This is a genomic window from Methylobacterium sp. J-070, from assembly GCF_022829385.1.
Lineage (GTDB): Bacteria > Pseudomonadota > Alphaproteobacteria > Rhizobiales > Beijerinckiaceae > Methylobacterium.
The window spans coordinates 1-57671 of the sequence record NZ_JAKSXX010000235.1 but is presented as its reverse complement, the minus strand read 5'-3'; the positions used below and the strand labels follow the sequence as shown (position 1 = coordinate 57671).

Sequence of the window (57671 nt, the reverse complement as noted above, 5' to 3'; positions counted from 1 at the left end):
GGAGAAACCGTCGCGGTGCGTTCGGGCGCAGGCCGGCCTCGACGACGTCAGACTGCATGATCTCCGGCACTCCTTCGCCTCGATCGGGGCTGGCGCTGGTCTCGGGTTACCGATGATCGGCGCCCTCCTCGGGCATACCCAGGCGGCGACCACGGCTCGCTATGCCCATCTCGCTGCCGATCCACTCAAGGCCGCCAACGAACTGATCGGCGAGCATCTCAACCGGCTCATGAGCAAAGCGTAGCTGTTCGACGGACGATTTGTAGTTGCCGTGCTGAAATTGCTCCCCTACGGTAACCGCAGCCTGCAGCGCTGAAACGCTCCCGTGAGGAGAGCGCGAGTTGGCCGATTCACAGCGATTTTTGCCGCCGAGGCTCTTCTCGGCTTGGTGAGTATGTAGCTGATCGTCGTTCCTGACGGTCAGGTGCCCGCTTGCCTTTGCAACTGTGATCGGGCGGGCGGTGATGAACAAGCATACTACAATTGGATCGCGCTCACGCGCAAAGACAGTATTGTCTTGCGATGACCCGTTAGGTGATCCGGTTTCGGCGCTCACGGAGCGGAACATCTGCACTGTTTGTGGTGCCAACGAGGTCCTGCTAACCGAGTGGGACCTGGCCCGGCGGCAACAAAAGTCGGTCAAAACCCTCCGCAATCATCGCGTTAGCGGTATTGGTGTCGTATTCTTGAAGCTGAACGGGTCGGTTCGCTACCGTCTTTCAGACGTGATCGCAGATGAGAACGCTAGCCTTCGCACCAGCACCAGCGATCGGGGACGTTGAGATGTCTCGATCTTCATCGCGCCACAAGCTTTGTAACAAGACGGTTCTCGTCGAGACGACAAAGAGCCGGAAACCTCCGCCGTTGGCGGGTGGGAATAGCGCCGCCCAAGCTGAACAGAGTTCACCCAAGCGTCTTGGGAAAGGTCCGTTATTAACTTCCTGTTACGCTCTGCCCGAAACGGCATCGACGACCCAGGCGGGACAAAGTAATTTCGCGGAGACGGATTTAGCCGAGCGGCCGTTGAACCCTCCCTGTTTCGTGGAGACCGAAACAACCGACGCTGAACCGACTCCCGAGGCGCCCGTTCCGCCAGCCCTGGTCGAGGCCATCGAGCGGAGCGTGGGTTTCGATGGGACGGGCTTCTTCGCGAACCGCCGGGACCAGCGAGTCGAGATGACCGGGACAGCCTATGAGCTGCTCAAGGCCCTGCGGGCGGGCGGCGACGCGGCGATCAAACTGGCGATCGATCGCTTCCCGCCGGACCTGCGGCAGCGGGCACCCTCGCCCAAGAAGCCCGAGCTCCTCGCTGTCCAACTCACGGCCAAGCCTGGGACGACCGAGCAGCGGAAGGCTTGTTCTGCCCTCGCCTCGCTCCTCGTGGTTGCCCAAGCGGAAGGGGTGACGGTCGAGCGCTACCGCGAGTGGGCCAGCGGGATCGACCTGGCCGATGCCGAGGTCCAGGCGAAGAAGATCCGAGCCGCGCTGAAGGCCACGGCCCCAGACGAGTTCGAGGGCGACCAAACCCCGAAGACGCCGGTCTACGAGGTTCAGGTGGCGGTGCTCGTCGACGGGAAGCGGAAAGAGGCGGTCCGGGTGGTGATCGAGGACCATCAGGCTGGCGAGCTCTGCGCTTCCATCGCGCAGGCAAAGGCCACGGGCGACCTGACGAAACTCGGAAACGACATCGCTGGCGCCTCAGATGCCGGCCACGTTTGATCAAGGGCTCCGAGCGGCCAAACAGCGGGTACGATCCGTCACGTAAAATTCAATTGTATAAACCGATATGCTTGAGTTGCTAAGTTCTAAATCTATAATCCTGCAATTTGATAGACTTTGAAGTGAATTGATATGACGGACGCTCCACCGCCAATAGTTGAATTTCAGTTTGAGACCGAGGAAAAATCCCGGAGGGAGGATGCCCTGCGGGCCCGACGGATCCGCCGGGTCCTCAGCACGCCCGGTCCGACCGGCTGGTTGAACCTGAAGGACCGCCTCTGGGTGGCCAAACAGCATGTCCCCAGGGTGATGCCGCCGGCGATCGATCGGAACGCCGCCAGCGACCTCGCCACGCGGCTCGAGGCCGGCCTAACGAACCCGTTCTCGCCGATGACCCTGGCCTCATCTTTGAAGATGCGCAACATCCGGATCGGTCTGAACAGCCATCTGCTCGATGCATTCGCACCTTTTGCCGACGACGCGCTTCGCACCGTCACGGTGATCTACGCGGGCTGGGCCTACAGTCCGGCAACGCTCGACACGGTCACCGCCGCACAGCTGAAGCGGCAGTTCCTCCAGCATCTGAACCGGGCGGGGGTGAGCGCGATCCCAGGCCCCCTATTCGCGGTGCTGCACGGTGAGTACGAGCCCCGCAGCGGGATCTACCAGATTCACTTCCACGTCGTCACGACGGTGGCTAAGGCAGCTGCGATGGCGGCGGGGCTGCGCGCGTCGAAGATCCAGAGCTACGTGAAATCGGCTTCAAGGGCCTCCCCAGTGCGACGTGAACGAGTTCGCGATCGGATCCGGCAGTTTTTCTATCTTGCGAAGGCGTACTGGCCCGGCAAGCCGGTGGTGCTGATCGACGGCAAACCCAAGCGGCTGCGGGAACACCACCGGATCCCCGAGCCCTTCGCCACTCAGGTTCACCTCTGGCTCGACCGCCAGCGCTTTGCCGATTTGGTTCTCCTGCAGGGCAGTTGGTCCCCACGAAACGGCGGCACCCCGGCGATGAGGTCGCAATATTTATTCGTGCTGGGGGCGGGTGGAGGATGTGGCAGTTGAAGCGATCTTGGGTTGATTTGAGGCTGACGAGGGGCGGTTTGAGGTCAACTGGGAGGAGTAGAGGGCTGGCTCGCTCGTCGGCTTCACAATGCTGGTGAAGGCGCTGGCAGCCTGCGGACTGACGCGGTTGGTGTTGTAAGCTCAGCCATGAGAACCTTTGTCGGCGAGCGCGTCGGGTGGGCGCCTACTCGGCCGCCGCGTCATCGACGATGCTGATGGTTACCGCAGGAACTGGAGCATACCCACCTGCGCGGCATTGGCTAGGGAGAGCGCCGAGATGCCCATCGACTGACGCGTCGACAGTGCCTGCGAGTTCGCGGCCTCCTGGTTGAGCTCGGCATTGGTCAGGTTGGCCGAATGCCGGTCGAACATCAACACTTCTACCGTCTTCTAGGGAAAGCGTAGCCATAAGAACTTGGGCCTCCGCTTGCCAAAGCCAAAGGGGCGCGCTAAATCTTGTAGTAGCCCGTCACGCACATGAGCTCCGGTCTGGAGGCGCTGGCGAGCCGATAGCAATGCATTCTTGGGTCGAGGTTCGCCTCGGCTGTGCGGGTTGCTGACAGATCGTTCTAGTGACGGTCCGCAGAGAGCCCGTGTTCGCAACTGCTGTCGGGCGGGCCATGACGAAGTATCCCATCAGCGAACCGTTCATTAAGCGCGCTGACCCAAAGCGGTTGGTCGTCGATACGCCGCGACTATTGGTATCGTCGTCCCACCAGGCAGCATTGAACTCGATAGTTGACCTCACGCAGATCGTGCTCGACGCCGAGTTCGCGGGCGGTGCCCACCTGACCTTCACTGACGGCGCGTTTGAGTGGTTCGGAGGAACACACTGGGTACGCTTGTCTGAAGAACAACTCGGTCGGATTGTGCTTCCCTACATCCTACGCGGCGGCTCAACGCGCCAGCGAGTTCCCGCACAGATTCGCGAGCTCATCACGATCTTGCGCCACGCGAGCGCAAGCCCGGTCCGCGATCGCGAGACTGAGTCGCCTCCAATCATCAACATGGCGAACTGCGAGTTGTGGTTTGATGCGACGGGGAAGACCACACCGCAGCCTCACGATCCCAGATCGGATTTGCGTTACTGCCTCCCGATCGCTTACGACCCTGATGCGCGCTGTCCGCGTTACGATCGCGCATTGGCGGAGATCTTCTCGGCTTCGACCGACCCCGCCGCCCTCATCGCGCTTTGGCACGAGATCACCGGATACCTGATCCAGCCACTCCGCCGTCGAGCATTGATCATCGTCGCCCTCGGTCGAGGACAGGATGGCAAGAGCGCGTTGGCCGAGACCCTCGTCCGCGTCCTCGGTAGTTCGCGGGTGATGGCGATGCCGGTCGGGGATCTCACCGGCAGCCGCTTCGTCGTTGCCAGCTTGGCCGATAAGGCGCTGTTTCTCGATCCCGACATGGCTGCTGGCACCACCCTGCCAGACGGTCTTCTCAAGCAGATGGCCGAAGCCACCACCATGACGGGCGACCGCAAATTCCGCGAGCCCATCACCTTCAGGTCAAGCGCTGTTCCTCTTATCGTAACCAATCACGTGCCGCGCCTCGTCGATGGGGAGCGGGGATTTCGCCGCCGGCTGATCGTGCTGCCGTTCGAGCGGCATTTCGGCGACGGTGAGGTCAATAACAACCTCTTTCCGGAGATTTATGCGAACGAGATGCCTGGCGTCCTCAACAGAATGCTTGAGGGACTGCATCGCGTGATCACGCGGGGTTGGCAGTTCGATCTTCCATGTCCAGTCACACGACTGACTGAGGCTTGGTGGCAGGCGGCCCGCAGCACAACTAATTCGCATGCTAGCACGCGAACTGTGGATCAGCTGCTCAAAGGTATCAGTAAATCTGACGAATTATTCCTACAGCCGGATGCTACGATAGTCGAAAGTCAATATGTAGATAACAAAATCAGTAAATCAAAGTCAGTTCAAAATTCTATGCTAATTAATTTGCAAACATGTCATAATACATCCAGACTTAACATTGAAATTAAATCCGATCGAAGCATAGAAATTTGCTTGAACAAATAGATCTGCAGTCAATATCCAATCGCGTCTGGTCCTTGTTGTGGTTTGGAGCACTCATGTCGATAAGCGCGCGTCTCAATGATATACAAAAAAAGGCTGTCGCGATGGGGCGTAATCGGGAAGCCGCTCTCGCCGTGATATTGCCGCGCTTAATGGGTGCCGTCTTGAGGTATGGACACCTCAAGTATGATCGAGACAGCATTCGCGGCGCATTCGTAGCGAGCGAGGCGATTGACGTGTGGGTGCAATCCCACCGGCACTATGTCTATCTCTCGGTACGCTATTTAAGGCGCATCCAGGTTTTCAGCTGCCGGATATACTCCGATGGTGGCGGAGACACTCTCAACCAGCAAATTTCGATCATTGGCTGGGATCGCAGTGTCAGCAACCGCGGCTGGCAGTCGGTGATATTCGACCGATTCGATTACGATTCAGGCTGGCTGCTCAACGTTCCGCAGGAGGTGATCGTCCCCAACGTCGTCCGCGCTCTCAATCAATACATTGAAGCGCATCCGCAGCGACATGTGCAGTAAATCAGCGACAGGAGGCTCTCATGATCCCAGCCTCCACCCGCAATAACCCTCGTAAAAACCCTTGAACGTGTTGAAAGGGGCAGGATTGATGGGTGATCGCTTCCGCTTGCCGCCCGATTTCGAGACCTTTCCAGCGGCCAAACTCGAGCGGGAAACCCTCGCCGGCCAGCTCGGGCGCAGCCACGTTCCAGGGGCCTCCGAACTGTCGAAACGCTTGGGGGCATGCTTCCGGGACCGGCGGTGCGGCTCCGGGGCTTGCCGGGTGTGCCAGCGCAAGGAGCGCAAGATCCTGATCCGGGCAGCTAATGTGGGCCTTCCGAAGGATCGCCCCCTGCTGCGGATCTCGTGGGTCCCACGGGGCGGCGTGATCCCGCTCGGGGGCCTGGCGGGGTTCGACCTCAGGCGGTTCATCGCGAGCCGCCTGCGGGCCCTACAACGCGCCCTGCCGGGCATCACGGCGTTCGGGGGCGTCGATGTTTCCCTGAACACCTTCGAGAACGGCACGCCGGTTTGGGTGGTCCATCTGTACCTGCTGATCGAGGCGGCGGATTCGAAGCTTCTGCGGGCAGCGATCCGAGCCCGCTGCCGCGGCGAGCCGTCCGCTCCGCGGCCTTTCCATTTCCAGAAAGTCAGTAGGGCAGGGCGAGCAAAGGTGTTCAGCTACGCGCTGAAACCGGCGTTCTACAAACGCTCCGGTTTCATCGACGCCACTGGCCGAGCAAACACACGGCCCCAAGCCCTGCCGGCCGGGGCGGCCGTAGAAGCCGCGCTGTTCCTCGATCGCTGGCCCCTGCAGCGCCGCCTGATCCTACACGGTATGCGCCTCGTTCGCGGGCGCGACGGGCTGCGACTCGTGCGCCGTGACGGCGGGCACAGTCGTCGAGGGTCGAGGGCGTGAAATTGGCGGATGGCCGCCAGAGGCTCTCAACGGGCGGTTTGAGGGCGTCGAGGGGTCGGTTGAGGGCAACGCGGAGGATGAGGGGGGAGATTTCGAGGGCAGCGGCAGCAACACTGCACCACGCACGCATACCAATTAACACGCGGGCGCCGCAAAAGGTGGGACAGGTGGGTCGGTGGGACAGTCTAAGCAACACAAAAACGGGCAGGAAAGATACGAGATGACTTCGTCCATCCGGAAGCGCCCGGCTCGTCAGCGGCGATCCCGTGATCCTAAAGGCCCCCGTCAGCGTCCCGATCTAGTCAGGACAAAATACACCCCGGTGCACAGCGGTCCGCGCATTCTCGATGCCGTTCAAGATCAGCATGGCGCAAACTGGTTTCGCTATGGGACCGACAAGCGCTCTATCTGGTTCGCGGTGGCCGACCTTGTTACGGCACAGGCACGGGTATTCGGTCGCCTCGCCGCGATCAACGCGCGCGTATTGACGCCGCGATCCCAAACCGCGTTTAAACAGGAGATCGAAGATCATGCCACCTTCCGTGACGCACTGGTCGCCACACGCCCAGGCTGGCTTGAAAACCACTTCGTATTCGGCGACGGTTCGGTCATCTCTCCGAAAGGCGATGGCCGGGAGATCATCTTCGCTTTCGAACCGGACCGACGGTTCAAGCCCCGGGGCACCCTGGCGGATTGGCAGAAGAGAGTTGATCCCTTCGTCCGGCAGCAAGCCCTCGCTCACTTCGCGCTAGCCTTCGCCCTCGTAGGCCCATTGCTCCGCTTCATCGCCCGCGGCCAACTAAATCCGCAAGCCGAATTAGTCGGTGATCAGGAAACGGGTAAATCCGCGATCGGCGTGCTGGCGTCTTCGGTCTGGGCTGGCGACCCCGACAGTGACGTAGGGGGTGGGGAGAGCCTTGACGCCACATTCAACTCTTTTGATGAAGTAAAGTCTTTCCGTAGCGACAGCGTCGTATTCTTCGACGAGGCCAATTTGGTCGGCTCATCGGCCGGTCAGCGCTCTGATTTTCTGCAGGATTTAATCTTCAAGAATAGCTCGAATCGCGGCAAGCGGCGTATGGGCGATCCAACCGCACTGGAAACCGCGAGTCTCGCTATCCTGAGCACTACCAATATCCCGCTCAAAGATTTGGTCAATGGAGAGAATGCCAGGATCCGCGCGATGCATTCGCGTCTGATCACGATCATGCTCGCGCCCGATCGGCCGTACGGCGTGCTCGACACGGTGCCTCCGGGTTACGCGAGCGCTCGAGACGCCATCGAGGCGATGCAGGCCGCTGCTGACGAATGCTGGGGCACGCCGGCTCGAAAATTCGTGGCCAAGCTGGTTCAAAGAGCCAATCGTGATGAGGATCGCCTTCAGCGCCGTATAGCGAGGGACATCGCTCGTGCTCGGCAAGCCCTGGCTGACGTTCCCGGTTCGGCTCGCGTGAAGAAGACGCTAGCCCTAGTAGCGGCTGCGAGCGGTCTCGCCAGTGCATGGGGCGTGTTCCGGGAGGCATGGGGCTCGCCGACGGCGATGATCGACGCAATCTTGCCGCTCACGGGGGCTGGCGGCCTCGCCGCCTCGATCTCACCGATCGGACGCGTTCGATCCTATGTCGAGCAGCATCGGGACGGGCTCATCGAATTGCCCGACCCAATCAAGCCCGTACAAATCAAGGTTTTCGAGTCTTGCGCGGGGTTTCTCAGACATCACAAGGGACGCACCGAGTTACTCATCCCAGGAGACCGTCTCCGAGCAGAATTCCATGATCACGAAACGATCATCCACGCTCTAAATCAGGATGGGAAAATTAGAACAGAAAACGGAAAGCAAAAAAAACTCACGATCAAGACCCCTCGAGGAATGTGTATTGGCAAGCGTGTTTATTGTATATTCATCGATTGAAAGCCCGATCTCATCCCGCGCTCAGAGGGCCTCACGCGAGAACAGATCACCAACGAGGTTCATTTTGGATCGGCGCTCAAGCGCCACGAAGTTGCAGAGTTCGAAGCTATAGGCACCGCCCCTCGGGCGAATTGGCAGTATTAATTTGTCAAGTGACCTTTCAAAGAAGGACTGCACGAGCCAGTCGATCCATGCAGTCCGAACTTAGTCGATACTAAGTGTTAGGAGTTTTGGTTGATAGCTCAACCTCGACGCCCATGCTGTGGAGTCGCCCAGCGAGCAGCCTCATGATCGCTGAGATCAGCGCGACAGCCTCCATCTGGGGAAGCTTGTTGATTTCACGGATGAGACGAGTGAGTAGCGTGTCGATCTCCGGTGAGTCGATCCGCGTATTTGAGATTATTTATCTTCAAATTCGGCGATCATGTTGATCGCCAATGACGTTTTACGAGATCGATTTCCGGGAGTTCGTCACGGCTTTCCCACGTTTGGCCAGATTGCATGCGAAGCCATTTTGGAACAAAATACGAACATGCTGCCGCGCGCAGCGGGCGCCTCCGCGGGCAGCGACATGTCACCTTCGAGTTCCGGCCGCACGCTGTTCTTCTTCGAGAAGCCCTCGGCGATGCGGCAGCTGCAGCGCTTCTTCCGTTCACCGAACACCGTCTGCGTGGCCGCCGAGGGACACCTGCTGTCTGCCGAGGAGCCGGGTAGCATCCGGCCTGAGTGGAAGCCCTGGCGCTTCGACGCGCTGCCGATCAAGCTCGCCACGATCCCGGTCAGCTGCGGCACGAACCGGTCCGGCCAGTCGCACGAACCGAAGATCGCCGCCATCCGGCAAGCGCTGAGCGGCGTCGAGCGCGTGATCATCGCCACCGACCCAGGGCGCGAGGGCTCGATGATCGCCTGGGAGGTGCTGGAGCACCTCGGCTGGCGCGGCCGCGTCGATCGGCTCAAGCTCGGCGCGCTCGACGATGTCTCGATCCGCCGCGCCTTCGCGGCCCTGGCCAAGGAGCCCGGCTCCGGCGAGCGCGACTACGCCGCCTACCTCGAAGCACTCTGCCGCCAGTACGAGGACTACCACCTCGGCCTGAACGGCACGCGGGCCATCTCGCTGCGCCTGCGCCCTCCCGCCTTCCGGGAGCCCTGGCGCTTCGGTGGCGTACAGACGCCGACCCTCGCCATCCTGGCCGATCTAGAGGAGCGCATCCGCTCCTTCGTGCCGCAGGATTTCTTCAAGGTCGCGCTGCACCTCGGCACCCAGTCCGGTGCCGCGCTGACCCTGTGGCATGCCCCCAAGGAACGGATCTTCGACGCGGCCATCGCCGAGACGATCCGAACGGCCGCCGCGGCGTGGTCGGGCCCCCTGGCGGTCGAGCACAAGGACGTGCGGCGCGCACCCCCTCGTCTGTTCTCGAAGGACACACTGGCGCGGCGCTGCGCCAAGCGGTTCGGCTGGGATCCGCAGCACACGGCCGGTCTCGCCCAGGAGCTGTACGATCAGGGCTACCTCAGCTACCCGCGCACCGAGTCCGAGTACCTGCCGGAAGGACAGGTGAGTGATGCCGCCGCGATCGTTGACGCCATCGCGACCGTACTGACCGATCTGCGCGATGTCGTCCCAGGGGGCGAGGCGCCCCTGATCCGACGCGGGGCGAAGGGCCACTACGTCAAGGACCCGGGTGAGCACCACGCCATCGTGCCCCTGCGCAAGGTGCCGGAACGCAGCCGCCTCTCAGCCGACCAGTTCAAACTGTGGGAACTCGTCGCGAAAGCCTTTCTCGCCGCCCACCTGCCCGACGGCATCGATGCCCGCACGAGCGTGATGGCCGAGGTCGGGACGCCGTTGAGCGCGAAGCGGTTTGCGCTGTCGGGCAGCGTCATCCGGGCCCCTGGCTGGCGCGCGATCTACGGTAGCGAGGCCGAACTCGAAGCGGACGTCGTGCCCGGCAAGGCCAAGCGCGAGGCCGAGGCCACGTCCGCGCGCCTGCCACTCGTGAACGATGGCGAAGGCGCATCGGCCATGGGCGCGAATGTCGCCACCGCGATGACCGAGCCGCCGCGGCGGTTCACCCGCGGCGAGCTGCCGGTGGTTATGGGTCGGCTGATCGACCAGGTCGATGATCCAGTGGTTAAGCGCGCCCTGGAGAACCCGGTCAATCCGAACGAACCCAAGGGCCTCGGCACGGCCGCCACCCGCGACACGATCCTGCCCAAGCTCCTGAAGAGCCGGTACATTACTCTGGCCAGCGGCAAGGATCCGGCGATCGAGGTCACGGAAATCGGGCGGGCCTTCATGACGGCGGTGCGCCGCGTGTTCCCGGCCTACGGCGACCCGGTCGGACGCGCCCTGTTTGAGGCGGAACTGGCCGAGATCGGTCGCGCGGCTACGCGGGCCGAGGCCATCGAGCGCGCCGACGCCTTCCGGCAACGCACGCGCGCGCCTGGATGAGCTGATCGCCGCTATCTCGAACTCGCCCGTCGTCAGCCTCGATCCGAGCCTGATCCCGCCCGGTCAGGCGGACAATCGACCGCCGACGCCGGCCATGCTGTCGTTCGCGGTCAGTTTGGCCGAGCGGAAGGGTGCAACGCTGCCGCGCGGTTGCAAGAGCAGCATCAGCGTCTGTCGGGCTTTTCTCGCCACCCACGCCGGGCCGCGCGCACCTCAAGAGGGCAACGCCGACCAATCTGGCGACCGTCGGACCCCAAGCGCGGCGATGCTCAGCTACGCGCGCAGCTTGGCCGAGCAGCGCGGCATCACCTGCCCGCCGGAGGCTGAGACCGACTTCGACGCTTGCCGGCGCTTCCTCGACGCGCACGCCACGCGGCCGCAGAGAGGATCGGAGACGCTGAGTTCCGGCGCGGCCAAAACCAGGGAGCCTGCCGGGCGCGGCAAGCGGCGGGGTGGGGCAGCACCGACGACGCGAAAGATAGCCGCACGACGTCGAGCTTGAGGGGACCGGCAGAGGGACGATGCCTGAGCGCCGTCAGTCCTTCGGTGTCTTGGCGGGATCATCACCGCCCGGCTGCTCGGTGCCCTGACCCGGCCGTTCAGTCTTTTCACTGTTGCCCGTCTGCTTGCGGGCGTCTTCGATCAGATCCTCAGCCACGTCGCGGTCGCGCTCACGATCCATCGGTCCATCTCCCTCGCATGGCGAACGACGAGGTGCGCCCGGCTTAGTCATAGAAGTGACACGGATGCCGATTGGCTCCCAATGCCAAGCGCGCCGCAATCGGGACCGGTCAAATGGCCGACAAACGTACGTCCCCGAGCACCAAGTGCGTTACAGGCAGGCTCGGCGTCAATTGGCAACTATTAGCATCGCCCGTTGACGTGACACACCAAATGAACTCAACTTGACGAATAGGAATATAATCTGATAACTAGGGTATGGGCCATCACTTTGTGGCCTTCATCGAGGCCAGCCATGAGGCACCCAGCACCCACGCTGAAGCCGAACCGCCGAGCGCCGCCGCCCGGCCTTCCGCATCGGCCTCAGCCATCCGCAACCATCCCAAGGGGGTCTCATCCGAGACCCCCTTCGCTTTTCTGGAGCTCATTATGACTGCAACTACCGCTACAAAAAACAAAGGCGCACTCACTCCCGCCGAGAGCCCGCTCGCCAAGCCGATTCCCGCCCTCGTCGTGTTCGGCGCCGACAAGAGCGGCAAGCCTCACGCAGCTTGGTTTCCTACCCCGGACGTGAGCCTCGCTACGAAGGCTGCCGCGACGATCGGGTTCCGCGCCCTCGTGCTATGCGACGACGCTCAACGTTCGGCAGTCGCCGACCTGCCGCAGGGCCGGGTATTCAGCTCAGGTCGCGCGTTTGTGCCGTTCGTCGCCAAGGAGGTCTATGAGCGTCTGCAGACACTCGCCGACGGGTCGAAGAATTCGACTACCTCCAGCATCAGAGTGGTCGCCCAAACCCCGGTGAAGCCCGCTGACGGCGACGAGGGCTGCCCTGGCGGGTCAGGCTCCGTGGATCCCCGATATCCGCGCAGCTGGGCTGGTATTGCGATCGGCAGTTTGGTCCTGATCACCGAGGGCGAAAAGGATGGCTGGTACGAGGCGGTGGTCGTCGCCTCGAAGCCGGGTGGGGAGTTCACCTTGCAATGGCGCGACTGGCCAGACCTGCCGCTGCTGATGCGCCGACGCGATGAGATGGCCTTGCTACACCCGAACGCCGCTGCGGCTGCCGAAGCCTGATCTGACGCGAATGTACATACTGGTCGGCAAGGCCCCTAGCTTTGCCGGCCGCCGACAACGGTGGCTCAGGGCGGATTGAGGAAGTTGGGGCGCTGCCCGCAAGCAGACATTCTGCAAAGCGCCCATCCCGGCCATTCCGCTGGCTGTGACGATAGCTCGTAAGCGGACCTTACCGCGGCTTCGTCGAGCCACTCGCGTCTGAATGATCAACCGCTATTGCGACGCCGCTCGATTCTCGGCGGTCTCGCGCCAAGGCGATCCGCTCCGCGTTTCGGACCCCAGGTGTCGCCGCAGCGTGAGCGCGAGTGCGTTCGAGCGCCAGGGTCGGCGTGCAACGTCAACGATGGGGATGGCCGAGAGAACCTCCGGCTTCACTGTGTCTGCGGCCGAAAGCGAGAGTACGATGGGACGGTTCACTATTCGGGCGGCGCGGCGGGCAAAAGCGAGACCCAACGGACCCGACGGCCTGTTCTCGACGATCAGCAGGTCGAAGCGACCTGGCTCCGAGCGCAGAGCCGTCAGCGCCGCTTCCGGGTCTGTGTAGCCGATGGGCTCGTAGCCCAAGGCCGCGAGGGTCTCTTCATCCTCCTGCACCGCCGAGCGCGCACCTCCGACGACCATCACGGTACCGCCGACGGTCGAGACGCCAGGCTCGGCCTGCGGGCGTACGGGCAACCAAACCTCGAACGCGCTGCCCACCCCTGATGCGCTGCGCACGTGAAAGGCGCCGTCCTGTTCCTGGACGAACTCGAAGGCGGTGGCGAGCCCGAGCCCGGTACCAGCCGGACGGGTGGTAAAGAACGGCTCGAAGATCCGTGCAAGCGTGGCCTCGTCCATCCCGCGGCCGGTGTCGACCACGCGGATACGGGCGTACTCACCGGATGGCAGCTCCCCGTGGGAGAGGGTCCGCCGCTCCGGTAATCGAACACGCTCAAGCTGCACGTCGACCGCCGCGCCCGGTTGGGAGGCCTGGATGGCGTTGCGGATCAGGTTATGGATCACCTGCTGCAGCTGCGCCGGCTCGCCATCGACGATCGCGCCTTCGGCCGCCCCGGTCAGGCGGATCGCGGTTGGGTCGGCGGTCGAGGTGCGGATCTGAGCCACGGTCTCGGCCACGATCGCATCGACCGCGCTGGTGCTCTGCGTGGCGCCGCCCCGCCGACCGTAATCGAGGATATGTCCCGCGATCTCGTGCGCCCGGCCGCCGGCCTGGACCAGCAGCTCGACCTGCGTGGCGGCTCGCCCCGGGTTGGCTGGCAGTGCATCGGCGGCGATCTCGGCATGGCCAAGCATGACGTTGAGCACGTTGTTGAAATTGTGGGCCACCCCACTGGCGAAGGTCCCAATCGCTTCGAGCCGCTGCGCGCGCCGCAGCGCCGCCTCGATCTCGCGGCGCTCCGCCCAGACGTGCTGACGCTCCAGGGCCGCCCCGAAACTGTCGGCCACCACCTGCAGCAGGCCGCGGGAATGGCGCAGCCACGTCGGCAGGGCAGTTGTGCTGCGCTCGAAGCACAGCAGACCGACGATCTGCTCCCCCCGGCGGAGGCGCGCGCACGCCCAGGAGACCATACCTCGCGCCGCCAAGGCCCGCACCAGGGCCGGCGGTCCGGTCCCCTCCGCGGTTTCGACGAAGATGAGGTCACCCGGCGCGGCGTTGATGTCGGGGATCAGAGCATGCTGCGCCACCGGCCAGTCGCACGGCGCGCTCAGGCCCGGCCGGTTCCAGAGATGGGCCGCACCGGTGCCGTCGAGCATGATGACGTAGCAATGGTCCGTGGCCACGCCGTCACCCACCATGGCTAGGACCTCGCCAATGGTCGCGGAAATCTCGTCGGGCTGGCTTGCCAGGAAGCGGTTGGCGGCCTGCGCCACGACGGTCTGGAAGGCGACAGTCCGGCGCAGGACTAAGGTCCCCTCCCGCATCAGCAGGCCCGCTCGGACCACCAGGGCGAGTAGCGCCAGGGCGAGCGCATAAAGTGCGAGGCGGAAATTGTCCGCCCGGGTCTGCCGCTCGTCCCGCAGAGTGTGGCGGGCCTCCACCAGGGCCTGCCGCGCCGTCTCGCTCGACGAAGCCGGCAGCGAATGAGTGACGGTGTCGACCTGCGGCAGAAGCTCCAGGAGCTGGCGCCCGTGTAGAGCGATAGCGGCAATGTCCGCCGCCCGGGCCGCCGAGTGGGGGCTCCCCGGCAGTGCGTCGAGCCGTGCGCGAATGTCGTCGAGGCGTTTGGGGCTCGCGTCCCGGGCGAGTTCCGAGACCCGGATCTGCAGGGCGGCGACGGCGCGGGCGAGCCAGGGATCGATATCCGGCTCGGACAGGCGGTCGCTGAGGGTGTCGAAATAGGCGACCGAGTTCTGCACGAGGGCATTGCCGGTCTTGAAGCGCTCGACCATCTGCGCCTCCCGCGCGATCGTCTCGGCCAGAGTGCGCACATCGGCGTCGTCCGTCCCACTTGACGCCTTCAGGTCGGCCACCCCGTCCTGCATCTCTCGGAGGTGGGCGACGATCGGATCGTAGTTGCGCAGGAGCCCGGTCCGCGCCCGGAGCACGTCGTGCTGCATGCGCGCTTCGGCCAGCGCGATCGCGCCCACGGTGCGCTGCGTCTGGACATAAGCAGCACCCATCTCGGCGTTGCCATTGATCATCAGCCATGTGAGCAGCGCCGCCAGCAGCGCGCCGAGCACGGTGGCCTGCGCGGTCAGCCTCATGGCTGCTGCGCACCCCCGTGCGGCGCGGCGTCCGCCGCCTGCGGCGCCGTCAGGGGCCAACCCTCGTAGGAGCCTGTCAGGGTCCCGAGGAAGGCCACGATCGCCTCGGTCTGCGCCGCGGTGAGTTCCCGGCCGAGCTGTGCTCGGGCCATCAGCCGCACCGCCTCGGGAAGCGCGGCGACGCCGCCATCATCGAAATAGGGTGCCGTAACCGCGACGTTACGCAGGCTGGGCACCCGCAGGACTTCGGCGGCCTTGTTAGGGATCGTGACGAAGATCCCGACCTTCTGGAACAGATTGCCGCCGACATTCACGCCCTGGTGGCAGGCCGCGCAGCCGATCCCCCGGAACAGCGCGTAGCCCGACCGCTCTGCCTCGGTGATGGCGTGCGCATCGCCGCGCAGCCAACGGTCGAAGCGGCTGTTCGGGGTGAGCAGGCTGCGTTCGAAGCTGTTGATCGCATCGATCACCGCTTTCCGGTCGGCCTCCCGGCCGTAGGCCGCCTGGAACGGGCCGGCGAGCGCCGGATCATCACGGATCACCGCGAGGATCGCGGGCCAGGATCCACCCAGGAACTCCGGCCGCGTCAGGGCGATCTCGGCCTGGTCCTGCAGCGTCGGGATGTCGCCCGCCCAGCCCAGGCGGAAGCTCAGCGCCGCGTTGAAGGCCGTGGGCGTATTGCGCGGCATCGGCGTGCCATCAGTGGTGAGATTCCGGGCGACCGCACTCGCGCCGTTGCTGCGGATGTCGTGGCAGGTGATGCAGGCCCGGTCGCCCCCGCGCGACAGCCGGGTGTCGGTGAACAGCATCCGGCCGAGTGCGATCCGGCCCGGATCCGCCCCGAGGCTGCTCGGGACCGGCGTGATGACGTCCAGCGCCTCCACGGCCTCGGCCGGAACCGGGCCGCCGACCGGCTGCTCCTGGGCGAGCGGCGGCAGGATTGCCACGGCGCTGCCAACGAGGCCTGTCAAGAAAGCCGCGGCGAGGGAACGAGCCAAGCGCGGGGGGGCCACGGCTAGAGCTTCTCGACGGGCGCGGCGAAAACGTAGCCGACGCCGCGCTCGGTCACGATCAGGCGCGGCGCGCTCGGATCCACCTCAAGCTTGCGGCGCAGCCGCAGGATCTGGACGTCGATGCTGCGGTCGAACACGTCCTCGTGGACGCGTGTGGCCTGCAGCAGCTGCTCGCGGCTCAGCGGGCGCTGGGGGGCGTCGAGGAAGGCCACCAGCAGCGCGTACTCGCCCTTGCTGAGGGCGACATCCGCGCCCGCGGGGTCGGTCAGGCGTCGGCGGCGCCGATCGAGCACCCAGCCGTCGAAGCTGCTGCGGTGGGAGTCCTGCGCGCGCGGCGGAGCGGGCGCGACCTCGGCCCGCCGCAGGATCACCCGCACCCGCGCGAGCAGCTCGCGCAGGCCGTAGGGTTTGACGAGGTAGTCATCCGCGCCGAGTTCGAGGCCGATGACCCGGTCGATCTCGTCCCGGCGGTGGCCGGTGGTGATGATCACCGGCAGGTCGCTCTTGGCGCGCAGGTCGCGCAGCAGGTCGAGCCCATTCTCCGAGCCGAGGCGCAGGTCCAGCACCACGAGGTCGAACGCGTCCTCCGCAAGTCGCTTCTCTGCCTCTGCCCGGTTGATCGCCGGGGTGACGTCGACGTCGTGATCGGCGAAGTGGTCCGAGACGATGCGCTGCATGCCCGCATCGTCCTCAATGAGGAGGATGCGGGTCGTGCCGGGTCGCGCGCTCCGACCCTGACCCCGATCCAGGCTGAGTTCAATCATGGCCACCTCCGGTTCGCGGCAGCTTGCCGCGATCGCACGATCTCGACGCGTCGGCTCGGGGACTGGGAGAGCCGCCCGGATCGGGGGACATCGCCACCCGGAGACCTTCGCGTCCGTCGCCGACCCATCCCGGCAGCCCATCGGGGCGCGTCCGGACATCGGGCCTTGCACAGCTGAGCTGATACCACGCCCCCAAAAGGATTGCGCCCTTCATATTGTGCGGGGCAGCACAACGCGAGCATTCGCACCGGACATGGCTGTATCCAACGACTAAAAATCTACGCTGTTACCGTTGTAACCGGAACGGCCCCGCCTCGAAACAGAGATGTAACTGGCAAATACCATGATCACCTTCTTGCAATAGAGAGGCGATCATGACTGATGCCGCCATCCCGGATGTCCGACCGAACGGCCGAAGACACTTCCGCAAGTCCGGACCGGCCCGCGGAGAACCCATGGCTGATCTTGCGGGACCGCCGGGGAGCGGGTCGCGGGAGCGTGCCGGCCCCGTTTCATCGCCCGCTGAAGCCCGCCGATCGTCGGGTGGCGGCCTCGGGCGGTGGCTGCTGGACGTTTTGGTGGTCAGCTTCGCCTACGGCGGCTGCATTCACCGTATTCATCCGAACTACATCGATTTCCTGAGTAATCTGATCTGACAAAATCGGCGCCAGTTGTCAAGTTCATAAGACCTTTATCGAGCCGCGCACCGCGCACCCCAGTATAGAACCTAAATATGCCGATTCATTTTTTAAATCCGCAGCCGCACCTCAGAAAAAACGCCCGACCACAACCCGAACGATGCGCCTGCGTGCGCGATCAGATTGGGAAATCCAGACCATGTCGCTTCATGTTTTGTGCATCTCGTGGGGAACCGCGGGCAATCTCGGTCCAGTGCTCACCGCGGCCCGGCAGATGGACCGTGCGGGACACCGCCCGCGCATCATGGCCGACCCGGCGATGCGCGCCGAGGTCGAGGCGGCGGGCTTCCCGTTTATCGGGTGGCGCCGGGCTCCGACCGGCATCGATGCCGACCCGGCCGACTTCTCGGATCTGGCCGACTGGCTGCGCAAGACCATGTTCGGCCCGGCGGGGGCCTATGCGGCCGACACGCTCGATGAGATCCGGCGCCTCCCGACCGACGCCGTCCTGAGCATCGACTTGCTGATCGGCTGCGCCCTGGCGGCCGAGGCGGCCGACCTGCCGCATGCGATCCTGTCGCCGCATATCAGCATCCGCCCGCTGCCCGGCATGCCGCCCGCCGCGAGCGGCCTGACGCCGCCGCGGAATGCGGAGGAGCGGGCCACGGTGGACGCGGCAACCGACGCGATCGTTTCGGCGATGGAGCAGGGCAGGCCGGCGCTCAACGCCGCGCGGCGCGCCTTCGGATTGACGCCGGTCGCCAGCGCGTTCGCTCATTTCGAGCGGGCCGAGCGCGTCCTTCTGGCCATCAGCCGTGCCTTCGACTTCGACACGGAGGCGCTTCCCGCCAACTACCGGTACATCGGGCCGTTGCTCGATGAACCGGGCTGGTCCCGCGGGGCGCCCGCCGCATGGTCCGGGGTGCGTCGGTCTCGGATCCTCGTCGCCGGCAGCACCGGCGCCCAGAACCAAACCGACCTCCTGGGGCGCGTTGCGCGTGCCCTCGGGACGGTCGACGCCGAGACCGTGGTGACCACCGGTCCCAATGTCGGGGCCAAGGACCTCGCCGCCCCCGACACCATCCACGTCGTGGCCGCCGCCTCCCATGATGCCCTCATGGCGGAGGCCGATCTGGTGGTGTGCCAGGGCGGTCACGGCACCGTCAGCCGGGCGCTGCTGCACGGCGTGCCCCTGCTGGTGATCCCGCTTGCCCGCGACCAAGCCGACAACGCCGCCCGCATCGCCCTGCGCGGCGCCGGCCTGCGCCTTCCCGTCGGGGCGAGCGAGGCCGAGATCGCGGCGTCGGCCCGCCGGCTCCTGGCGGAACCGGGCTTCCGCAAAGCCGCCAGGGTCCTCGGCACGGCCGTGCGGGCTGATCTCGACGCAGCCGGCCTCGTCCGCGAGATCGAGGCGATGGCGGCGGCGTACAGGGGCGCCGCGGCTCGGGGCGGAGACCGGCTTTGGGCCTGATCAGGGCCAAAGCCGTGCCGACGCAGCAACGCATCCGCCCCGCCTCCGCCGCCTTCTCGGCGTTGCTCGGGCTGCTGGCGGGGCTCCCCACCTTCGGGATCGACATGATCCTGCCGAGCCTGTCGGACACGGCGGCCGCGCTGCATGTGCCGGCCACCGCGATGGGCGCGGCCATGGGCGGCTACCTGCTCGGCCTCGGGGGGGCGCTGCTGGTCTACGGTCCGGCCTCGGACCGACTGGGCCGCAAGCCCGCCATCGTCTGCGGCTGCCTCCTCCTCATCGGCGGCAGCCTCGGCTGCGGTACGGCGCGGACGCTGCCGCACTTCCTGCTGTTCCGGGCCCTTCAGGGGATCGGCGCCGCGGGCCCGGGCATGGCGGTCCTCGCGATGGTGCGCGACCTGTTCGCGGGCGAAGCGGCGCGCGCCCGGATGTCGTTCGTCGTCCTCACTATCAACGTGGTGCCGATGGTTGCGCCGACGGTGGGCGCGGGGCTGATGGATCTCGGTGGCTGGCGGCTGATCCACGCCGTACCGATAGCCGCCGCCCTGGCGGTCCTGGCGGTGATCCGGCACATCGACGAGCCCCTGCGGCGCGTCTCCGGTTCCGAGCCGGCGGCAACCGGGATCCTGCGCGGTTACGGCCGGATCCTGGCGAGCCGGGCCTTCCTCGGTCACGCCCTGTGCAACGCCGCGGCGGCGGGCGCAGTCTTCGCCTACATCACCGGCTCCGCGCTGCTGTTCATCGACGCCTTCGGCTTCAGCCCGCTGACCTACGGGCTGGTCTTCGGGGCGAGCTCCCTGTCGGTGATGGGCGGCGCGTTCCTGAACGGCCGCCTCGGGGCCCGGGGCATCGGTCCTTCGCGGGTGATCGGCGCCGGCCTCGCCCTGGCGACGGTCTCCGCGGCGATGCTCCTCGCCGCCGCGCTGGCCTGGCCGCCCGCAGCCCCGCCGGTGATCGCCGCGATGGTCGGCGTCGCCCTGGCCTTCGGCCTCCTCTCGCCCAACGCCATGCACGGCGCCACGGAGCTCAACCCGCAGACCGCGGGTTCGGCCAGCGCCGTCGCGGTCTTCCTGCAGATGGGCGGTGCGGCCATCGCGAGCGACCTCGTGGCCCGGTTCTTCGACGGCCGGTCCGCCCTGTCGATGGCCGCCGTGATGCTCAGCTGCTGCCTCGCGGCGACCGTCGCCCATGCCGGGCGCGCGCGCCCGGTTGGCCGGCAATCCTCATCCCGCTCCCCCCAACAGCACGGAGAACCCGCATGATCTTCGACCCGCCCTCCTGGCCGTCGCTCCACCTGACGCGTAACGGCGCCCGGCTCGCCCATGTCGAGGCTGGCCCGCTCACGCCCGACGGGCATCCGATGCTGCTGATCAACGGCTGGACCGGTGATCATGGCATCTTCACGCCGCAGATCCAGCACTTCTCGAAGACACACCGCGTCGTGGCTGTGGACCTGCGCGGCCACGGGGCCAGCGACGCCCCGGAGCAAGACTACACGATGGAGGGCTTCGCCGAGGACATCACGTGGCAGTGCCGGACGCTGGGCCTGGTGAAGCCGGTCGTCATCGGCCACAGCCTCGGCGGCGCGGTGGCCCTGGAGCTGTGCGGTCGCTATCCCGACCTCGCCGCCGGTCTCGTCATGATCGACACGATCGTCCTGCCTTCGCCCGACACGGCGGGCAGCGCCGAGATCGAGGGGCTGCTGGCGGGCGTCGGCGGCCCGGATTACCGGGACGTCGTACGGGGGACGGCCTGGGCGATCGGCTGCGACCACGACCATCCGGCGCGGCGGCAGGCGATCTTCGACACGTTCATCCTCGGCCCCTGCCTGAGGACGCCGCAGCACGTGGCCTATTCGGCGCTCCGCAACATGGTGCGGCACCACGATCCGGTTCCTGCGGCGCGCGCCTGCCGGATCCCTATGGCCTACATCTCGGCGGACGTGCCCTTGGTAGAGGCAGCGCGCGACCTCGACCGGCTGCGTGAACTTTGCCCGCAGCTCGTGACCGCCAAGACGTTGCTCGCGGGCCACTTCAACACGATCGAGGTGGCCGACCAGGTCAATACGATGATCGAGCGCTTCCTGGCAGTCGGCCTGAGGACCCGCGCGTCGTAGACGAAGGCAGCACGAAGGCCTTCGGACAGGCTCCGTTGGTCACGCACCGGCGCGGGCATGCGACGTGTCCTCTCTCTCTCTCAGGAGATAGGCCCGCACCCTCCTGAACACGTGGCGCTGGATCTGAAGGGAGGATCCGTCACACCACATGCCGGGACCGAACATCTAGCTTCGATCAGCGGGGCGGCATCCTGTTCGGACGCCGTCCGTCGTCATCACACGCCAACGTCACGGCTTCCGCTCCTCTGCAGCCTGCCGCCCAGAAGGCGCCGCGCCGACGAAATGACCTGGAGTGTCTGTGAGCTCAGCTGCTCCTGGAGCGCCCGCCGCTCATAGTGCCTCAGGCGAGCAAAGAGGTCTTCGTCACCCGAGACCCCGTAACCCTTGCCGCCGATCACCGACTCCGTGATCGTCTGCCTCAGCAACGCCTCGAAGACGTCGTCGGTATTCGCCCGCCCTGCAACCATGAAGATCTCTCCTTCCGCAAAGCGGTAGCTTTCTCGAAGGACCAAGTTACGGCATGATTTCGGATTCTCTGACGCACGAAACGCGCCGCACCAGACGTGCTCTTTCGCACAAGTGGGACGTCCACGCGTGGTCGTGCAGACCGGCGCACTGAATGTTATGATTGTAATCATCGGCCGAGCTTCCGAATTCATCCTGTAGCTCGGGCTTCCGAGAGTTCTCGCGCACCGCAGCAGCGAGGACCCACGGATGAACGGAACCGAAGACAGAGCGCGATACGCTGGCATTTCCGAGCCTCCCGACGGCGTCCCGACGCTGACGGTGGCGGAGCTGGAAGCCGATCCGCACGGGGTGTTCCGCGCCTGGCGTCCCCGGCTGCCCTTCGTCGGCCATGAGGTCGCCGGCTTCCTCGTGCTCCGCGCCCGCGATGTCGACCTGCTGATGCGCGACCCCCGCGTCCAGGCGACGGAGACGCTCTATCCGGAGACGCGCGGGATCACGGAGGGCCCGCTGTTCGACATCTTTGCGCACGGGATGCTTACCGCCAACGGGGTGGTCCATCGCCGGCGCCGCTCGCCCTTCACTCGCACCTTCGCGACCCGAATCATCGAAGGCCTGCGCCCCCGGATCCGCTCAGCCGCGGAGAGCCTCGTCCGGGACTGGATGCCGGAGGGGGAGGTCGACCTCGTCGAGCGCTACACCGCCCTGATCCCGGCCCAGACCATTGCCGACATCCTCGGCCTGCCGCGCGGGGACATCCCGCGCTTCACGCGGCTCGCCTACGAGGTCTCCCGGGTGCTGAGCTTCACCTTCGGACCGGAGGACATCCCGGATCTCGAAGCGGCGGCGGTCGCGCTGCAGGATTACGTGCTCGCGATGCTCAAGGCGCGCCGGTCGCCGCCGGGGGATGATTTCCTGTCGCGCTTCCTCGCGGAGGCCGATGCGGTGGGCGAACTCACACCGCAGGAAGTGGTCATCCAGCTCGTGCAGATGATCATCGGCGGCACGGACACGACCCGGGTGGCCGGCGCCATGCAGGTGGCGCTGCTGCTTCAGCACCCCGAGCAATGGGCGGCGGTGAGCCGCGATCCCAGCCTGATCCCGGCCGCGGTGGTCGAATCCCTCCGCTACGAGCCGAGCGTCGGGTCCGCCGGGCGGGTCGCCCGAGAGGAGATCCGCCTCGACGGGCATGTTGTGCCGGCCGGAAGCCTAATCCTGCTCTCGACGCTGTCGGCGCTTCGGGACGAGGCGGTGTACGCGCATCCCGACACGTTCGATATCCGGCGCACCGACCTCCCGCGCCTGCATCCGATCTTCGGCGGCGGCGCGCACCGGTGCATCGGCGAGGCTCTGGCCCGGGTCGAGCTGGAGGAAGGCCTGCGCGCCTTGATGCGCGTCGCCCCGCGCCTGCGTCTGACTGGCGCGATGCCGGTGCTCCAGGGCCACAGCGGCATCCGCCGCATCGATGCGCTGCGAGTCGCTGCCTAGAGCCTTCTCGAGTCGGTTGCAGCCGTAACCGTTTCGACTGCGATCCGCAGCCGCGCCGTAACAGGCCGCCCCCAGTCTCGCTACCGGGCGCCGCGGCGATCGCGCGGCACCCCTTCCTCCCCCGCTAACGCTCCCTCCCTGAAAAGGACGTGCGATGAAGGTCCTCCTCTGCTCGACGCCCGCCACGGGCCATCTCAACCCCCTACTGGCCATCGCCCGCATCCTGGCCGCCGACGGCCACGAGGTCATGGTCCTGTCGGGCTCCGCCTTCCGCGACCGCATCACGGCGGCGGGTGCGCGCTTCATGGCCCTTCCCGGAACAGCCGATTTCGACGGCCGCAACATCCTCGCCGTCGTGCCCGAACTGGCTCAGATCCCGCCCGGGCCGGACTGGTTGCGCGTCGCCATGGAGCGCATGTTCGTCGACCGGATCCCCGACCAGCACCGGGGCCTGCGAGACGCGCTGCAGGCCTTTCCGGCCTCGGTGGTGATCGGCGACGACATGTTCTTCGGCGCTCTGCCGCTGCTGCTCGGACCGCGCGCGGAGCGGCCCGCCATCGTCCTGTGCGGCACCTCGATCCTCCATTGCGCGCGCCCCGACCGGGCGCCGGTCTTCCTGGGTCTTCCGCCAGCCGAGACACCGGAGCAGGAGACGGCCTACGCGCGGATCGCCGAGGCCTACGACGCGGCGGTCGACCGCCCGGTCGGGTTAAGCCTCGTAGCCGTGCTGGCGGAACTCGGCTTAGCGGCTCCGCCCTGGCCGCTGTTCGACGCAGTGGTGCGGCTGGCCGACACCTACCTGCAGCTCACCGTCCCGAGCTTCGAATATCCTTTCGCTCCGCCGCCGACGGTGCGCTTCATCGGGGCCCTTCCGATCGTCCTCGGCCAGGCGTCGCCTCCCCCCTGGGTAGGCGACCTCGACGGCACCCGCAAGGTCGTGCTCGTCACGCAGGGCACGGTCGCGAACCACGATTTCGGCTTGCTCGTCGGTCCGGCCCTGGCAGCCCTCGCCGGTGAGCCCGACATCCTGACCGTGGTGACGGCGGGCGGGCGGGGGCTCGACGCCATCCCGGGCCCGATCCCGGCCAATGCGCGGCTCTCGCCCTACCTACCCTTCGAGTGGCTGCTGCCCCGGATCGACGCCATGGTGACCAATGGCGGTTACGGGAGCGTCAATCAGGCCCTGAGCTTCGGGATTCCCCTCGTCGCTGCCGGCCTCACCGAGGACAAGGCCGACGTGAACGCCCGCATCGCCTGGTCAGGGGCGGGGATCGACCTCGCCACGAACGACCCGACGCCTGAGGCGATCCGGCAGGCGGTGCGAACCGTGCTTGACGCGCCCGGCCATCGTCGGGAGGCGCAGCGCCTCGCCGCCGAGTTCGCCACGTACGACGCGAATGCCGAGATCCTGCGGCTCATATCCCGATACGGCGGAGGCGACCACGTGCGCAGCGCCGCCTGACAGAACACCGAGCTTGGCCGAGGAGAGCCGTGGGAAAGACGGCCGCCTCATTTACGCGCATGACGGCATCCGGCCCGCTAGACCGGGTGCCTTTCCCATATCCAAGATCAACTCCAAATACTCATCGGATGCAATTCGTCTTGATTTCAGTGATTTCGGTCGATGGTACGTTATTGCTGTTGTAGCTATTTCACTGAAATGCCGAAGTTGCGGCGAAACATCTCAAATATACATCTGAATCCCCATCATCTGGAGCACGATATCATGATCCTCCATCGAGCGAGAGCCGCGGTAGACGCCATCATCGGAACACTTTTTTTGTCCCTAGCCGTCCCGGTCGACGCGCGGTCGCAGCCGGTCCCACGCTTTGCGCAGCCCGACGTTCCGAGCCCTGCCGCGATCGCCCACTCCCTTCCGTCCCGGACGAGTCGGGATCCCCGTTCTCCCGCCTTGGAGCGCGAGCACATCAGGGCGAAGCGCATCATAAACCGCGTCTGCACGGGTTGCTGATGCCGGCGATGCCCCTTCTGGAGGCCTGCGCGGAGATGGCAGGCGCCGCTCACTCTCTTTGGCGGACGCGCTGGGACGGGGCGGCGCCCCAGCGCGTCCGCGGACACTTCGCCGCCCCAGCGGCGGGGTGCCGCCCGCTCATCGCCGCAGCGTCGATGCCACTGCTCCTGGGGCTTGCGACCGCGACCGCGCCGGAGCCTGTCACCCTTGGCCTCGCCGGGCTCGCCCTAGCCTGGCTCTCGCTGCGGGTGCAGCGCCTGCACAGCGCCGAGCAGGAGTCCACGCGGCACCGGAACAACCTCGCGCGCCTGACCGCGCCAGCGATTGCCCAATTGCTCGCCGAGACCGACTCCCACGCCCTGCGCGTAGGCTGGGAGCAGGAGGCGACGGTGCTCTTCGCGGACATCCGTGGCTTCACCCGCCTCTGCGAGGGCTTGGCGCCCGGCGACGTCGCCGCGTTCCTCGCCGACTTCCGGGCTCGCGCCGCACGAGCGATCGAGGCGGCGGGCGGCCTCATCGACAAATTCGTTGGCGACGAGGTGATGGCCGTGTTCGGAGCACCGGCCGCGGCACCCGGCGATGCCGATCGTGCGGTCGCCGCGGCCTGCTATCTCGCATCCGCGATGGCGGCCTGGAACCGAGACCGAGTAGGAGTCGATCTGCCTCCAGTCCGGGTTGGTATCGGGCTGCACCGCGGTCCGGTCTTCATCGGCGCCATCGGGGCGGAGCGCGTCGAATTCACCGCGGTTGGTACGACCGTCAACGTGGCTCGCCGCCTGGAACAGATGACCCGCACAGTGGCCTGCGATTGCCTCGTGTCGGAGGCCGTGGTGGAGAATATGACATCCGGCGAGGCACGTATCGTGGCAGTCCAGCCCGTGCGCGGCACTACTGCCGTCCTACGCCTCTTCGCCATCCGGATGGACACGTAGGCGCCCGGCGTGGATCGATGCTTGGTGTTCGGCAGCTTCGCAAGGGGATTGCGGGCCTCATACTGGCGAGCCGAGACACAGACTTGGTACGCCTGCGCTCCTGCGCCTTGGCAGGCCCACACTCGAGCTCGTGAGATGGCAGAAGGATCGCCTGCGAGCATGTCGCGGACCGGCCTCTGCGACAAAGTGGAAACTTAAGGGACAGGTCTGCTTCTTGCTCCCCGTCGCTCCAAAGCGGTCAGGCAGCTTTCGGCCAGATTCGGTCAGCTACCTTGCCTCCGAACGCGGCGACCCTCGTCGCGACCGCGCACCGTCAGATCGCCGACTACAAGCCACGTGAGTGAGGCGGGACCGTTTCACTGAACGGCAAGGCCGACCAGCCCGCGAACACGGCATCCCGGCCCATGCATTCCTCAATGCGCAACGTCTCGTTCCACTTGGCCATGCGCTCGGACCGGGAGAACGGGCCCGCGAGGGGTGGCACCTCAAGAGCGAGAGCGACCCGGCGAGCATCGAGCAAGAAGGACGTAAACTAATCCAGGATCTCATCCGCCCGGGCGATCAGCTCGGCCGGGAGATCGAGGTCCATCAAGCGCGCCGTCTTCGTATTGACCACCAGATTGAACCTGGTCGGCTGCTGGACCGGCAGGTCCGCCGGCTTCCTCCCCCGGAGGATCAAATCGACGTAGGTCGCCACCGTTTCCGCACTGTCATTCAGATCGGGACCATACGAGATCAAACCGCCGGCTGCCGCGAATTCCCGCCGCTCCCCCAACGACGGGAGCTTGCTCCTGATCGCGCCACTCGCGACGGCATCCAGGACGCTATTGGTCAGCGGATCCTCGACGAGCATCAGCGCCTCGCTACCCCGGTTCTCGGCGCGCCGAAAAACGCCTTCGACGTCACGGGGGTTGTTTATAGACATAGGCTCGGTCTTAGCCCCATAACGCCCGGCGATCGATTTCAGGTCGGCAGACACCTCGGCCGAATGAGGATTCGCGTCGTTGTATACAACGGCGATTCGGTTTAGGCCGGGCCTGACGCCGACGATTATCTGCAGCCGCTTCTCGTTCATCGCAGGGGGGACGAAGCTGTACCCGGTGATGTTGCCGCCCGGCCGGGAGAGATTTGCGACCAGCCCACTCCTCACCGCGTCGCCCGCGCCAGCCATGACGATCGGGATCGCACTCGTCGCGCGCTTGGCCGCGAGAGGCGCGAGGGTACCCCACGCCACGATCACATCGACCTTCCGCGCGACCGCGTCGGAGATGGCCTTGTCGAGCTGCGCGGCATCATCGTTGCCGTAGCCGTACTGGAAATCGATATTCCGACCCTCAATCCATCCTTTTTCGGTGAGCGCCTTCAGGAAGTCACGCACAGTAAGCATGCCGGTGCTGGCGGTTATCAGCGCGACATGGGAAAGCTTTTCGCCCGCGTGAACATTGTCCGATCCGAGAGCTAGCCTAAGGCCGGGCAAACACAAGAACGTCCTTCTCCTCATTTCTGCCCTCCAGTCTCGCGGCGACACCGAGCATCCGGATCAAAGCGGGCTGGTTGCGCAGACGAGATCGTACCGCTGTGGTTCGGCTTCGAAGCAGGCCCTCAGTCAAAACTGCAGTATCGCTCTAATATCACTCACATAACCGATGAGATGTTGGGGCCCCAATCAGCGCCGGCCGGAACCCCGCTCCATCCTCAGTTCACTATTGAGTTCAACGCACTATCTCGAATTTGATTAAGGTTCCGCCTCAACGCCGATCCACGGGACTACCCCTGGTCTTTCGCGAACCATGTCGTCATAGCTCGGCCGACGACCGCCTCGTCGGGCGCGGCCTCGCTAGCCCAAGCGACGATCCCGTCGGGCCGCACGAGCACGGCCTGCAAGCCTAGCCGATCCCGCGCGTCCGCCGCGATATAGCTAATTCGCCCGGACCGTCGGCTCGCGAGGGCCTGAAGCGACTGGTCAGGATCGAAGTCCAGGAGCAAGCCCTTGCCGTCTCGCAAGAGGCTGCCGACCCTCCTTCCATCGATCAGCATGAAATCGGGAACGCTGCATCCCACGAGAGGATGGCTGCCACCGACATCGTAGCGGAGCGAGACGCCCCACACCCGCTCGGCGAAGTATGTCGCGCCGTCTGGTAACTCGATGAGGTCGCGGATGATGGCTTCGAGGGCGCGGGAGCTTCGGCTCGGCCGCATCAGCGCGACTTGAGCCCGCGACCAGTCGAGGACACGGGTACCAACCGGATGCCGTTCACGCTCATAGGTGTCGAGGAGGCCCGCCGGCTCATCGCCACGTACCGTGGCCGCGAGCTTCCAGCCCAGGTTCATCGCATCACCGAGCCCGAGGTTGAGGCCCTGGCCACCCAGCGGCGAGTGAATGTGCGCAGCGTCGCCGGCCAGCAGCACGCGCCCGCTGCGATACGCGCTCGCCTGATGGGCGCGGTCGGTCCAGGTGGTCGCGAGATCGAGTCGGGTGACCGTGACATCGGCGCCAGAGATCCTACGCAGGACCGCCTCGACATGCTCGCGGGTGATCGGTGCCGAGCGGTGGAAGGCACCGCCGTCGAAATCGGCCATCGCGACCGTACCGGGCGGCGTGTACAGGTACATGCCCTGCGCGGTGTAGTGGCGGCCGGGCTTGAGTGCGTCCGCGCCGGCCAGCTCGCCCTGGACCGAGTAGCCGGTGAACTCCGGCTCGGTGCCGGTGAACGCGATGCCAGCCGCCTTGCGCACCGCGCTGCGGGCGCCGTCGCAGCCGACGAGCCAACTGGCCCGGAACGTTTGGCCTCCCGCCTGAACGACCACGGACTCCTCCGTCCGGTTGAAGTCCTCAACGCCCGCGCCCCGCAAAACCGTGACGCCCGACGCCTCCGCGCGCGCGGCCAGGATGGCTTCAATGCTCGCCATCTCCGCGGCGACACTGCCGACTGTTCCGGGCAGGCGATTGGGCCAGCGTGCGGTGTCGATCCGGTCATGGAAGAACGGGATGCCAGCGAAGTGGCCGCCGGGACGGCGGGTCTGCTTCATGAAATGCGCCGTACCCGGTGTGGCGCTGGTGGCTGCGTGGGCCTCGATCGCGTCCAGCAGACCACGTCGGTCGAGACTCTCGATTACCGGGACGGAAAGGCCACGCAGCCCGAACGGCGCGCGTTTCAACGGCGAGGACGGATCACCCTTCCGTTCGAGGACCAGCACCGAGCATCCCGCCAGCGACAGCTCACAAGCGAGGAACAGGCCGACGGGACCTGCGCCGGTGATGATCGTGTCGTAGAACGTCGTTGATGTGGGCATGGTCGGGCTCCAGGGTCGATGTTCGACCGGAGCGTTTCCCGAACCTGAGACCCGCACGGACGAACAGCCGGACGCGCCAAGGCGTCCTTCGTTCGTCGTGGGGATCTGCGGCACGGGGCCAAAGACCAGAGCTTTCGTTACCGAAAGGACTTGGGCTTACCAAACCAAGTCTGCCTTTTCCGACACCGGAATGATAGCGCGCCGGTGAACGGCCCGCAACGGCCACGCTGCGCGGGTCGAGGCACCTCGATCTCAACAGCGTCCGCTTGTGGCTATGGGGTCGCGTTCACCCACCATCTCAATTGGGTCGGTAGAAGAACGTCCGCTTCTCCGGGCAGCCTTCTCAGAAGCGGTCATTCCGTTTTCGGCCAGACTACGTCACGCCGCATCGCCATCGCGCGCAAAACCGGCCGTTCGGCTTTGCGCCCGTCCCAGCCGTTCAGGCGTAGTTGGCAGGATCCCGAAAGCGGACGCCACCTCAGAAGGCCTCAGCACGGGATTGCGCCGTCAGCGCCCCCTTCCCATGGACTGTCTGAAACTCGCCGGGCACCTGAAGCAATGGTGGACGCGTCGTGACTGGCACGTTGATGGAGAGCAGCATGGTACAGCGACGTGGACTGCTCCTCGGTATCATCACCCTCGCCGCGACCGTACCCGCGCGGGCTCAACTATCTGAGTTAGAACTGCATCTGACGCTCGGGACGGCAACGCCCGGTGGTTCATTCCCCGCCTTCGGCCGAGCGCTCATCGCTGCAGTCAGTAAGTCCGATTCAGGTGTGATGATCGAGCCGAGGATCACGAAGGGCTCAACGGAAAACCTGACCTTGCTGAAAGCGGGCAAGCTCGACTTGGCCCTCGTGCAGGGTGAGTATGCCTACGAGGCTTTGTCAGCTGGACGGGCCGACGGGAGTGGCTTGTCGGTCGTGGCCCCCATCGACGCCTCGCCTGGCATGTTCGTGGTCCCAGCCTTCAGTCCGATCCAGAACGTGCAGGATCTACGCGGCTGTGCCGTCGCTCTCGGCACGCGCGGCTCAGGCTTCACGATCATGGGGCGAACCGTGCTGCAAGGCTCCGGCATCGATCCGGACCACGACATCACGCCGATCCTCCTCGATGACGCTGGCGACGGCGCCACACAGGTCCTCGACGGCCGAGCAGCCGCTTTGTGGGGCGCAAGCCTCGGCTGGCCCGGCTTCAAGACCCTTGCGGATGCGCCTGGCGGCGCGCGCTTCTTCGGCCCTGCACCCGAGGCGATCCCAAAGATCCTGGCACTGCGCTCCTCGATGCGCCGCTTGACCGTCCCGGCTGGCTCCTTCCGCGGACAGGATGCACCCGTCGAGACCGTCGGGTCTTGGAGTTTCATCCTGGCGCGACCTGGCCTCGACCCTGCCGGTGTCACCCGGCTCGTGCAGGCAATCGACCGAGGTCGAGAGACCTTGGCCCGGCTCTATCCTCAGGGCCGAGAGAGCGACCCGCGCAACCTGGTCTCGAACGTGCCGGCCGCTTGGCTGCATCCGGCGACGGCCGCATATCTGCGTGAGATCGGGGCCGATCCGCAGTGATCACCGAGCGCCGGCTTCCGAGCTGTCGGTTTTCGGGCTAAGCCGGCGTGGCCAAGCTCGGCGATCGAACCGGCTGGTCCGTGAGGAAGCCTGAGATGATCCGCTTCTTGTGCGTTGCTGTGGGCGTGCTCGCCCTGACGCTGCCGGCCGTGCGCGCCGACGATATCAAAGCAGGCGAGGCCCCTGCTTCCTCAGCAGCGTCACCTTCGCCCCCCGCGACGCAGGTTCCCGAGATCCCGTTCGACTCAGTCCCGGACTTCCTGAAACTGCCACCGGACATCCAATTCGGGGAGGTTGCCGGCGTCGCCCTGAACTCGAAGGGGCACATCTTCATCCTGTCGCGCGGGGCGACGCAGGGGCCCGCCTATGGCGCCGCTGCCACCCAGCTCCTGGAGTTCAATCCGGACGGCACCTTCGCCCGGGAGATCGGCCACGGCCTGTACGCGTGGTCCTTCGCCCACGTCGTGCGTGTTGACCGCGAGGACAACATCTGGGTCCTGGACAAGGGCTCGGACATGGTGGTCAAGTTCAACCCCGAGGGCCGCGTTGCCATGGTCTGGGGCCGCAAGACCGAGGCTGCCGACGAGACGGCCGAGCCCTGGAAGCATCCCATGCCGCCGCTGCCACCGGTGCAGGGCCAGTTCCGGCAGGTCACCGACGTGGCCTGGGACAAGGCTGGCAACGCCTACATCAGCGACGGCTACATCAACTCACGCGTGGCCAAGATCGACAAGGACGGCAACTGGGTCGACTCGTACGGCAGCTACGGCACCGAGCCGGGTCAGTTCCGCACCCTGCACTCGATCGCCTCCGACGCGAACGACAACATCTACATCGCCGATCGCGGCAACGCCCGCATCCAGGTGATGGACACCAGTGGCCACATCCAGCGGATCATCAAGATCGACGTGCCGTTCGACTACGACAAGGCGCGCGCCATCATCCGCGGCAAGCCGGCCAAGGACCGCACCACGGTCGATCTGTTCACGCCGGGCGCGCCCTGGGCCTTGTGCATCACACCCGGACCGAAGCAGGTCCTCTACGTCGCCGACGCCTTCCCGGGGCGGATCTACAAGCTGTCGCTCGACGGCAAGGTGCTGGGCGTGCTCGGCGAGACGGGTAAACAGCTCAAGCAGTTCGGCTGGATCCACGAGATCGCCTGCCCGTCCGAGAACGAAATCTACGTCAGCGAACTGCTGAATTGGCGCCCGCAGAAGCTGGTCCTACATCCGTGATCGCACGTAGCGCCACGGAAGTGCCCACTCTTCAGCGACAAAAAGGCTGGAGAGTGTGCTGGGCGATCAGCATGTATGAGCGCAGGGCCGCCCAGACGACCGATCAGGCGGCCCCGACTTGTACGAAGCCCGAGACGTGAGCCGAGGATGAGCCATCCGCCGCCGGAGGACGTGTCTGTTCGCGGCAGCCGGCTTCCGCTCAAGCCGTGACCTTGTCGGGCCTGTGGCTCTCCTCCTCGGCATCAACCTGAACGTCGAGCAGCGCCACACCCGGCGTCGACAGCCACGCCTGCACCGCCGGCCTGAGATCGGCGACGCTGTCGGCGCTGAAGCCCCTGGCGCCGACCGCACGCGCGTAGGCCGCGAAGTCGATGTGACCGAGCTTGCAGCCGTATTCCGGCGCGCCGATCTCCCGCTGCTCGCCCTTCACCTGCGCCAGCGCGTCGTTGTTGAGCACCATCACCTTGACGTCGAGCCCGTGCAGGACCGCCGTCGACAGCTCCGCCATCAACATCGCCAGGCCGCCATCACCCGCCACGGCGATCGAGGGGCGACCCGGATGAGCGAACGCGCCCGCGATTGCCAGTGGCAGAGCCGAGGCCATCGTCACCAGCGTGCCCGAGCCCGTCCAGTCCTGACCCTCCCGGATTTGAATGTGGCGCGCGGCAAAATGGGTGTTCGCGCCGCAATCCATACTGAACAGGGCATTGGCCGGTGCGAGCTCGCTGAGCGCGCGCATCGCCGTCTGCGGCCGCAGGCGCAGTCCCTTCTGGGTCGTCTCGACCTGGTCGAGCAGGGTGCGCCAATCGCGCATGCGCGTCTGCGCCTCGGTCAAGAAGGTACGGTCGGGCTCCGCCCTCAGCATTGGCATCAGCGCGTCGAGCGTCGCGCCCATGTCGCCGGTCAGGCCGACCTCGACCGGATACTTCAGGCCGATGTGGTCCGGCTTGATGTCGATCTGCACGCCCCGCGCCTGACCGGGCTTCGGGTAGTAGTCGATCCACGGCATGGTCGTGCCGAGGATCACGACCGTGTCGCAGCTTTGCATCGCCCATTGCGAGGGCGCCGTGCCGAGATGGCCGATACCGCCGGTGGTCAGCGGATCGTCGTCGGGCAGCAGCGCCTTGGCGAGGTAAGCCTTGGCGATCGGCGCGCTGAGGCTCTCGGCGAGGCGGCGCAGCTGCGGCACGGCGTTCGCGCAGCCCTGGCCGGCCAGGATGGCGACGCGCTTGCCGGCATTGATGACCTCTGCGGCGGCCCGGAGCTGGTCTGCGGGCGGTGTGCCCATCGGCGGCGACCAGGAAGAGGAGGTGCGCCCGCCGTGGTTCTCGGGCGAGGGCTTGTCGGCGGAGAGGGCTTGGCGCTGCACGTCCTTGGCGATGGTGAGGTGCGCAACGCCCCGGCCGGCGAATGCCGCTCGGCAGGCGCGGTTGACGAGCATCACGGCGTTCGCGGGACCAGTGACGCGCTCGTTGAACAGCGCCGCGTCCTGCATCAGCTTGACGGTGTCGACGCTCTGCATGAAGCGCATTCCTTCCAGGTCGTGGAAGGTCGTGCCGGTGATCGCCACCACGGGGGCGTTGTCGTAGGCGGCGTCGTACAGCCCGTTCATGAGGTGGACGGCGCCGGGTCCGGTCGTGGCGAGACACACCCCCAGGCGACCGCCGTGCTTGGCCATGCCGGCGGCCATGAAGGCGGCGGCCTCCTCGTGGCGGACGCCGATGAAGGCGATCTTGTCCTGGCGTTTGCGCAGGGCCTCGACGATGGGGTTGATGCCGTCGCCGACGATGCCGAACGCGTGGGTAGCGCCCCAGGTGATCAGGGTATCGACCAGGATGTCGGCGGTGTTCTCGTCGGCCGCGAGCGGTGGTGCAGGCTGGGGCGTGACGCGCTCGGTCTGCCCGGCCTGCGCGAGGGCGGCCGTGACCGGCGCGCTTGCCGCGGCTGCGGCGACACCGGCGAGCTTGACGAAGCCGCGGCGATCGACGGTCAGTGGAGGCTCGGCGTTCGCTCTGTCGGCCATGGTTCGCTTCCGGTTCCACAACCCGCTGCGGTCGATATGGTTAGCGCCTCGCGCACCATGTGGTTCCAGGCGCGGCGAGGGCTCGCGGGCCTGTGATCTAAGCTCGGCAGCGACGGCGGCATCTCTCTCGTTTTCTGGACTGTGTGCCTTCCCGAGCAGCAGGGGTTGCAGAGCCGGGATGCTTGATCGTCGAGCACCAGCCGCTACCCTGGCGTGAGCTTCCGGAACCGCCATGCCCAGCAGCTCCTCGCTCGCAGGTCTCATCAAGTGGCTCACGCGCGAGGAGTGGCGGGAGCCGTTCGATGAGGCGCTTTGGCTGCATGTCGGACCAGCCTGCGAGCAAGCCGACCTGGAGCTGGAGGACTTGGAGAGCCTCCTGGGTCCGGCTCAGTTTATGACGCTGTGGGGCTGCGCCTTCGAGGATTTCCTCACCCGCACCGTCGAGCCCGACGACGTCAACTTGGTGGACGCGTACCTCAAGCGCCGGAGCTGGAAGGAGCCGGTCGCCAACAGGCGCTACATGGAGGCGCTGCGCCGCTCCGTGATGAGCCTGTACGAGGTCAGCGGCCTCGTTCCCGGCGAGAGCTTTCTGGCCCGTGATCTGGTCCGCGGAGGCGAGCCGGTCCGCATCACGGAGCGGACGGCCAGTCGATCTCTCGCGCCTTGGGAGCGGATCGGCGCACGCATCGTCGAGCACGGCGGCTCGCATGTCATGGCAGGCGGTGTGCTCTCGTTCGGGCGCGATGCCTCCGAGGAGGTGCTGCGCATCCTGAAGAGTTCGGCCAAGCGCGCCGGTCGTGAGTTCAAGAAGCTGGCGCGGAAGGGGGATCTGCCGGCCGATGCCGACCGGAGCGTCCTGGACACACTCCTCCTGACCGACGCGGCGCCGCTGTTCACCAACCTGTGGCTCGCAGACATCCTGCCCGGGCTGCTGGATCCGAGCTTACCGACCCTGGTGAACAGCGAGGGCGCCGAGATCGCGTTCCACACTATGCGGTACCCACTCTTGCCGAGGATAGACGTGGCCGAGGTGCGGGCGCGGCTGCGCAGCGTGCCGGACCTGCGGGAGGAGACCGACACGTTCTGGAACTGGCTAGAAACGAAGTCTCGTCCGTTTCCGAAGCCACGGAACACCGGGACGACCGGCACCGGAACGATGCAGACCTACAGCGTGACGCTTGAGAACGGTGGCACGGTGCTGGGCACCATCGAGTTGATCGAGACGGGCTTGCTGGTGAGCGTCAACTCGGCGGATCGGGCCGCGCGGGCACAGGCACTCTTCACGCCTTTGTTGGACCGTCTGGTGCGCTCGCCGCTGACCGAGATCCAAACCGTCGCGCAGGCGATGGCTTAATCTCAGAAGGAGGCTCCGCCCCATGAAGAGGAGCTTCCACCCGACCTGCAGACGAGCCTCGTGCACGAGGGGCTGAGCGGCCATTACCGCGCTGCTCTCGATCAGCCAGTCGGCATGTTGGGCGACAAGACTCCGCGTGCCAGCGTGCGCTCGAAGGCGGGGCGCGAGAAGGCGGCGGCTTGACTGAAGTTTCTGGAGAGCGAGAGCAGGCGTGGCCGTGCGCCCAGTGATCCGATGGCGAGCTACGACTTCGGCTGGATGTGGACCGAACTCGGCATCAGCGACCTACGACGGTGAACCGATCTACCTGTGGTGTGGGCTAGAGCCGTCAAGCTTAGACGTTACGTAGCTGGCGGAACTTGGCCCGTCGTCCAGAAGCAGGCGTTCTGCTTCGCGCCCTTTGCGGACGTGCTTAGCACTCTGATATGTCCTCTAAAGCGAAAGTAAACGGAAAGGGTTCAACCCGGCCAGTAGTCACCAATGTGCGGGTAAGAATAGTTGGCCATTCGGCATCGGCGGCCGGCAGCCGTTTTTTGGTTATGGGCCGGCTGCGTCTGCCGCGATGCTTGCGAGCGGCCGAGAGTTGTCATCGGCCACTGAGGAGCCGTGTCAAGGATGAGGCCTCCGCGCGCAGTAACTGACTAAGTAGGTCGATCCGCTCGCCCTCGAAGCGGCTTCGCAATCCTATGATGCCGAGCGCGCCGAGGAATGTCCCATGGTTGCCATGGACCGGTGTTGCGATTGCGGCGGTCTCAGAATCGCGCTCGCCTAGGGATATTGCGAGCCCGCACTCTCGGATCGCCGCGCTGCCTGGGTCTATCGCCCCGGTGTAGGCCAAAAGTACACGCCCGCCCGCGCCTCTGTCGAGCGGAAGTTGAGCACCTTCTTCCAGATGGTGACGGATCATCCGTGGCGCGTGGTGACGGTAAAGACAGATCCGCTTGTCGCCGTCGCGGATGTAGAAGGCCGCGGTCTCGCCTGTCGCCTCGGACAGACGAGCGAGCGCTGGACGCACGTAGTCGGTCAAATCGAACGTCTGCCGATAAAGTTGACCCAGCCGCAACGGCGTCGGCCCGAGACGATACTGTCCGTTATCATCTCGATTCAGGTAGCCGAAGCGAGATAGGGATCCCGCCAGCCGCAAGACAGTGCTCGGGTAGAGCCCCGTTCGGTGCGCGATCTCCGCCAGCGTGAGCCGCACCCGATCCTCGGTGAAGGCGTCGAGGATGGCCAAGGCGCGCTCGACCGCATCCACGCGCGGCAATTCGGCAGGCGCCGCCGTGGCTTCCCCGATATTCCGCTGGCCAGGTGGTCGCCCCCGACGTCGGCCCGGCCGTTCGCTCCCGTTTGACATCTCATGCACTCCAACCAGTTCCGCCATTGACGTCTACGAGATGATGCGTAATTATTTCTACGAAATAGAAAATAATTCTGTCTAACAGAATATTCAAGGACCGATGACGGCCCTATCGGGAGGTGCCATGCCGGAGATTGACATCGTCGTTAGCGAGGTCGGGCCGCGCGACGGCCTACAGAGCATCGCGCGGACGATGCCGACAGAGGCGAAGGTCCGTTGGATCACGGCGCTGGCAGCAGCCGGTCTGCCGGAGATCGAGGTCGGCTCCTTCGTCCACGCGGGACGGCTCCCACAGATGGCGGATACGGCCGAGGTGATGCAGGCCGCGATCGAACTGTCGGATGTCACCATCCTCGCCCTGGTGCCCAACCTGAGAGGTGCACAGCGCGCGTTCGCGGCTGGCACTCCCAAGCTGACGGTGCCGGTGTCGGCCTCGCGACTGCATAGTCAATCGAATGTCGGCATGACGCCCGAGCAGGCTGTTGAGGATGTCGCTCGGATGTGCGCGCTCCGAGACAGCCTGCCCGCGGGTCAGCGCCCGGGCATCGAGGTCGGCATCTCGACCGCCTTCGGCTGCACCCTGGAGGGGACGATCGACGAGGCCTGGGTGATCGCGCTTGCCGAGAAGGTCGCGCGCGCCGGCGCCGACAGCGTCGGCCTTTCCGACACGACTGGGTCCGGCAACCCGGCGCAGGTGCGGCGCATGTTCAAGGCGCTCAAGCGCGCCCTGGGCGATCGCGCCGGGGGTGGTCATTTCCATAACACGCGCGGGCAGGGGCTCGCCAACGTGGTCGCGGCGCTGGAGGCGGATGTCACCACCTTCGATGCCTCGCAGGGGGGGCTCGGCGGCTGCCCCTACGCACCGGGCGCCACTGGCAACGTCGTCACCGAAGACCTCGTCTTCTTGCTGGAGGCGATGGGTCTGCGCACCGGGATCGACCTCGACCGACTAATCGCGGCACGGGCGATCGTCGCCGAGGCACTGCCTGGCGAACCGCTCTATGGCCATGTCCCCGATGCCGGCCTGCCCAAGGGCTTCCGCACCGCTAGCGATCAAAGGAACGCCGCATGACTGATGCCCTCGGAGACGATCCGGTGCAGACCATCGCGAAGGTCCTGCCCCTCGCGGGTGTTCGCGTCATCGAGTTCTCACACATGGTGATGGGGCCGACCTGCGGCCTCATCCTGGGCGACCTCGGCGCCGACGTGATCAAGATCGAGCCAGTCGGGGCGGGCGATAATACCCGGCGCCTGCCGGGCTCGGGCGCGGGCTTCTTTCCGACCTACAACCGGAACAAGCGCAGCCTCGCGGTCGACCTGAAGTCGTCCGAGGGCCTCGCGCTGGTCAAGCGCCTCATCGCGAGCGCCGACGTGGTCACGGAGAACTTTCGGCCCGGCGCCTTGGACAAGCAGGGTCTCGGGGCCGAGGCGCTCTGCGCGGAGCACCCGCGGCTGATCTACTGCTCGCTCAAAGGGTTTCTGACCGGCCCCTACGAGCAGCGCACCGCACTGGACGAAGTCGTCCAGATGATGGGCGGCCTCGCCTACATGACCGGGCCGCCTGGTCGGCCGCTGCGCGCCGGCGCGTCGGTAAACGATGTGATGGGTGGCATGTTCGCGGCCATCGGCATCCTCGCCGCCCTGCAGGAGCGGCACACGACCGACCGCGGCCAAGTGATCCGCAGCGGCCTGTTCGAGAACAACATGTTCCTCGTGGCCCAGCACATGGCGCAGTTCGCCGTGACCGGGAAGGCAGCGGCGCCGATGCCGGCACGCATCTCGGCCTGGGCGGTCTACGACGTGTTCGAGACCGGTGACGATGACCAGGTCTTCGTCGGCGTCGTCACCGACACGCAGTGGCAGCTGTTCTGTGAGGCCTTCGGCTGTGGCGACCTCGCCGGAGATCCCGACCTCGCGACAAACCCGCAGCGGGTCCACGCGCGCGAGCGCTTCATGCCGCGGTTGCGCGAGATCCTCAGGCAGCACGACCGCGCCGCGATCATGCAGGTCTGCGAGCGCGCCGGCTTGCCGTTTGCGGCGATAACCCGGCCGGACGAGATGTTCGACGACCCGCACCTCAACCATCCCGGCGCGATGGTCGGGGTGACGCTTCCCGACGGCCGAACGACCATGATCCCAGCCCTGCCGCTGGAGCTGAACGGCGTCCGGCCCGGCCTGCGCCTCGATCTGCCCGAGGCGGGCGGGCACGGCGCCGAGATCCTGACCGAACTCGGCCTCGACCCGACCGAAATCGAGGATCTCGCGACCCGCGGCATCGTCAGTGGTCCAACCGGCCTCCGGGCCCGCGCCGACGCGGCTTGAGGCGCTTCACCGACTTCGATGCGCGGCCTCGACGCCGCGCCGACTCAGAAGAAACCACGCCCGACCGGAAACGCCTCAGAAGGACTTGCACCATGTCGAGCCATGCCATGGCCGCGGTCGCCGTAGCCGGCACCGATCCGGCGGTCAAAGCAGTTGAGGACACCGCGATCCGCAAGGCGATGTGGCGCCTCGTGCCGATCCTGATGCTCGGCTACTTCTTCAATTACATCGACCGGACCAGCGTCGGCTTCGCCGCCCTGCAGATGAACCGCGAGCTCGGCCTGACCGCCACCCAGTTCGGCTGGGGCGCGGGCATCATGTTCGCGAGCTACTGCCTGCTCGAAGTGCCGAGCAATATGGCCATGTACCGCTTCGGGGCGCGGCGCTGGCTCGCGCGCATCATGATCACCTGGGGGCTCGCCGCGGCGGCGACCGCCTTCGCGGTCGGCCCGCTCAGCTTCTACGGTCTGCGCTTCCTGCTCGGCGTGTTCGAGGCGGGCTTCTTCCCCGGGGTTATCTGGTACCTCTCGGTGTGGTTTCCCGCCCGCTCACGTACCCGCGTGCTGGCGTGGTTCATGGCGGCCACCCCGCTCTCGTCCCTGATCGGCGGCCCGGTCTCCTCGTCGCTCCTCGAGATGCATGGTGTCCTCGGCCTGTCAGGCTGGCAGTGGATGTTCATCGTCGAGGGCTTGCCCGCTTGCTTCCTCGGCGTGCTGTGCCTCACCACCCTCTCGGATGCGCCGAAGGACGCGGCTTGGCTCACCGCCGAAGAACGGACCGCGTTGACCGATGCCCTGGAGCGCGAGCGGCGCGAGAGCCCGCGCCACAAGCTCGGCGAGGCGTTGCGGGACCGCCGCGTCCTTGTGCTGGCCGGCATCACCTTCGCCTTCACAATCGGTTCCTACGGCGTTGGCATCTGGCTGCCGCTTATCCTCAAGGGACATGGGCTGGCGACCCTGACCATCGGTTTCGTCTCGGCCATCCCGTACTTCTTCGCCACGGTGGCGATGCTGCTGTGGGCTCGGGTGGCCGACAAGACCGGGCGCAAGATCCTCAACATGGCGCTCGCGCTCACCTGCGGTGTCGTCGGCCTGGTGATCTCGGTCGTGTTCAGCGCCCTGGTGCCGGCGCTCGTCGGCCTGACGCTGGCGCTGATCGGCACGATCTCGGCCCGGACCGTGTTCTACACGATCCCGCAGACCTTCCTCGCCGGCGCGGCCGCCGCAGGCGGCCTCGCCTTCATCAACTCGGTCGGTGCAGCCGGCGGCTTCGTCGGCCCGTTCATGGTCGGTTGGCTGAAGGACGCGACCGGTTCCTACGATGCCGGCATGCTCGGCATGGCCTTCATCCTGGTGCTGGCCCTGGGATTGAGCGGCCTGCTGTTCCTGTTCATGCGCGGTGCTCCCCAAGTCACATCCGTGGGACTGCCGGTCCAGAAGTCCGCGTGAGCGAGGACACCCGACCGCGCTGGTGTTCGCACTGCGCGGTCGGTCCCCATCCCGAGCGAGGGAGGTTATGATGCTGTCACGACGAACGATCGCCGGCGCGCTCCTGGGTGCCTCCCTCACGTCGCTCACGCGGCGCGCTGCAGCGGTAGGCGTCGACGCTGAGCCGCCGCCCCGCCTCATCACCGCCGACACCTACACGGCGATGCCGGAGGTCCTGCGCCGGAAGAACGCCGCCTCCGAGTGGTCCGCCGTCAACAAAGCGGGCCAGCCGCCGGTCGACAGCTTCATCGAGGGTCTCGTCGCCGAGGCGGACGGAACTTTGTACTGCGTCGACATCCCGTTCGGCCGCCTGTTCCGGATCGCGCCCGACCGGACTTGGACGCAACTCGCCGAGTGGGACGGCGAGCCCAACGGCATGACGCGCCACCCGGACGGGCCTTTCTTCATCGCCGACTACAAGCAGGGCCTGCTCACCTTCGACCCAGCCACCGGCAAGATCGCCACATTTCTCGGGCGGCGTGACAGCGAGCGCTTCAAGGGCCTCAACGACCTGACCTTCGCGCTCAATGGCGACCTCTACTTCACCGACCAGGGCCAGACCGGGCTACAGGACCCGACGGGCCGGGTGTACCGGCTCCGCCTGGACGGTCGGCTCGACACAATCCTGGCGACCGGCGTCAGCCCGAACGGGCTGGTGCTGCACCCGAACGAGCAGGTGCTGTTCGTCTCGATGACCCGCGACAACGCCGTCTGGCGCGTGCCGTTGTTCCCAGACGGCAGCACCGGCAAAGTCGGGCGCTTCGTGTCGTTCCACGGGGTAAGCGGACCCGACAGCCTCACGATCGATGCCGAGGGCACGCTGCTCGTGCCGCATGCCTCGCTCGGCTCCGTCTTCGCGGTCGATCCCGACGGCGAGATCGTCGCCCGCATACGCGCCCCGCGGGGCAAGACCGTGACGAACGCCAAGCTCGGCGGCACCGACCGGAAGATGCTATTCTTCACGGAATCGTCGACCGGCACGATCCTGACCGCGCCCTGGAGCGTGCCCGCCCGCCGCCAGTACGCCGACAAGGCCTGATCGATGAGCTGGTACCCCGTCCCCGAGACCATCGACAGCGAGGTGTTCACCGCGATGCCGGCGGCGCTGCGCCGGCCGGTGGTGACCGATTGGGCGCGGGCGAACAAGGGCGGTCACCCGGTGGACTGCTTCCTGGAGGGGCCGTGCTTCGACGCCGCCGGCAACCTCCACGTCACCGACATCCCGCACGGGCGCATCTTCCGGATCGAGCTTGACGGCACTTGGACGCAGCTGGCGGAATGGGACGGGGAGCCCAACGGCCTCGCCTTCCACCCGGATGGACGGTTGTTGATCGCCGACTACAAGAACGGGATCCTCAGCCTCGATCCAGCGGGCGGCACACCCGAGCCGTATCTCGCCCGGCGCAACAGCGAGCGGTTCAAGGGCGTCAACGACTTGATCGTTGCCAAGAGCGGGGATCTTTACTTCACCGATCAGGGCCAGACCGGTCTGCACGACCCCACCGGCCGGGTGTTCCGCCTCTGCCCCTCCGGCCGCCTCGACTGTCTGATCGCCAACGGGGTGAGTCCCAACGGCTTGGTGCTCTCGGCCGACGAAAGCGTGCTGTTCGTGGCGATGACCCGCGACAATGCCGTCTGGCGCGTGCCGCTGCAGCGGGACGGCAGTGTCTCGAAGGTCGGACGCTTCGCGGGCTTCCACGGCACCAGCGGTCCGGATGGGCTGGTGATGGACGAGGGCGGCAACCTGCTCGTCGCTCACGCCTCGCTCGGCGCCGTGTTCGCAATCGGACCGCAGGGTGAGCCGCTCGCCCGCATCCGCTCCTGCCGTGGTCAGACGGTGACGAACCTGACATTCGGCCGAAGCGACCGCAGCACGGTCTACTTAACAGAGTCACAGACCGGCACCGTCCTGCGCGCCCGCTGGCGCTGTGACGGCCTGCCGGTCGCGCATCGCTAGCTCGGGATCACCCGCGATGGATACGGTCGTCGTCGAGCATAACCCCGGCTGGGCGCGCATCCGCATCGCGCGGCCGGCCAAGCGGAACGCCCTCGACCGGGCGACGCGCCTCGCGCTCACCGTTGCCTTTGCCGAGGTCGACCCGGGTTGCCACGCCGTGATCCTCACCGGGACGGAGAGGAGCTTCTGCGCCGGCCTCGACTTGAAAGAGCGCGCGGCAGAGATCGCCGCCGGCCGGCCGGACACCGCCGGCGAGGAGGCCATCGCCCTCAACACCGCGATACGAGCGCACAAAGCGGTGTTCATCGCCGCGGTGAACGGGCTGGCGCTGGGCGGCGGCTTGACCCTCGTCAACGTCTGCGATCTCGCGATCGCCGCGGAGGACGCTGCTTTTGGCACACCCGAGATCGGGTTTGCGACTTACGCCAGCATGGCCGGCCCCACGTCGCGCCTGCTCCTCAACCGCAAGCGCGCCGCTTGGCTGCTGCTCACCGGCGAGCGGATCGACGCCACCACAGCCCTGGACTGGGGCCTCGTGAACGAGGTCGTCCCGGTGGGTCGCCTCGCCGGACGCTGCGCCGAGATCGCCGCGCGCCTCGCCGGGTTCGATGCCACCGCACTGCCTGCGATCAAAGCCAGCCTCGACGCGGTACCGGGCGCCGACGCCGATTGGAGACAAGCGCTCGTCTACGGCCAGGGCGTCAACGCCGCGATCCGCGCGGCTCGGGTCGAACGTTGAGATCCGATATGACCGATCGTCACGATGCCTTCGCCGAGCTGATGGCGCTGCGTGGGCGCGGCATGCCCGCCTCAGGTGAGGTGGCAATCGAAGGCTGCGACCCGTTCTTCCGCACGCCGTTCCGGGTCGGCGAGACCGCCGCCGCGTGCCTCGCGGCGATCGGGGTCGCAGCCAGCGATATCTGGGAGGCCCGCACCGGTCGCCGGCAGCGGGTCGGCATCTCGGTGCGCCAAGCCGCCGCGACCTTACGCACCGTCGATTACACGAGCGCGCGTGACGCAGACGGGACCTATCGGCCGGTGCCGATCCCCGACGCGATGGCCCATATGCTCACCGTCACCCAGCCTTGGCGTACGGCCGACGATCGCTACCTGCTACCGCATCTCAACCTGCCTCACCTCGCCGCCCGGGTGCTCGGTGTGCTCGGCTGCGAGAGCACACCCGATGCAGTGGCGCGGGCTGTGGCACGCTGGCGCGCCGACGACCTCGAGGAGGCCATCGCCGAGGCCAGGGCCTGCGGCGGCACTGTGCGGACCCGTGAGGCGTGGCTCGCCCACCCGCAGGGCGCCTATCTGGCCGGGCGGCCGGCGGTCGAGATCGAGCCGGTCGGCGATGCGCCGGCGCGGCCTCTGCCGCCAGCCGTGCGCCCGCTATCCGGGATGCGGGTCCTCGATCTCACCCGCATCCTTGCCGGCCCCATCGCCGGCCGCTGTCTCGCCGAGCACGGCGCCGACGTGCTGATGGTCACCGCCCCTGACCTGCCGCAGACCCCCGAGCACGTGCGCGATACCAGCCACGGCAAGCGCAGTTGTTTCCTCGACTTCCGCGATCCCCGGCAGCGCGACCGCTTCCGGGCGCTGGTGTCCGAGGCCGACGTGGTGATCGATGGCTACCGGCCCGGCGTGATGGCTCGGTTCGACCTAGACGCGGATTCCCTGACGGCACTTCGGCCCGGCCTCGTCCACGTGGCGGTGACCTGCTTCGGCTCGGGTGGTCCCTTCGCCGATCGGGCGGGCTGGGAGCAGGTGGCGCAGGCGGTCACCGGCATCTGCGACGCCAATGGGCTTCTGACCGGCGCCGGGCGCCCGAAGCTCGTCTTCGCCCCGACCTGCGACTACACCACCGGCTACCTCGCCGCCTACGGCACGATGCTGGCCCTTGGGCAGCGCCTGCTGGTGGGCGGAGGCTACCGTGTCCACGCCTCCTTGTGCCGGTCGGCGATGCTGATCCAGGCGCAGGGTCTCGTCGACGGGTTCGAAAGCGCACCGGAGCGCTTGAGCGAGGCGGATCTCACCGACCTCTGGATCGAGAGCGACTCCGCCTACGGCACATTGCGCACCCTCGGCCCGGTCCTGCGCCTCTCGGAAACATCGGGGCGCTGGTCTCTTCCGACGCCAAAGCTTGGGATGCACGCGGCGGAATGGGTGGTGAAGGGCCGAGACGCGGCTCGCGCCGCTGGTAACATTGACCGTCAACCGTAAAAGCAGACGGGCAGCTTTGCGCCCGTTTTTGCCGTTCGACCGACTTCGGCGGCTTCTCTGAAGCAGAAGCTGCATCAGCTCAGCTTATAAATCTGACTTGTGTCATCATAGACTTTCGACTGGGTACAATGGGCTGAGATGAACGACTGCGGTTGCGCGCTCTTGGGCGCATCCAGCGCGCCCACATTGCCCAGCTCTCGGACCGTTCTGGACCTGGCCCGGCGCACGAGCGTCGATGGCCTCCTGCGTGACAGTACTCATTCATCCGGCACGCCGTCCCAACCGGCCGTGACGGTCGCCGAGGTGCTCGCTTTATCCTGCTCGGAGCCGCCGGGCGAGATCACGCTCTGGACCGGCCGCACCCTGGCTTGGGCGGTCGGGATCCCGCTGCGTGCCGTTCAGCGGATCCAAGCGCCTCGGTCTGCAGCCGCGTCAGCTGGGATCCGCCCCCACACCGCATGGTGGATCAGTACATCTTTCAGTTTAGATCTCAGTCATTCACGTCGAACCAGGCCGTGAATGCCAACGGATCGGCGAACAACTAGCACACACGACACGATCTCACGAACAATGCTTCAAATCAAAATCAGAAGTTGAGATTGTAGGCACGAGCCTCCTCGGAGAGCCAACTCCGGAAACGGTTCAAGCGCATGTCATAAATCTTGCTGTCTGGATAGACAAGGCAATAGTTCTGATCGCTGACATAGTCAGTTTGGAATGGGACAACAAGTTGGCCGGACTCTATATCGTCCGCTGCGATCACACGAGGAACAAGGCCTACACCAAGTCCGGCTATGGCTGCCTGTATAATCATGTAGAAGTGTTCGAAGCGCGGACCGGCCCATGCGTTCACATGCTGCGCCCCGATCGCCTCGAGCCACCGGCGCCAACTGTCGGGCTTCCGGATGTGCTGCAGTAGAGTGGCGCGCGCCAAATCCGCCGGGTCTTTGATCCCCCCGAGACTTCGCAGGTAGCGTGGCGCCGCGATGAGAACGACCTGTGCGCCGACCAGAGGTTCGGACGTCACGTCAGGCCAGTCGTTGTGGCCGTAATGGATTGCCGCATCGAGCTTTTCCTGAGCGAAGTCGAAGATGCTGCTCCGGGTCACGAGCGTGATGAGGATATCGGAGTTGGCGCGGCGGAAGCGATCAAGTCGCGGGATCAGCCATCGCGCCCCGAAAGCTGGAGGCGTTGCGACGTTCAGCATGCCGCCCGTCGGCTCCGTCAGCAGCTTGAGCGTCGCCTCTTGGATGCGGTTCAGGGAGTTGCGGATATCCCGCAGGTAACCTGCGCCGGCGGGCGTGAGCGCGATCCCCCGCGCGGAGCGCTCGAACAGGTGAACGCCGAGGTGATCTTCAAGCGTTCGGATCTGATGGCTCACGGCGCTCTGCGTGATGTGGAGTTCCAGCGCGGCACGTGTGAAACTCATATGGCGTCCCGCGGCCTCGAACACGCGCAGCGAGGACAGAGAGGGCAGCGTCCAGGTCATCGGCACCGTGGTCATGAGCGAAAGTCATAGGTCCATAAGATAGTATCGTTTGTCCTCCGTGGGCAGCTCCCCCAGACTACATCGGACGACGCGGAAATCGCGCTTAGGAGGGTGCGCCACGTTGATGGGCGAGGACATCGATCAGGTCGAGACGGACGTCCTCGTACTCGGTGGAGGAATGGCCGGACATCGGGCCGCGTTGGCAGCGCACCGTCGGGGAGCCGCGGTCACGATCGCCTATCCGGCCCGGGGGGCGTCACCCTACGTCATCGGCTGCAACGTGCCGCTCGATCCCGAGGCGGGCGACACGCCAGCCATCTACGCCGAAGACATGATCCGGGGCGGGGGCGGGCTGAACGATCGCCGCCTGGTGAAGCTCGTCGCCGAGGAGGCGACCAGCGCCTTTCGCGAACTCTGCGAACTGGGCGTGTCCTTCGCGCGCGACGGAGAGCGCGTGCAACTGCGGCATCTCTCGGGGAACCGGTTCGCCCGATCAGTGTACGTCGCGGAGGGCACCGGCCGGGCGATCGTCGATGCGTTGGCCCGTCAGGTGAAGCGCGACGGAATCTGTACGCTCTCGGGGTGGAAGGCGCTGACGCTGCTCCGGCACGGAGCGGCCGTGACCGGAGCTCTGTTGTGGCATCCCCAGAAGAAGAATCTGACGGCTGTACACGCGCGGGCCGTGGTCCTGGCCGCGGGCGGCATCGGTCGCCTGTTCGACGACAGCACCTATCCGGCGGACGTTTCTGCGGGCGCATACGGGCTGGCCCTGCAGGCGGGCGCACAATTGATCGATATGGAGTTCGTCCAGTTCGAGCCGGTTGTCACGGTGCACCCCGCCGGGTGTGCCGGCATGGAAATGCCGACCGCGATGCTGGGGGCGGGCGCGCACCTGCTGAACGCGCGGGGCGAGCGGTTCATGTTCAGGTACAACCCCGAGCATGGCGAGCGCCAGATTGAGAAGGCGCGCATGTCGCTGTGCATCCAGTCGGAGATTGATGCCGGCCGGGGCTTTCCGGACGGCACCGTCCTGTTCGACACCCGGCCGTTGGCGCCGGCGCAGCTCGAGAGCTACGTCTCGCATTGCCGCCGCCTGCGCGCAGCCGGCCTAGACCCGCGCGAGGAGGGTCCGCGGGTGCGCCCCGCAGCCCACAGCCAGATGGGCGGCATTTTCATCGACGAGACCGGGTCGTGCGGGGTGCCGGGTCTCTACGCGGGCGGCGAGGCGGCTGGCGGACTGCATGGGGCGAGCCGCATCGCCGGCAACGGCTGCTCCGACACCATCGTCTTAGGTGCCGTCGCCGGACGCGGTGCGGCCGCGGGCCTCCTGCCCGCAGAGCGGTCGAGCCGCGCGTTGGCCTTGAACGCAGCGATCGAGCAGCTTCGCGCCTTGAGCGGACGACGCGGCGAGATCAATCCCGGCGAGGCGAAAGCTGCGGTGTCTCGATCGGTCTCGTCCGCTGCTGCGATCTGGCGTCGGAAGGAGACTCTCGCAGCCGGCCTCGCGGCCTTGCGCGGGCTCGCGCGCGACATCGACGACGGCCTCGCGACACCGGACATCACCGCCGCCGTCCGGGCAATCGAGGCGCGCGACATGGTCCAGACCGCCCAGACCATCGTCGAGGCCGCTCTCCTCCGCACCGAAAGCCGCGGGGCCCATCAGCGGACCGATCATCCCGAGCAAAACGACGCGACCTGGTTGCGTCACATCGGCTTCCGCGCCGGACCGAAGCTCGTGCCCGAGGTCGAATACATTCCCCTGCATTGAGCGAGGTTTTCCATGTGACGCGGCTGTACGACAGTTCGGACTCTACATCCTCTTCGGAGATCGAGCTTGCCGCATGCTCGACACGATAACCTTCAAATTACCGTACGCGACAGGTCGACCTGATGGATTTCGAGCTGAGTGAAGAACAGCGTTTAGGCCTCGACGCTTGGCGGCGTTTCCTGGAACGCGACCTGGGGCCCCTCGCGCAGCGCAACCACGAGACGGCGTTCTCGAACGAGGTCGCGCGCGAGCTGCTAGCTCTGACCACGCAGTTCGGCGTCGGCAACGGATGGGTATCCGAGGATGAAGGGGGTGTGGGCCTCGACTTCGTCACGAGCGGCCTGCTCTTCGAGGAGCTGGCGCGCTGGTCCCCGGACGTGGCAGGGCTCGCCTGGGTCACCGAGGGCGCGTCGCTGAAGCTGCAGCAAGTCGGTTCACCTGAATTAAAGGCGCGCTACCTGCCGGGCCTGACGGCCGGAACGCTCATCGGCTGCTCGGCGATCAGCGAGCCGGGCTGCGGGTCGAACGCGCGCGGCGTGCGGACTAAGGCCGTCCGCGACGGCAGCCATTTCCGGATCACCGGCGAGAAGATTTGGACGTCTAACGCGACGATCGCCGACCTCGTGCTCTTGCTAGCGCGAACCGGCGAGGACGAACTGACCCTGTTCCTGCTCGACCGCAGGGAGCACGCCTTCACCACCCGCGAGATCCCCAAGCTCGGCCTCAACGGGTGGTCGATGGGTCAGGTCATCCTGGAAGACGCTGTCGTTGGCGAAGAGTACATCCTCGGCCGGATCGGGGGCGGGCTAGCCGAGACTATGAAGGGCTTCGAGCGCTCGCGCTGCTTCGTGTCCACGCTGGCGCTCGGCGTCGCGCGTGCGGCGCTGGACGCGAGCCTGGGCTACGCAGGCGAGCGCGAGCAGTTCGGCCGCAAGATCGGTGGCTTCCAGCTCGTCCAGGACATGCTGGCGCGCATGGCGACGGACCTCGACGCGGCCCGCCTCCTTGTCTACCGCGCGCTGTCGCTGATGGCGGCCGGGCGGCGATGCGACACCGAAGCTGCTATGGCCAAGGTTTATGCGACGGAGGCGGCGCAGCGGATCACATCCGACGCCATCCAGGTGCACGGCGCCTTCGGACTTACCAAAGAATTCCCTCTGGAGCGGCATTTCCGAAACGCGCGGATGCTGACCGTCCCGGACGGTACCACTCAGATCAACCGTCTCATCATCGGACGGGCCCTGACCGGCCTGAACGCATTCGTGTGATCCGACGGGTGTTCAGGCCCGGGCGACGAACGACCCAGAGCCGGCACCCCGTCGAACAGGGAGGATGGTTTCGATGCGCTTCAGCGTGCGGCGACCCACCGCGTTCGATCCAGGTAGGCGAGGTCTGCTCGTAGGGCTCGCGGCGACCGGACTCGCGGCGCCTTTCATCGCGAGTAGGCCGGCCAGCGCGGCCGACGCGCCCCCCGATCTGGCTCAGGCCAGGAAGGAGGGCACGCTCGTCGTGATGCACAGCGACCAAGAGAACGACGTCGTCACTTTTCTGCGTGCGTTCACGGAAAAGACCGGCATCCAGGCGCTCCAGCAGCGCGCGCTCCCGGGCTCGGCGATGCCGAAGCTGCAGGCCGAACTCCGCACGGGCGCCAGCGAGATCGACGCGTACATGTGTTCCGATCCCGGACTCATGGATGTGCTGCGGCAGCGCAAGCAACTGCTTGCCTACATCTCGCCGGAGATGGACGCCTACGCACCCAATCTCAGGAGCGATCCGGTCGGCTACTGGACGACGTATTTCATCAACATCGGACCGATGATGTACGACCCCCGGTACGTCGACGCGGCCACGGCGCCGAAGACGTGGACGGATCTCCTCGATCCGCGGTGGTCGCAGCAGGTCGGCTTCCAGAACTCGTCGGCCGGTACCCAGTACACGTGGTGGTACCTGCTCAAGGACATCATGCCGAAGGATTACTGGACGAAACTAGCCCGGCAGAAACCCCGGGCATACGCCTCCTCCACGCAGATCCTATCGGACATCCAGAGCGGCAATCTCAAGATCGGGGGCAAGGTCAGCAACTATCAGTACGTGAAGGCGAAGCGGCTCAACCAAGCCATCGAAGTCGTCTATCCGCCGGAGGGGGCTCCCGCCCAGACCCAGGTCGTCGGCATCCTCGTCGCGACGCAGCGGCCGAACGCCGCGAAGGTCTTCATCGACTACTTCCTCTCCCAGGAGGGTCAGACGGCCTGGAACCGCATCCAAGGCTCGTCCTCGACCCGCAACGACGTCACGCTTCCCGACGTGCCGAAGCTCGAGGACGTCAAGATCTTGCTGCCGACCGACTTCAAGGACTACGCGTCGCCCGCGCGGCACGCCGAGTTCGTGAAGCTCTGGAACAGCATTACGGGGATGTAAATGCGCACGTCCGCCCTGGCTCAACCCGTCGTGACGACGCCCGTCGCGCGCCCCGGACTGTCCCTCGATGTCGCTGTTCCCCTGCTTGCGCTGTCGAGCCTGCTTGGCATGCCGATCGCGCTGATCGCGACGAGCGCCTTCAACGTCGGCGATCCCGAGGCGCTGCCGGTCACGGAATACGGATTCGGGCCGATCCTCGAGATCTTCGAACACCTCGACTGGATCTGGCATTCGATCGCGATGTCGGCCTGCGCTACGGTACTTTGCGTGGCGATCGGCGTGACGCTCGCCTGGATTGTGAACCGGACCCAGCTGCCGGCGGCCGGGCTGTTCCGCATCCTAATCACGATCCCCTACCCGCTGGGGCCTCTCGTCGGTGCACTGGCCTGGGTCGAGCTCGCCGCACCGGACGGTGGCCTGATCAACAAGGCCTACGTGAGCCTGACTGGCATGCCGGGACCGCTCATCGACATCACGTCGCTCGGCGGGATCGTGTTCGTGCTGGCCTTGGTCGAGGCGCCCGTGGTCTTCCTGATGGTCGGCGCTGCGATGGACCGGATGAACCCGGCGCTAGAGGAATGCGCGTCCGTGATCGGCGCCAATCATTGGCGCACGGCGCTCAGAATCAGCCTGCCCCTGATGATGCCGGCCATCCTGAGCGCCGCAGTCTTCGTGTTCTCGGCCACCATGGCGGCGTTCGCGATTCCTGCGATCCTGGGGGCGAAGTCGCGCTTCTACGTGGTGACGACCGCGATCTACGTCCTGTTCCAGGGCTATCCGCCCAACCTGCCGCTGGCGAGCGCGCTGGGCCTCCTGCTGATCGGATTCACGGCCCTATCCGTCTGGATGTCCGCCCGGATTCTGCGGGGCCGCTCCTACGTCGTCGTCACCGGTAAGACCTACCGGCCACAGCCGATCGACGTACGGGGATGGAAGCCACTCTTGACCGGCATCGTCTGCCTCTACGTGTTCCTGTCACTGGTCCTCCCGCTCGGCACCCTGCTGATCGCCTCGCTCCAGACCAGTTCCGACCTGCGCTTCGATCCGTCGGACTGGACGCTCGCCAACTACGCGTATGTGATCCTCGACCTGCCGACGACGCGTCAGGCGATCGTCAACAGTGTCATCCTCGGTATCGCCACCGGAACGATCGGCGTGTTTCTGTCCACACTGCTCGCCATCATCGTTCACCGTGCGGACAACCGCGCCGGGCGCATACTCGAGCAGGTGATCATGCTGCCTCAGGCCTTTCCGCGGCTGATCTTCGCGTTCGGCTTCCTGTGGATGATCCTGCTTCTCCCGTTCAAGATCTACGGAACATTGTTTGCGTTGCTCCTCGGCTACCTCGTCATCTTCCTGCCGCTCGGATACCGGGCGATGAGCGGCGTGGTCGTGCAGGTTGACAGGGCGCTCGACGAGGCGGCCCAGGTCTTTGGAGCGGGCCGTGCCCGCGTGCTGTGGTCGATCACGCTGCCACTCCTACGCCCTGGGATGGTGAGCACTTGGGCGCTGCTATTCATGGTCTCGATCGGCGAGGTCAGCGCTTCGATCTTCCTCGTGTCTGGCGGCATCCAGGTGCTCGGACCGGCCGTCCTCAACTTCTGGGAATCAGGGGGGCTGCCGCAGGTGAGCGCCCTAGTCATAGTCCAGAGCGGCATCGTGCTGCTGACGATGTTGCTCATCGGGCGCGGGACTGCTGCCCTGGCTCGAGGCTGACCGATGGGAGGTACCGGGGACATGGGGCGAGACGTGGTGACAGAGGGGTTGACGATGGGGACCGCGGAGGAAGGGCGCCGCACGGGCGCGAGCTTCATCGAAGTCCGGAACCTCGTCGCAGGCTACGAAGGTCGGACAGTCGTGCACGGTCTGTCGCTGGCCGTCCCCACGAGTTCCCACCTGTCCCTGCTCGGGCCGTCGGGGTGCGGAAAGTCGACGGTGCTGCGCTGCATCGCCGGGCTGGAGACGCCGCAGGAGGGTGAGATCCTGGTCGATGGGAAGACTGTGTTCTCGTCCGCGCAGCGCATCAACATCCCGCCCGACAAGCGGCGGCTTTCGATGGTGTTCCAGTCCTACGCGATCTGGCCGCACATGAGCGTCATGGAGAACGTGGCGTTCGGCTTGAAGCTCAGGGGCGTGCGGGGCGAGGAGTTGCGTCGCCGCGTGCGTCACGCCCTCGCGATGGTCGGGATGGACACCATGATCGATCGGCCGGCGACCGCCCTCAGCGGGGGCCAGCAGCAGCGCGTGGCGCTGGCCCGCGCCTACGCGTTCGAGCCGAAGGCCATCCTCCTGGACGAGCCGCTCTCGAACCTCGACGCCGTCCTGCGCGTCCAGATGCGCGACGAGATCAAGGAACTGCAGCGCAAGACATCAGTGACGACGATCTACGTGACGCACGATCAGGAGGAGGCCATGGCGATCTCAGACCGCATCATCGTGATGCGCGAGGGGCGTATCGAGCAGGAGGGGGCACCTCTCGACGTCTACGACCGGCCGCGCACGCGCTTCGTGGCCGACTTCATCGGCGCGGCCAACATCCTGTCGGTGCATGTGGTGGCGCAGAATGCGGACGGCTCGCTCTTCTGCCGGGCCGGCGAGGCGGACCTCACCTGCGAGCGGCCCCTCGGTGGCGCGGCACCCTCCGACGAGCGGCTCGCGGCGGTGCACGCGGTGTACCCGCAACTCGCGCGCGAGCATCGACCCGGACCGAACCGCTGGCCCGCCCGAGTAACGCGGCGCGCCCTCCTAGGCGACACGGTGGACTACACGCTGGCTTGGCCGGGCGGGGCGTTGCGCGTGCACGCGCTGCCAAACGAGCTGTTCGAGGAAGGCCAGGACGTCGGCATGCACATCCCAGCCGATCGCGTGCGGCTCCTCGATGCCTGACGCGTCGAAACCTAAGAGACGGGGCCGCGCGTCCATCCGTCGTGGGCGCCCGACGGGCGCGATCGGATGGTCTGTCGGCGCGGGGATAGGACCTTATCGATACGGGTGTCGCGGGATGCCGAACGGGACAGGCCGAGAATCGACGGGAGGGGCGGCATGACGGTGCTCGACACCGAGCGGCACGGCAGCGCTCTCGTCCTGACGATGAACCGGCCAGAGGCGCGCAACGCGCTCTCCAACGAACTCGTCGCCAACCTGCGCGAGGCTGTGCGCGCCGCTGAGAACGCCGGCGACGTCCGCGGCATCGTCATCACGGGCGCGGGCGACCGGGCGTTTTCGGCCGGGACCGATCTGAAGGAGCGCGCCACGCTCTCGCAGGCGGGCAAAGGGGCGCAGAGCCAGGCCCTGCTCGCGCTGAGCGAGGAGATCTGGCGGTCCTCGAAGCCGGTGGTCGCGGCGATCTTCGGCTGGTGCCTCGGGGGCGGTCTCGAACTCGCGCTGGCCTGCGACCTACGCATCGCCGCCGAGGACGCACGTTTCGGCTTTCCGGAGATGCGGCTCGGTGCCTATCCCGGCAGCGGCGGTCCCGTAACGCTTACGCGGCTCGTTGGGGCCGCGCGCGCCAAGAACCTTCTCTTCACGGCGCGCGACTTCAATGCGCGGGAGGCCGAGCAACTGGGCATCTTGCAGCGCGTTGTGCCGCGCGAGCAGTTGAGCGGCGCAGCGCTCGCCTGGATCGCCGAGATGGAGGCGACCGGCCCCCTCGCATTGGCAGCGCTCAAGCGATCAATCAACCTCGGCCTCTCCCTGTCGCTGCCCGACGCGGCCGCGCTCGATCAGGCCCTGCGTCGTCCGCTCGACGCGACGCAGGACTACGCCGAGGGCATGCAGGCGCACTTCGAGAAGCGCCGGGCGATCTTCAGCGGACGCTGACAAGCGCGCCCACGGACCACCAACCGATCCCGGTTCGACGGGCAGCCGCATGGAAATGGATCAATCATGACGCAGCAAAGCACAAAGCCCCTCACCGGCATCAGGATCGTCGACTTCTCGCGCTTCTTCGCGGGACCGTACTGCGCGCAGCTCCTCGGCGATCTAGGCGCAGACGTCGTCAAGGTTGAACTGCCGACGACCGGCGATCCGCTGCGCGGTCAAGGACCGCCCTTCTTCGCCGACAACGGCATCACGTGGTACGCGACGAACAGGAACAAGCGGTCGATCACGCTCAATCTTCAGGCGGAGGCCGGCCGGGCGGTCGCCCGCGAACTCTGCCTCCAGGCCGACGTTGTGCTCGAGAACTTCCGTCCGAGCGTGATGGCGCGCCTTGGTCTCGACTACGCCAGCCTCAGCGCGCAGGCCCCCCGCCTCGTCTACGCCTCGATCTCCGGTTTCGGTCCCGACGGGCCAGACGCGGAGCTGGGTGCGTTCGATCTGACGATCCAGGCGCTCGGTGGTTACATGAGTATAACGGGCGAGCGCACGGGCGCGCCGATCAAGCTCGGGACTTCGGCCTTCGACATGTTGGCTGGGATGAACTGTCAGACCGCGATCGTCGCCGCCCTGCTCCAGCGCGCGACCACCGGGCGTGGGCAGCACGTCACGACCAGCCTACTCGAGAGCGAGGTGGCGTTCCTCGCCAACGCTGCGCTGGAATACCTGATGACCGGTACGGAGCCACTCAAGTGGGGTTCCGAGCATGCCCAGCAGGTCCCGTACAAGGCGTTTCGAACGTCTGACGGCTGGGCGGTCATCGGCGCGGGCTTCCAGAACTTCTTTAAGGCGTTCTGCACGATCCTAGGCCGGGACGATCTCGTCACCGATCCGCGCTTCAGTACGATGACGGTGCGCGTCACGAACCGGTATGAGCTGTACGCGATACTCGACGCCGAGATGCTCAAGTTCACGACCGCAGACATCATCGCCTCTCTTGAGCGTGCCGGCGTGCCCTGCGCGCGGGTCAATAACATGCGCGAAGTCTTCGAGCTCGCGCAGGTCCAACACCGCGGTCTGCGCGTCGAACTCGATCACCCGACCTACGGAACTGTGCCGACGCTCGGCCCCGCCGCCCGCTACTCCGAGTTCGACATCACCGCCGGCTGGACCGCGCCGCCGCAACTCGGCGAGCACAGCACGGAAGTCCTGAGCGAATGGCTCGGCTATTCCCACCTGCGGATCGAAGAGCTCCGTGCAACACGGATCGTGTAGCCCCGAGCCCGGTACAAGACCGGACCACTCGAACTCGACGCGACAAGAGCCAAGGGAAAGAGCTGCGATGGAGCTGGAATATTTTCAATCAAGGAGCGGCCGCATCGAGGAAGTGGAGGTCGGCGCCAGGGTCGTGTTTACGAAGACGGTGTCTGAGTCCGACGTGTATGCCTATGCCGGTATTACCGGTGACTTCTCGCCAAATCATATTGACCACGAATACATGAAGGCAGGCCGATACGGGGAGCGCATCGCGCACGGAACCTTGCTCATGGGTTTTATGTCGGCCGCGTCCGCCAAGATGCGGATCGGTCGGACCGTCTCGCTCGGGTACGATCGCGTCCGGTTCGTCGGCCCCGTGCGCTTCGGCGATACGATCAAGACGCGATACACAATCACTTCGGTCGATCCTGCGAAGAGACGCATCATAGCTGAAGTCGTGTGTCTCAATCAACGTGAAGAAACGGTCGCATCTGCTACGAATATACGAGCTTATGTTGACTAACGGTCATCGTTGCAAGAACCACGATCAGATCGAGAGATAGAATTGTTCTTGGGAGACTTGGAATTGTCAGACGTCGAGACAGGTGAATTCGTGGGCCGTACGGGCGCACGGGTCCTCGTCGACCAGCTGCTCGCTCAGGGCGTCGACCGCCTCGCGTGCGTCCCCGGCGAGAGCTACCTCGCGGTCCTCGACGCTCTGCACGACACGGGCGTCGACGTGATCGTCTGCCGTCAGGAGGGCGGCGCCTCAATCATGGCCGAGGCCTCTGGAAAGCTCACTGGACGGCCGGGGATCTGCTTCGTCACCCGCGGCCCCGGCGCCACCAACGCCTCGGCGGGTGTGCACATCGCTCGGCAGGACTCGACGCCGATGATCTTGTTCGTCGGCCAGATCGCCCGGCGGATGCGCGGGCGCGAGGCCTTCCAGGAGGTCGACTACCCGCGGATGTTCGGCGACCTCGCCAAGTGGGCGGTGGAGATCGACGACGCAGGGCGGATCCCCGAGATTGTCGCCCGGGCCTTCCGGGTGGCGATGCAGGGCCGGCCCGGTCCGGTGGTGGTGGCGCTGCCCGAGGACATGCTCGACGACGTCGTCACGGTCGCCGACGCGCCTCGGATCGAGCCGGCCGAGCCCGCTCCTTCGCCCGCCGACATTGAGCGGCTGGCCACGATGCTGGTGCGTGCGCGATCACCCATGGTGCTGGTCGGCGGCTCGCGCTGGCGCGAAGCCGACAGCGAACGGCTTGCCGCCTTCGCCAGGCGCTTCGACATGCCGGTAGCCAATTCCTTCCGCCGTGCCGGGCTGTATTCCTCCGACCATCCGAACTACGCGGGGGAACTCGGCATCGGCCCCAACCCAGCCCTGATCGAGCGCATCCGCGGCTCGGACCTCCTGATTATGATCGGTGGCCGGCTGTCCGAACTGCCCGCACAGGGCTACGGGCTGCTCGAAATCCCGAACCCCGGCGTGCCTCTAGTGCACGTCCACCCGGATGCGGGCGAGCTTGGCCGGGTCTATCAGCCGGCGCTGGCGATCCAGTCTGCGCCCGGCCCGTTCTGCGCGGCGCTAGCGGCGCTGGAGCCCGCGAAGCCGGCCGCTTCGAGCCGGACGGAAACGGCGCATGCGGCCTTCCGCGCCTGGTCCGAGACGCCTGGGCCGCAGCCCGGCGCCTTTCAGTACGGCGAAGCGGTGGCGTGGCTGCGCGAGCGTCTGCCGGTCGACGCGGTGATATGCAACGGCGCCGGCAATTTCGCCACCTGGATCCACCGCTACTACCGCTTCCGCGGCTTCGGCACGCAACTCGCGCCGACCTCCGGCTCCATGGGCTACGGCCTGCCGGCCGCCGTGATGGCCAAGCGGGTGCATCCGGAGCGGATCGTCGTCGCGCTGGCCGGGGACGGCGACGTTATGATGTGCGTGCAGGAGTTCGCCACCGCCATACAGTACGGCGTCGCCATCGTGGTGGTGGTGCTCGACAACGGCATGTACGGCACGATCCGCATGCACCAGGAGCTGACCGGACTCTGCTGCGCCTGCGAGACTCGTCCGACGCCGTTGGCTGAGCAGTCAGGGTCGCGGCATCGGACGTCGAGGAAGCCTGCCCCGGTTACAGCCACACCTTATGCCTGGACGCCGCCAAGCCCGAACTCGCCAC

At 66.2% G+C, this 57671-nt stretch carries 46 protein-coding genes and 3 pseudogenes (1 of these 49 running past the window's edge); 37 read left to right on the top strand and 12 right to left on the bottom strand.

What is annotated here, in order from left to right; genetic code table 11:
- The 3 genes from MKL01_RS25150 to MKL01_RS25140 all read left to right on the top strand — a co-directional run.
- A protein-coding gene (locus MKL01_RS25150) for a tyrosine-type recombinase/integrase (protein ID WP_243907895.1) crosses the window boundary here: on the top strand, positions 1 to 244 show its end. The gene continues 905 nt to the left of window position 1, outside the view; 244 of the gene's 1149 nt are visible here — the last part of the coding sequence; its start codon lies beyond the left edge, outside the window; it ends in the stop codon at positions 242 to 244.
- 539 nt (positions 245 to 783) lie between these two features.
- Complete coding sequence (locus MKL01_RS25145; protein ID WP_243907894.1) at positions 784 to 1719, top strand: hypothetical protein; 936 nt, start codon at positions 784 to 786, stop codon at positions 1717 to 1719.
- 258 nt (positions 1720 to 1977) lie between these two features.
- Positions 1978 to 2784 (top strand): hypothetical protein, encoded by an 807-nt coding sequence (locus MKL01_RS25140; protein ID WP_243907893.1) that lies wholly within the window; start codon positions 1978 to 1980, stop codon positions 2782 to 2784.
- A 219-nt stretch (positions 2785 to 3003) separates the two neighbouring features.
- Here the strand turns inward: MKL01_RS25140 and MKL01_RS25135 are convergent.
- Positions 3004 to 3141: pseudogene (locus MKL01_RS25135) on the bottom strand (flagellar protein); the annotation flags it as partial.
- A 263-nt stretch (positions 3142 to 3404) separates the two neighbouring features.
- On the opposite strand from MKL01_RS25135, the gene MKL01_RS25130 reads away from it, so the two are divergent.
- The 6 genes from MKL01_RS25130 (at position 3405) to MKL01_RS25105 (ending at position 11117) form a co-directional block, all read left to right on the top strand.
- Entirely contained in the window at positions 3405 to 4823 is a 1419-nt protein-coding gene (locus MKL01_RS25130; RefSeq protein ID WP_243907892.1) for a DUF5906 domain-containing protein, read from the top strand.
- A gap of 53 nt (positions 4824 to 4876) precedes the next feature.
- Positions 4877 to 5353: a hypothetical protein gene (locus MKL01_RS25125; RefSeq protein ID WP_243907891.1), complete on the top strand. Its 477-nt coding sequence runs from the start codon at positions 4877 to 4879 to the stop codon at positions 5351 to 5353.
- 88 nt (positions 5354 to 5441) lie between these two features.
- Positions 5442 to 6251, top strand: coding sequence for a hypothetical protein (locus MKL01_RS25120; RefSeq protein WP_243907890.1), 810 nt, complete (start codon positions 5442 to 5444; stop codon positions 6249 to 6251).
- A gap of 322 nt (positions 6252 to 6573) precedes the next feature.
- Entirely contained in the window at positions 6574 to 8163 is a 1590-nt protein-coding gene (locus MKL01_RS25115) for a DUF927 domain-containing protein (protein WP_243907889.1), read from the top strand.
- 427 nt (positions 8164 to 8590) lie between these two features.
- Positions 8591 to 10615 (top strand): type IA DNA topoisomerase, encoded by a 2025-nt coding sequence (locus tag MKL01_RS25110; protein WP_243907888.1) that lies wholly within the window; start codon positions 8591 to 8593, stop codon positions 10613 to 10615.
- Positions 10616 to 10709: 94 nt separating this feature from the next.
- Positions 10710 to 11117 carry a hypothetical protein gene (locus tag MKL01_RS25105; RefSeq protein ID WP_243907887.1) on the top strand — a complete coding sequence of 136 codons (408 nt, stop codon included), beginning with the start codon at positions 10710 to 10712 and terminating at the stop codon, positions 11115 to 11117.
- Between the two features lie 33 nt (positions 11118 to 11150).
- Here the strand turns inward: MKL01_RS25105 and MKL01_RS25100 are convergent, their stop codons facing one another.
- The gene (locus MKL01_RS25100; protein ID WP_243907886.1) at positions 11151 to 11297 is read right to left on the bottom strand and encodes a hypothetical protein; all 147 of its coding nucleotides are present in this window, start codon (positions 11295 to 11297) and stop codon (positions 11151 to 11153) included.
- A 257-nt stretch (positions 11298 to 11554) separates the two neighbouring features.
- Here MKL01_RS25100 and MKL01_RS25095 point away from each other — a divergent pair, with 257 nt between their 5' ends.
- The gene (locus MKL01_RS25095; protein ID WP_243907885.1) at positions 11555 to 12370 is read left to right on the top strand and encodes a hypothetical protein; all 816 of its coding nucleotides are present in this window, start codon (positions 11555 to 11557) and stop codon (positions 12368 to 12370) included.
- 213 nt (positions 12371 to 12583) lie between these two features.
- Here the strand turns inward: MKL01_RS25095 and MKL01_RS25090 are convergent, their stop codons facing one another.
- From MKL01_RS25090 to MKL01_RS25080, 3 genes are read right to left on the bottom strand one after another with little or no spacing between them, the layout of a single operon-like run.
- On the bottom strand, positions 12584 to 15076 hold the full coding sequence (locus MKL01_RS25090; RefSeq protein WP_279604871.1) for a two-component system VirA-like sensor kinase: 2493 nt from the start codon (positions 15074 to 15076) through the stop codon (positions 12584 to 12586).
- Positions 15073 to 16047: a cytochrome-c peroxidase gene (locus MKL01_RS25085; RefSeq protein ID WP_243907883.1), complete on the bottom strand. Its 975-nt coding sequence runs from the start codon at positions 16045 to 16047 to the stop codon at positions 15073 to 15075. The genes MKL01_RS25090 and MKL01_RS25085 overlap by 4 nt, the downstream gene beginning before the upstream one ends.
- A gap of 44 nt (positions 16048 to 16091) precedes the next feature.
- The gene (locus MKL01_RS25080) at positions 16092 to 16853 is read right to left on the bottom strand and encodes a response regulator (RefSeq protein ID WP_243907882.1); all 762 of its coding nucleotides are present in this window, start codon (positions 16851 to 16853) and stop codon (positions 16092 to 16094) included.
- A 455-nt stretch (positions 16854 to 17308) separates the two neighbouring features.
- Between MKL01_RS25080 and MKL01_RS25075 the strand changes: the two genes are divergently transcribed.
- The 4 genes from MKL01_RS25075 to MKL01_RS25060 all read left to right on the top strand — a co-directional run bounded on the left by MKL01_RS25075 (position 17309) and on the right by MKL01_RS25060 (position 21078).
- Complete coding sequence (locus MKL01_RS25075; RefSeq protein ID WP_243907881.1) at positions 17309 to 17509, top strand: hypothetical protein; 201 nt, start codon at positions 17309 to 17311, stop codon at positions 17507 to 17509.
- A gap of 181 nt (positions 17510 to 17690) precedes the next feature.
- Positions 17691 to 18962, top strand: coding sequence for a glycosyltransferase (locus MKL01_RS25070; RefSeq protein ID WP_243907880.1), 1272 nt, complete (start codon positions 17691 to 17693; stop codon positions 18960 to 18962).
- Positions 18953 to 20224, top strand: coding sequence for a Bcr/CflA family efflux MFS transporter (locus tag MKL01_RS25065; RefSeq protein ID WP_243907879.1), 1272 nt, complete (start codon positions 18953 to 18955; stop codon positions 20222 to 20224). The genes MKL01_RS25070 and MKL01_RS25065 overlap by 10 nt, the downstream gene beginning before the upstream one ends.
- Positions 20221 to 21078, top strand: a complete 858-nt coding sequence (locus MKL01_RS25060) for an alpha/beta fold hydrolase (RefSeq protein WP_243907878.1) — start codon at positions 20221 to 20223, stop codon at positions 21076 to 21078. The genes MKL01_RS25065 and MKL01_RS25060 overlap by 4 nt, the downstream gene beginning before the upstream one ends.
- A gap of 215 nt (positions 21079 to 21293) precedes the next feature.
- Here MKL01_RS25060 and MKL01_RS25055 read toward each other — a convergent pair whose 3' ends face one another.
- Entirely contained in the window at positions 21294 to 21545 is a 252-nt protein-coding gene (locus MKL01_RS25055) for a hypothetical protein (protein ID WP_243907877.1), read from the bottom strand.
- A gap of 247 nt (positions 21546 to 21792) precedes the next feature.
- On the opposite strand from MKL01_RS25055, the gene MKL01_RS25050 reads away from it, so the two are divergent.
- The 3 genes from MKL01_RS25050 to MKL01_RS25040 all read left to right on the top strand — a co-directional run bounded on the left by MKL01_RS25050 (position 21793) and on the right by MKL01_RS25040 (position 25935).
- Positions 21793 to 23031 carry a cytochrome P450 gene (locus MKL01_RS25050; protein ID WP_243907876.1) on the top strand — a complete coding sequence of 413 codons (1239 nt, stop codon included), beginning with the start codon at positions 21793 to 21795 and terminating at the stop codon, positions 23029 to 23031.
- Positions 23032 to 23185: 154 nt separating this feature from the next.
- The gene (locus tag MKL01_RS25045) at positions 23186 to 24493 is read left to right on the top strand and encodes a glycosyltransferase (protein ID WP_243907875.1); all 1308 of its coding nucleotides are present in this window, start codon (positions 23186 to 23188) and stop codon (positions 24491 to 24493) included.
- Between the two features lie 665 nt (positions 24494 to 25158).
- The gene (locus MKL01_RS25040) at positions 25159 to 25935 is read left to right on the top strand and encodes an adenylate/guanylate cyclase domain-containing protein (protein WP_243907874.1); all 777 of its coding nucleotides are present in this window, start codon (positions 25159 to 25161) and stop codon (positions 25933 to 25935) included.
- 325 nt (positions 25936 to 26260) lie between these two features.
- On the opposite strand, the pseudogene MKL01_RS25035 reads toward MKL01_RS25040, so the two are convergent.
- From MKL01_RS25035 to MKL01_RS25025, 3 genes and pseudogenes are all read right to left on the bottom strand, one after another.
- Positions 26261 to 26404 (bottom strand): annotated as a pseudogene (locus tag MKL01_RS25035) (phosphopyruvate hydratase); the annotation flags it as partial.
- A gap of 63 nt (positions 26405 to 26467) precedes the next feature.
- Complete coding sequence (locus MKL01_RS25030) at positions 26468 to 27418, bottom strand: ABC transporter substrate-binding protein (protein ID WP_243907873.1); 951 nt, start codon at positions 27416 to 27418, stop codon at positions 26468 to 26470.
- 284 nt (positions 27419 to 27702) lie between these two features.
- A complete protein-coding gene (locus tag MKL01_RS25025; RefSeq protein ID WP_243907872.1) occupies positions 27703 to 29229 on the bottom strand; it encodes an FAD-dependent monooxygenase in 1527 nt (508 codons plus the stop codon).
- A 599-nt stretch (positions 29230 to 29828) separates the two neighbouring features.
- On the opposite strand from MKL01_RS25025, the gene MKL01_RS25020 reads away from it, so the two are divergent.
- A complete protein-coding gene (locus MKL01_RS25020; protein WP_243907871.1) occupies positions 29829 to 30791 on the top strand; it encodes a TAXI family TRAP transporter solute-binding subunit in 963 nt (320 codons plus the stop codon).
- A gap of 95 nt (positions 30792 to 30886) precedes the next feature.
- Positions 30887 to 32026 carry a peptidyl-alpha-hydroxyglycine alpha-amidating lyase family protein gene (locus MKL01_RS25015; protein ID WP_243907870.1) on the top strand — a complete coding sequence of 380 codons (1140 nt, stop codon included), beginning with the start codon at positions 30887 to 30889 and terminating at the stop codon, positions 32024 to 32026.
- Between the two features lie 199 nt (positions 32027 to 32225).
- Here the strand turns inward: MKL01_RS25015 and MKL01_RS25010 are convergent, their stop codons facing one another.
- The gene (locus MKL01_RS25010) at positions 32226 to 34283 is read right to left on the bottom strand and encodes a thiamine pyrophosphate-dependent enzyme (RefSeq protein WP_243907869.1); all 2058 of its coding nucleotides are present in this window, start codon (positions 34281 to 34283) and stop codon (positions 32226 to 32228) included.
- A gap of 160 nt (positions 34284 to 34443) precedes the next feature.
- On the opposite strand from MKL01_RS25010, the gene MKL01_RS25005 reads away from it, so the two are divergent.
- The gene (locus MKL01_RS25005) at positions 34444 to 35403 is read left to right on the top strand and encodes a hypothetical protein (RefSeq protein WP_243907868.1); all 960 of its coding nucleotides are present in this window, start codon (positions 34444 to 34446) and stop codon (positions 35401 to 35403) included.
- A 586-nt stretch (positions 35404 to 35989) separates the two neighbouring features.
- Here the strand turns inward: MKL01_RS25005 and MKL01_RS25000 are convergent.
- A complete protein-coding gene (locus MKL01_RS25000; protein ID WP_243907867.1) occupies positions 35990 to 36658 on the bottom strand; it encodes an IclR family transcriptional regulator in 669 nt (222 codons plus the stop codon).
- A 226-nt stretch (positions 36659 to 36884) separates the two neighbouring features.
- On the opposite strand from MKL01_RS25000, the gene MKL01_RS24995 reads away from it, so the two are divergent.
- The 8 genes and pseudogenes from MKL01_RS24995 to MKL01_RS24960 all read left to right on the top strand — a co-directional run.
- Positions 36885 to 37832, top strand: coding sequence for a hydroxymethylglutaryl-CoA lyase (locus MKL01_RS24995; protein ID WP_243907866.1), 948 nt, complete (start codon positions 36885 to 36887; stop codon positions 37830 to 37832).
- Entirely contained in the window at positions 37829 to 39082 is a 1254-nt protein-coding gene (locus tag MKL01_RS24990) for a CaiB/BaiF CoA transferase family protein (RefSeq protein WP_243907865.1), read from the top strand. Before MKL01_RS24995 ends, MKL01_RS24990 begins: the two co-directional genes overlap by 4 nt.
- 92 nt (positions 39083 to 39174) lie before the next feature.
- Entirely contained in the window at positions 39175 to 40530 is a 1356-nt protein-coding gene (locus MKL01_RS24985) for an MFS transporter (RefSeq protein ID WP_243907864.1), read from the top strand.
- A gap of 70 nt (positions 40531 to 40600) precedes the next feature.
- Entirely contained in the window at positions 40601 to 41608 is a 1008-nt protein-coding gene (locus MKL01_RS24980; RefSeq protein ID WP_313901488.1) for an SMP-30/gluconolactonase/LRE family protein, read from the top strand.
- A gap of 3 nt (positions 41609 to 41611) precedes the next feature.
- Positions 41612 to 42526: an SMP-30/gluconolactonase/LRE family protein gene (locus MKL01_RS24975; protein ID WP_243907863.1), complete on the top strand. Its 915-nt coding sequence runs from the start codon at positions 41612 to 41614 to the stop codon at positions 42524 to 42526.
- A gap of 16 nt (positions 42527 to 42542) precedes the next feature.
- Entirely contained in the window at positions 42543 to 43265 is a 723-nt protein-coding gene (locus MKL01_RS24970) for an enoyl-CoA hydratase/isomerase family protein (protein WP_243907862.1), read from the top strand.
- A gap of 8 nt (positions 43266 to 43273) precedes the next feature.
- Complete coding sequence (locus MKL01_RS24965) at positions 43274 to 44746, top strand: CoA transferase (protein ID WP_243907861.1); 1473 nt, start codon at positions 43274 to 43276, stop codon at positions 44744 to 44746.
- A 231-nt stretch (positions 44747 to 44977) separates the two neighbouring features.
- Positions 44978 to 45154, top strand: a pseudogene (locus MKL01_RS24960) (IS630 family transposase); the annotation flags it as partial.
- A 178-nt stretch (positions 45155 to 45332) separates the two neighbouring features.
- Here MKL01_RS24960 and gcvA read toward each other — a convergent pair.
- Positions 45333 to 46250 (bottom strand): transcriptional regulator GcvA, encoded by a 918-nt coding sequence (gcvA, locus tag MKL01_RS24955; RefSeq protein ID WP_243907860.1) that lies wholly within the window; start codon positions 46248 to 46250, stop codon positions 45333 to 45335.
- A 109-nt stretch (positions 46251 to 46359) separates the two neighbouring features.
- Between gcvA and MKL01_RS24950 the strand changes: the two genes are divergently transcribed.
- The 9 genes from MKL01_RS24950 to MKL01_RS24910 all read left to right on the top strand — a co-directional run.
- On the top strand, positions 46360 to 48003 hold the full coding sequence (locus MKL01_RS24950) for an FAD-binding protein (RefSeq protein WP_243907859.1): 1644 nt from the start codon (positions 46360 to 46362) through the stop codon (positions 48001 to 48003).
- 122 nt (positions 48004 to 48125) lie between these two features.
- A complete protein-coding gene (locus tag MKL01_RS24945; protein WP_243907858.1) occupies positions 48126 to 49271 on the top strand; it encodes an acyl-CoA dehydrogenase family protein in 1146 nt (381 codons plus the stop codon).
- Positions 49272 to 49344: 73 nt separating this feature from the next.
- Positions 49345 to 50421 carry an ABC transporter substrate-binding protein gene (locus tag MKL01_RS24940; RefSeq protein ID WP_243907857.1) on the top strand — a complete coding sequence of 359 codons (1077 nt, stop codon included), beginning with the start codon at positions 49345 to 49347 and terminating at the stop codon, positions 50419 to 50421.
- Positions 50422 to 52137 (top strand): ABC transporter permease, encoded by a 1716-nt coding sequence (locus MKL01_RS24935; RefSeq protein ID WP_243907856.1) that lies wholly within the window; start codon positions 50422 to 50424, stop codon positions 52135 to 52137.
- Between the two features lie 36 nt (positions 52138 to 52173).
- A complete protein-coding gene (locus tag MKL01_RS24930) occupies positions 52174 to 53307 on the top strand; it encodes an ABC transporter ATP-binding protein (RefSeq protein ID WP_243907855.1) in 1134 nt (377 codons plus the stop codon).
- A gap of 156 nt (positions 53308 to 53463) precedes the next feature.
- Positions 53464 to 54240, top strand: a complete 777-nt coding sequence (locus MKL01_RS24925; RefSeq protein ID WP_243907854.1) for an enoyl-CoA hydratase/isomerase family protein — start codon at positions 53464 to 53466, stop codon at positions 54238 to 54240.
- 66 nt (positions 54241 to 54306) lie between these two features.
- Positions 54307 to 55512, top strand: a complete 1206-nt coding sequence (locus MKL01_RS24920) for a CaiB/BaiF CoA transferase family protein (protein WP_243907853.1) — start codon at positions 54307 to 54309, stop codon at positions 55510 to 55512.
- A 67-nt stretch (positions 55513 to 55579) separates the two neighbouring features.
- Entirely contained in the window at positions 55580 to 56017 is a 438-nt protein-coding gene (locus MKL01_RS24915) for a MaoC family dehydratase (protein WP_243907852.1), read from the top strand.
- A gap of 63 nt (positions 56018 to 56080) precedes the next feature.
- Positions 56081 to 57671: thiamine pyrophosphate-binding protein (locus MKL01_RS24910; protein WP_243907851.1), on the top strand; the 1591-nt coding region annotated here is incomplete at its 3' end.

Excerpts from the sequence above, each read along its gene's own strand:
- MKL01_RS25145 (WP_243907894.1), top strand. The coding sequence starts at position 784 with ATGTCTCGATCTTCATCGCGCCACAAGCTTTGTAACAAGACGGTTCTC.
- MKL01_RS25130 (WP_243907892.1), top strand. The coding sequence starts at position 3,405 with ATGACGAAGTATCCCATCAGCGAACCGTTCATTAAGCGCGCTGACCCA.
- MKL01_RS25125 (WP_243907891.1), top strand. The coding sequence starts at position 4,877 with ATGTCGATAAGCGCGCGTCTCAATGATATACAAAAAAAGGCTGTCGCG.
- MKL01_RS25120 (WP_243907890.1), top strand. The coding sequence starts at position 5,442 with ATGGGTGATCGCTTCCGCTTGCCGCCCGATTTCGAGACCTTTCCAGCG.
- MKL01_RS25105 (WP_243907887.1), top strand. The coding sequence starts at position 10,710 with ATGCTGTCGTTCGCGGTCAGTTTGGCCGAGCGGAAGGGTGCAACGCTG.
- MKL01_RS25100 (WP_243907886.1), bottom strand. The coding sequence starts at position 11,297 with ATGGATCGTGAGCGCGACCGCGACGTGGCTGAGGATCTGATCGAAGAC.
- MKL01_RS25095 (WP_243907885.1), top strand. The coding sequence starts at position 11,555 with ATGGGCCATCACTTTGTGGCCTTCATCGAGGCCAGCCATGAGGCACCC.
- MKL01_RS25090 (WP_279604871.1), bottom strand. The coding sequence starts at position 15,076 with ATGAGGCTGACCGCGCAGGCCACCGTGCTCGGCGCGCTGCTGGCGGCG.
- MKL01_RS25080 (WP_243907882.1), bottom strand. The coding sequence starts at position 16,853 with ATGATTGAACTCAGCCTGGATCGGGGTCAGGGTCGGAGCGCGCGACCC.
- MKL01_RS25075 (WP_243907881.1), top strand. The coding sequence starts at position 17,309 with ATGGCTGATCTTGCGGGACCGCCGGGGAGCGGGTCGCGGGAGCGTGCC.
- MKL01_RS25070 (WP_243907880.1), top strand. The coding sequence starts at position 17,691 with ATGTCGCTTCATGTTTTGTGCATCTCGTGGGGAACCGCGGGCAATCTC.
- MKL01_RS25060 (WP_243907878.1), top strand. The coding sequence starts at position 20,221 with ATGATCTTCGACCCGCCCTCCTGGCCGTCGCTCCACCTGACGCGTAAC.
- MKL01_RS25055 (WP_243907877.1), bottom strand. The coding sequence starts at position 21,545 with ATGGTTGCAGGGCGGGCGAATACCGACGACGTCTTCGAGGCGTTGCTG.
- MKL01_RS25050 (WP_243907876.1), top strand. The coding sequence starts at position 21,793 with ATGAACGGAACCGAAGACAGAGCGCGATACGCTGGCATTTCCGAGCCT.
- MKL01_RS25045 (WP_243907875.1), top strand. The coding sequence starts at position 23,186 with ATGAAGGTCCTCCTCTGCTCGACGCCCGCCACGGGCCATCTCAACCCC.
- MKL01_RS25040 (WP_243907874.1), top strand. The coding sequence starts at position 25,159 with ATGCCACTGCTCCTGGGGCTTGCGACCGCGACCGCGCCGGAGCCTGTC.
- MKL01_RS25025 (WP_243907872.1), bottom strand. The coding sequence starts at position 29,229 with ATGCCCACATCAACGACGTTCTACGACACGATCATCACCGGCGCAGGT.
- MKL01_RS25020 (WP_243907871.1), top strand. The coding sequence starts at position 29,829 with ATGGTACAGCGACGTGGACTGCTCCTCGGTATCATCACCCTCGCCGCG.
- MKL01_RS25015 (WP_243907870.1), top strand. The coding sequence starts at position 30,887 with ATGATCCGCTTCTTGTGCGTTGCTGTGGGCGTGCTCGCCCTGACGCTG.
- MKL01_RS25010 (WP_243907869.1), bottom strand. The coding sequence starts at position 34,283 with ATGGCGGTTCCGGAAGCTCACGCCAGGGTAGCGGCTGGTGCTCGACGA.
- MKL01_RS25005 (WP_243907868.1), top strand. The coding sequence starts at position 34,444 with ATGACGCTGTGGGGCTGCGCCTTCGAGGATTTCCTCACCCGCACCGTC.
- MKL01_RS24995 (WP_243907866.1), top strand. The coding sequence starts at position 36,885 with ATGCCGGAGATTGACATCGTCGTTAGCGAGGTCGGGCCGCGCGACGGC.
- MKL01_RS24990 (WP_243907865.1), top strand. The coding sequence starts at position 37,829 with ATGACTGATGCCCTCGGAGACGATCCGGTGCAGACCATCGCGAAGGTC.
- MKL01_RS24985 (WP_243907864.1), top strand. The coding sequence starts at position 39,175 with ATGTCGAGCCATGCCATGGCCGCGGTCGCCGTAGCCGGCACCGATCCG.
- MKL01_RS24980 (WP_313901488.1), top strand. The coding sequence starts at position 40,601 with ATGCTGTCACGACGAACGATCGCCGGCGCGCTCCTGGGTGCCTCCCTC.
- MKL01_RS24975 (WP_243907863.1), top strand. The coding sequence starts at position 41,612 with ATGAGCTGGTACCCCGTCCCCGAGACCATCGACAGCGAGGTGTTCACC.
- MKL01_RS24970 (WP_243907862.1), top strand. The coding sequence starts at position 42,543 with ATGGATACGGTCGTCGTCGAGCATAACCCCGGCTGGGCGCGCATCCGC.
- MKL01_RS24965 (WP_243907861.1), top strand. The coding sequence starts at position 43,274 with ATGACCGATCGTCACGATGCCTTCGCCGAGCTGATGGCGCTGCGTGGG.
- gcvA (WP_243907860.1), bottom strand. The coding sequence starts at position 46,250 with ATGACCACGGTGCCGATGACCTGGACGCTGCCCTCTCTGTCCTCGCTG.
- MKL01_RS24950 (WP_243907859.1), top strand. The coding sequence starts at position 46,360 with ATGGGCGAGGACATCGATCAGGTCGAGACGGACGTCCTCGTACTCGGT.
- MKL01_RS24945 (WP_243907858.1), top strand. The coding sequence starts at position 48,126 with ATGGATTTCGAGCTGAGTGAAGAACAGCGTTTAGGCCTCGACGCTTGG.
- MKL01_RS24940 (WP_243907857.1), top strand. The coding sequence starts at position 49,345 with ATGCGCTTCAGCGTGCGGCGACCCACCGCGTTCGATCCAGGTAGGCGA.
- MKL01_RS24935 (WP_243907856.1), top strand. The coding sequence starts at position 50,422 with ATGCGCACGTCCGCCCTGGCTCAACCCGTCGTGACGACGCCCGTCGCG.
- MKL01_RS24925 (WP_243907854.1), top strand. The coding sequence starts at position 53,464 with ATGACGGTGCTCGACACCGAGCGGCACGGCAGCGCTCTCGTCCTGACG.
- MKL01_RS24920 (WP_243907853.1), top strand. The coding sequence starts at position 54,307 with ATGACGCAGCAAAGCACAAAGCCCCTCACCGGCATCAGGATCGTCGAC.
- MKL01_RS24915 (WP_243907852.1), top strand. The coding sequence starts at position 55,580 with ATGGAGCTGGAATATTTTCAATCAAGGAGCGGCCGCATCGAGGAAGTG.